This is a genomic window from Phyllobacterium sp. YR531 (assembly GCF_000282595.1).
Taxonomy (GTDB): domain Bacteria; phylum Pseudomonadota; class Alphaproteobacteria; order Rhizobiales; family Rhizobiaceae; genus Phyllobacterium.
The window spans coordinates 625,575-683,245 of record NZ_AKIZ01000016.1 but is presented as its reverse complement, the minus strand read 5'-3'; the positions used below and the strand labels follow the sequence as shown (position 1 = coordinate 683,245).

57 protein-coding genes and 1 riboswitch (1 of these 58 only partly in view) are annotated in these 57,671 nt (G+C 52.4%); of the genes, 31 read left to right on the top strand and 26 right to left on the bottom strand.

Going from position 1 to position 57,671, the window contains the following annotated elements:
• Positions 1-114: 114 nt before the first annotated feature.
• The 5 genes from aztA (at position 115) to zigA (ending at position 5,392) form a co-directional block, all read left to right on the top strand.
• Entirely contained in the window at positions 115-936 is an 822-nt protein-coding gene (gene aztA / locus PMI41_RS10600) for a zinc ABC transporter ATP-binding protein AztA (RefSeq protein ID WP_008124555.1), read from the top strand.
• A 2-nt stretch (positions 937-938) separates the two neighbouring features.
• On the top strand, positions 939-1,805 hold the full coding sequence (gene aztB, locus PMI41_RS10595) for a zinc ABC transporter permease AztB (protein WP_008124554.1): 867 nt from the start codon (positions 939-941) through the stop codon (positions 1,803-1,805).
• A gap of 26 nt (positions 1,806-1,831) precedes the next feature.
• Positions 1,832-2,821 (top strand): zinc ABC transporter substrate-binding protein AztC, encoded by a 990-nt coding sequence (gene aztC, locus PMI41_RS10590; RefSeq protein ID WP_008124552.1) that lies wholly within the window; start codon positions 1,832-1,834, stop codon positions 2,819-2,821.
• Between the two features lie 85 nt (positions 2,822-2,906).
• Positions 2,907-4,112, top strand: a complete 1,206-nt coding sequence (aztD, locus tag PMI41_RS10585) for a zinc metallochaperone AztD (protein WP_008124550.1) — start codon at positions 2,907-2,909, stop codon at positions 4,110-4,112.
• Between the two features lie 59 nt (positions 4,113-4,171).
• A complete protein-coding gene (zigA, locus tag PMI41_RS10580; protein ID WP_008124547.1) occupies positions 4,172-5,392 on the top strand; it encodes a zinc metallochaperone GTPase ZigA in 1,221 nt (406 codons plus the stop codon).
• 192 nt (positions 5,393-5,584) lie between these two features.
• Here the strand turns inward: zigA and PMI41_RS10575 are convergent, their stop codons facing one another.
• Positions 5,585-7,162 carry a TerC family protein gene (locus tag PMI41_RS10575; RefSeq protein WP_008124545.1) on the bottom strand — a complete coding sequence of 526 codons (1,578 nt, stop codon included), beginning with the start codon at positions 7,160-7,162 and terminating at the stop codon, positions 5,585-5,587.
• Positions 7,163-7,179: 17 nt separating this feature from the next.
• Positions 7,180-7,368 carry a hypothetical protein gene (locus PMI41_RS10570; protein ID WP_040854242.1) on the bottom strand — a complete coding sequence of 63 codons (189 nt, stop codon included), beginning with the start codon at positions 7,366-7,368 and terminating at the stop codon, positions 7,180-7,182.
• A 272-nt stretch (positions 7,369-7,640) separates the two neighbouring features.
• Between PMI41_RS10570 and map the strand changes: the two genes are divergently transcribed.
• Positions 7,641-8,390, top strand: coding sequence for a type I methionyl aminopeptidase (map, locus tag PMI41_RS10565; RefSeq protein WP_008124543.1), 750 nt, complete (start codon positions 7,641-7,643; stop codon positions 8,388-8,390).
• A gap of 29 nt (positions 8,391-8,419) precedes the next feature.
• On the opposite strand, the gene PMI41_RS10560 is transcribed toward map, so the two are convergent.
• From PMI41_RS10560 to PMI41_RS10545, 4 genes are all read right to left on the bottom strand, one after another.
• A complete protein-coding gene (locus PMI41_RS10560) occupies positions 8,420-8,971 on the bottom strand; it encodes a DUF924 family protein (RefSeq protein WP_008124542.1) in 552 nt (183 codons plus the stop codon).
• 22 nt (positions 8,972-8,993) lie between these two features.
• Positions 8,994-10,829 carry a monovalent cation:proton antiporter-2 (CPA2) family protein gene (locus PMI41_RS10555; RefSeq protein WP_008124541.1) on the bottom strand — a complete coding sequence of 612 codons (1,836 nt, stop codon included), beginning with the start codon at positions 10,827-10,829 and terminating at the stop codon, positions 8,994-8,996.
• Between the two features lie 127 nt (positions 10,830-10,956).
• On the bottom strand, positions 10,957-11,805 hold the full coding sequence (locus PMI41_RS10550) for an amidohydrolase (protein WP_008124540.1): 849 nt from the start codon (positions 11,803-11,805) through the stop codon (positions 10,957-10,959).
• 12 nt (positions 11,806-11,817) lie between these two features.
• Positions 11,818-12,597, bottom strand: coding sequence for an IclR family transcriptional regulator (locus tag PMI41_RS10545; protein ID WP_008124538.1), 780 nt, complete (start codon positions 12,595-12,597; stop codon positions 11,818-11,820).
• Positions 12,598-12,765: 168 nt separating this feature from the next.
• Here PMI41_RS10545 and PMI41_RS10540 point away from each other — a divergent pair, with 168 nt between their 5' ends.
• The 8 genes from PMI41_RS10540 (at position 12,766) to PMI41_RS10505 (ending at position 21,391) form a co-directional block, all read left to right on the top strand.
• Positions 12,766-13,878: a mandelate racemase/muconate lactonizing enzyme family protein gene (locus tag PMI41_RS10540; protein WP_008124534.1), complete on the top strand. Its 1,113-nt coding sequence runs from the start codon at positions 12,766-12,768 to the stop codon at positions 13,876-13,878.
• A gap of 89 nt (positions 13,879-13,967) precedes the next feature.
• A complete protein-coding gene (locus PMI41_RS10535) occupies positions 13,968-14,702 on the top strand; it encodes an SDR family oxidoreductase (protein WP_008124532.1) in 735 nt (244 codons plus the stop codon).
• A 9-nt stretch (positions 14,703-14,711) separates the two neighbouring features.
• Complete coding sequence (locus PMI41_RS10530) at positions 14,712-15,989, top strand: L-fuconate dehydratase (protein ID WP_008124530.1); 1,278 nt, start codon at positions 14,712-14,714, stop codon at positions 15,987-15,989.
• Between the two features lie 191 nt (positions 15,990-16,180).
• Positions 16,181-16,381, top strand: a riboswitch (cobalamin riboswitch).
• A 110-nt stretch (positions 16,382-16,491) separates the two neighbouring features.
• A complete protein-coding gene (locus PMI41_RS10525; RefSeq protein WP_008124528.1) occupies positions 16,492-17,733 on the top strand; it encodes an aromatic ring-hydroxylating dioxygenase subunit alpha in 1,242 nt (413 codons plus the stop codon).
• Positions 17,733-18,824 (top strand): hybrid-cluster NAD(P)-dependent oxidoreductase, encoded by a 1,092-nt coding sequence (locus PMI41_RS10520; RefSeq protein ID WP_040854238.1) that lies wholly within the window; start codon positions 17,733-17,735, stop codon positions 18,822-18,824. The genes PMI41_RS10525 and PMI41_RS10520 overlap by 1 nt, the downstream gene beginning before the upstream one ends.
• A gap of 43 nt (positions 18,825-18,867) precedes the next feature.
• Entirely contained in the window at positions 18,868-19,785 is a 918-nt protein-coding gene (locus PMI41_RS10515) for a LysR family transcriptional regulator (RefSeq protein ID WP_008124523.1), read from the top strand.
• Between the two features lie 110 nt (positions 19,786-19,895).
• A complete protein-coding gene (locus PMI41_RS10510) occupies positions 19,896-20,723 on the top strand; it encodes a TIM barrel protein (protein ID WP_008124521.1) in 828 nt (275 codons plus the stop codon).
• Positions 20,724-20,806: 83 nt separating this feature from the next.
• Positions 20,807-21,391 (top strand): hypothetical protein, encoded by a 585-nt coding sequence (locus tag PMI41_RS10505; protein WP_008124518.1) that lies wholly within the window; start codon positions 20,807-20,809, stop codon positions 21,389-21,391.
• An 8-nt stretch (positions 21,392-21,399) separates the two neighbouring features.
• Here the strand turns inward: PMI41_RS10505 and PMI41_RS10500 are convergent, their stop codons facing one another.
• On the bottom strand, positions 21,400-21,810 hold the full coding sequence (locus PMI41_RS10500; RefSeq protein WP_008124517.1) for a DUF1801 domain-containing protein: 411 nt from the start codon (positions 21,808-21,810) through the stop codon (positions 21,400-21,402).
• Positions 21,811-22,010: 200 nt separating this feature from the next.
• On the opposite strand from PMI41_RS10500, the gene PMI41_RS10495 reads away from it, so the two are divergent.
• From PMI41_RS10495 to iolG, 6 genes are all read left to right on the top strand, one after another.
• A complete protein-coding gene (locus tag PMI41_RS10495) occupies positions 22,011-22,943 on the top strand; it encodes a hypothetical protein (protein WP_008124514.1) in 933 nt (310 codons plus the stop codon).
• Between the two features lie 281 nt (positions 22,944-23,224).
• Complete coding sequence (locus PMI41_RS10490; RefSeq protein WP_008124512.1) at positions 23,225-23,698, top strand: DUF892 family protein; 474 nt, start codon at positions 23,225-23,227, stop codon at positions 23,696-23,698.
• 354 nt (positions 23,699-24,052) lie between these two features.
• The gene (locus tag PMI41_RS10485; protein WP_008124511.1) at positions 24,053-24,982 is read left to right on the top strand and encodes a sugar ABC transporter substrate-binding protein; all 930 of its coding nucleotides are present in this window, start codon (positions 24,053-24,055) and stop codon (positions 24,980-24,982) included.
• Positions 24,983-25,069: 87 nt separating this feature from the next.
• On the top strand, positions 25,070-26,611 hold the full coding sequence (locus PMI41_RS10480) for a sugar ABC transporter ATP-binding protein (RefSeq protein ID WP_008124509.1): 1,542 nt from the start codon (positions 25,070-25,072) through the stop codon (positions 26,609-26,611).
• A 56-nt stretch (positions 26,612-26,667) separates the two neighbouring features.
• On the top strand, positions 26,668-27,681 hold the full coding sequence (locus PMI41_RS10475) for an ABC transporter permease (RefSeq protein ID WP_008124507.1): 1,014 nt from the start codon (positions 26,668-26,670) through the stop codon (positions 27,679-27,681).
• 49 nt (positions 27,682-27,730) lie between these two features.
• A complete protein-coding gene (gene iolG, locus PMI41_RS10470) occupies positions 27,731-28,720 on the top strand; it encodes an inositol 2-dehydrogenase (RefSeq protein WP_008124505.1) in 990 nt (329 codons plus the stop codon).
• A 118-nt stretch (positions 28,721-28,838) separates the two neighbouring features.
• Here the strand turns inward: iolG and iolB are convergent, their stop codons facing one another.
• From iolB to PMI41_RS10440, 6 genes are all read right to left on the bottom strand, one after another.
• Positions 28,839-29,636: a 5-deoxy-glucuronate isomerase gene (gene iolB, locus PMI41_RS10465; RefSeq protein WP_008124503.1), complete on the bottom strand. Its 798-nt coding sequence runs from the start codon at positions 29,634-29,636 to the stop codon at positions 28,839-28,841.
• Between the two features lie 3 nt (positions 29,637-29,639).
• Complete coding sequence (locus PMI41_RS10460) at positions 29,640-29,861, bottom strand: hypothetical protein (RefSeq protein WP_008124501.1); 222 nt, start codon at positions 29,859-29,861, stop codon at positions 29,640-29,642.
• Positions 29,858-30,742: a myo-inosose-2 dehydratase gene (iolE, locus tag PMI41_RS10455; protein ID WP_008124498.1), complete on the bottom strand. Its 885-nt coding sequence runs from the start codon at positions 30,740-30,742 to the stop codon at positions 29,858-29,860. Before iolE ends, PMI41_RS10460 begins: the two co-directional genes overlap by 4 nt.
• 32 nt (positions 30,743-30,774) lie before the next feature.
• Positions 30,775-32,625, bottom strand: a complete 1,851-nt coding sequence (iolD, locus tag PMI41_RS10450) for a 3D-(3,5/4)-trihydroxycyclohexane-1,2-dione acylhydrolase (decyclizing) (RefSeq protein WP_008124496.1) — start codon at positions 32,623-32,625, stop codon at positions 30,775-30,777.
• A gap of 75 nt (positions 32,626-32,700) precedes the next feature.
• Complete coding sequence (gene iolC, locus PMI41_RS10445; protein ID WP_008124494.1) at positions 32,701-34,629, bottom strand: 5-dehydro-2-deoxygluconokinase; 1,929 nt, start codon at positions 34,627-34,629, stop codon at positions 32,701-32,703.
• A gap of 124 nt (positions 34,630-34,753) precedes the next feature.
• The gene (locus tag PMI41_RS10440; RefSeq protein WP_040854515.1) at positions 34,754-35,587 is read right to left on the bottom strand and encodes a MurR/RpiR family transcriptional regulator; all 834 of its coding nucleotides are present in this window, start codon (positions 35,585-35,587) and stop codon (positions 34,754-34,756) included.
• A gap of 135 nt (positions 35,588-35,722) precedes the next feature.
• On the opposite strand from PMI41_RS10440, the gene PMI41_RS10435 reads away from it, so the two are divergent.
• On the top strand, positions 35,723-36,832 hold the full coding sequence (locus PMI41_RS10435) for a Gfo/Idh/MocA family oxidoreductase (RefSeq protein WP_008124491.1): 1,110 nt from the start codon (positions 35,723-35,725) through the stop codon (positions 36,830-36,832).
• A 4-nt stretch (positions 36,833-36,836) separates the two neighbouring features.
• Here PMI41_RS10435 and PMI41_RS10430 read toward each other — a convergent pair whose 3' ends face one another.
• Complete coding sequence (locus PMI41_RS10430; RefSeq protein ID WP_008124489.1) at positions 36,837-37,478, bottom strand: DUF1109 domain-containing protein; 642 nt, start codon at positions 37,476-37,478, stop codon at positions 36,837-36,839.
• Positions 37,465-38,019: a sigma-70 family RNA polymerase sigma factor gene (locus tag PMI41_RS10425; RefSeq protein WP_008124486.1), complete on the bottom strand. Its 555-nt coding sequence runs from the start codon at positions 38,017-38,019 to the stop codon at positions 37,465-37,467. The genes PMI41_RS10430 and PMI41_RS10425 overlap by 14 nt, the downstream gene beginning before the upstream one ends.
• A 197-nt stretch (positions 38,020-38,216) precedes the next feature.
• Here PMI41_RS10425 and PMI41_RS10420 point away from each other — a divergent pair, with 197 nt between their 5' ends.
• The 7 genes from PMI41_RS10420 to PMI41_RS10390 all read left to right on the top strand — a co-directional run bounded on the left by PMI41_RS10420 (position 38,217) and on the right by PMI41_RS10390 (position 43,459).
• Positions 38,217-38,936 carry a DUF1223 domain-containing protein gene (locus PMI41_RS10420; RefSeq protein WP_008124484.1) on the top strand — a complete coding sequence of 240 codons (720 nt, stop codon included), beginning with the start codon at positions 38,217-38,219 and terminating at the stop codon, positions 38,934-38,936.
• Between the two features lie 104 nt (positions 38,937-39,040).
• Complete coding sequence (locus tag PMI41_RS10415) at positions 39,041-39,364, top strand: pentapeptide MXKDX repeat protein (RefSeq protein WP_008124481.1); 324 nt, start codon at positions 39,041-39,043, stop codon at positions 39,362-39,364.
• A gap of 93 nt (positions 39,365-39,457) precedes the next feature.
• Entirely contained in the window at positions 39,458-40,330 is an 873-nt protein-coding gene (locus PMI41_RS10410; RefSeq protein ID WP_008124479.1) for a cytochrome b/b6 domain-containing protein, read from the top strand.
• Positions 40,327-41,100 (top strand): molybdopterin-binding protein, encoded by a 774-nt coding sequence (locus PMI41_RS10405; RefSeq protein WP_008124478.1) that lies wholly within the window; start codon positions 40,327-40,329, stop codon positions 41,098-41,100. Before PMI41_RS10410 ends, PMI41_RS10405 begins: the two co-directional genes overlap by 4 nt.
• A 95-nt stretch (positions 41,101-41,195) precedes the next feature.
• Positions 41,196-41,864: an HAD family hydrolase gene (locus tag PMI41_RS10400; RefSeq protein WP_008124476.1), complete on the top strand. Its 669-nt coding sequence runs from the start codon at positions 41,196-41,198 to the stop codon at positions 41,862-41,864.
• Between the two features lie 113 nt (positions 41,865-41,977).
• Positions 41,978-43,060 carry a Tim44 domain-containing protein gene (locus PMI41_RS10395; protein ID WP_008124474.1) on the top strand — a complete coding sequence of 361 codons (1,083 nt, stop codon included), beginning with the start codon at positions 41,978-41,980 and terminating at the stop codon, positions 43,058-43,060.
• Between the two features lie 117 nt (positions 43,061-43,177).
• Positions 43,178-43,459 (top strand): hypothetical protein, encoded by a 282-nt coding sequence (locus PMI41_RS10390; protein ID WP_008124473.1) that lies wholly within the window; start codon positions 43,178-43,180, stop codon positions 43,457-43,459.
• Here PMI41_RS10390 and PMI41_RS10385 read toward each other — a convergent pair.
• From PMI41_RS10385 to PMI41_RS10370, 4 genes are all read right to left on the bottom strand, one after another.
• Complete coding sequence (locus tag PMI41_RS10385) at positions 43,456-44,088, bottom strand: LysE family translocator (RefSeq protein WP_008124472.1); 633 nt, start codon at positions 44,086-44,088, stop codon at positions 43,456-43,458. The two genes, PMI41_RS10390 and PMI41_RS10385, sit on opposite strands and share 4 nt — an antisense overlap.
• Positions 44,089-44,103: 15 nt before the next feature.
• Positions 44,104-45,150 (bottom strand): glycosyltransferase family 2 protein, encoded by a 1,047-nt coding sequence (locus tag PMI41_RS10380; RefSeq protein WP_008124471.1) that lies wholly within the window; start codon positions 45,148-45,150, stop codon positions 44,104-44,106.
• A 29-nt stretch (positions 45,151-45,179) separates the two neighbouring features.
• Positions 45,180-45,533: a hypothetical protein gene (locus tag PMI41_RS10375; protein ID WP_008124470.1), complete on the bottom strand. Its 354-nt coding sequence runs from the start codon at positions 45,531-45,533 to the stop codon at positions 45,180-45,182.
• Between the two features lie 77 nt (positions 45,534-45,610).
• Entirely contained in the window at positions 45,611-46,537 is a 927-nt protein-coding gene (locus PMI41_RS10370) for a Gfo/Idh/MocA family oxidoreductase (protein WP_008124468.1), read from the bottom strand.
• 210 nt (positions 46,538-46,747) lie between these two features.
• Here PMI41_RS10370 and PMI41_RS10365 point away from each other — a divergent pair, with 210 nt between their 5' ends.
• Positions 46,748-48,235, top strand: coding sequence for a carboxypeptidase M32 (locus PMI41_RS10365; protein ID WP_008124466.1), 1,488 nt, complete (start codon positions 46,748-46,750; stop codon positions 48,233-48,235).
• Position 48,236: 1 nt separating this feature from the next.
• Here PMI41_RS10365 and PMI41_RS10360 read toward each other — a convergent pair whose 3' ends face one another.
• The 6 genes from PMI41_RS10360 to PMI41_RS10335 all read right to left on the bottom strand — a co-directional run bounded on the left by PMI41_RS10360 (position 48,237) and on the right by PMI41_RS10335 (position 53,977).
• The gene (locus PMI41_RS10360) at positions 48,237-49,244 is read right to left on the bottom strand and encodes an FkbM family methyltransferase (RefSeq protein WP_008124465.1); all 1,008 of its coding nucleotides are present in this window, start codon (positions 49,242-49,244) and stop codon (positions 48,237-48,239) included.
• Positions 49,245-50,003 carry a class I SAM-dependent methyltransferase gene (locus PMI41_RS10355; RefSeq protein WP_008124464.1) on the bottom strand — a complete coding sequence of 253 codons (759 nt, stop codon included), beginning with the start codon at positions 50,001-50,003 and terminating at the stop codon, positions 49,245-49,247.
• Positions 50,004-50,123: 120 nt separating this feature from the next.
• Complete coding sequence (locus tag PMI41_RS10350) at positions 50,124-50,981, bottom strand: WcbI family polysaccharide biosynthesis putative acetyltransferase (protein WP_008124463.1); 858 nt, start codon at positions 50,979-50,981, stop codon at positions 50,124-50,126.
• 21 nt (positions 50,982-51,002) lie between these two features.
• Entirely contained in the window at positions 51,003-52,058 is a 1,056-nt protein-coding gene (locus PMI41_RS10345; RefSeq protein ID WP_008124462.1) for a GSCFA domain-containing protein, read from the bottom strand.
• The gene (locus PMI41_RS10340; RefSeq protein ID WP_008124461.1) at positions 52,055-52,900 is read right to left on the bottom strand and encodes a WcbI family polysaccharide biosynthesis putative acetyltransferase; all 846 of its coding nucleotides are present in this window, start codon (positions 52,898-52,900) and stop codon (positions 52,055-52,057) included. The genes PMI41_RS10345 and PMI41_RS10340 overlap by 4 nt, the downstream gene beginning before the upstream one ends.
• A 324-nt stretch (positions 52,901-53,224) precedes the next feature.
• Entirely contained in the window at positions 53,225-53,977 is a 753-nt protein-coding gene (locus tag PMI41_RS10335; protein WP_008124458.1) for a class I SAM-dependent methyltransferase, read from the bottom strand.
• A 480-nt stretch (positions 53,978-54,457) separates the two neighbouring features.
• On the opposite strand from PMI41_RS10335, the gene PMI41_RS10330 reads away from it, so the two are divergent.
• A complete protein-coding gene (locus PMI41_RS10330; RefSeq protein WP_008124454.1) occupies positions 54,458-55,939 on the top strand; it encodes a hypothetical protein in 1,482 nt (493 codons plus the stop codon).
• Between the two features lie 39 nt (positions 55,940-55,978).
• Here PMI41_RS10330 and PMI41_RS10325 read toward each other — a convergent pair whose 3' ends face one another.
• Complete coding sequence (locus tag PMI41_RS10325; protein WP_008124453.1) at positions 55,979-56,308, bottom strand: GrlR family regulatory protein; 330 nt, start codon at positions 56,306-56,308, stop codon at positions 55,979-55,981.
• Between the two features lie 547 nt (positions 56,309-56,855).
• Here PMI41_RS10325 and PMI41_RS10320 point away from each other — a divergent pair.
• A protein-coding gene (locus PMI41_RS10320; RefSeq protein WP_008124451.1) for a hypothetical protein crosses the window boundary here: on the top strand, positions 56,856-57,671 show its 5' portion. 186 nt of this gene lie beyond the right edge of the window; the window shows 816 of its 1,002 coding nt (coding positions 1-816); the start codon lies at positions 56,856-56,858; its stop codon lies off the right edge, out of view.

The following is a 57,671-nucleotide window of genomic DNA, read 5'->3' as shown; positions in this document are numbered from 1 at the left end:
ACCGTTCTCAAATTTGCCATTGTTGACTAATGTAATAACATCACATACGAACACGTCAAGAATATGCCCGGGAGGCTCTCAGCAATCCGGCTTTTCAATGAGTTTTATGCGTTTATGACCGAAGCAAGCCTCACATTCCGCGATCTTACACTGGGTTATCATAGCCATCCGGCTGTGCATCACCTCAGCGGGACAGTTGCACGCGGGTCCCTGACCGCAGTTGTCGGCTCCAATGGCTCGGGCAAATCTACACTCATGAAGGGTATTGTGGGTGTGTTGAAGCCGATGTCGGGCTCCTGCACAGTCGAACAAGATATGCGGATCGCTTATCTGCCGCAGCAATCAGAACTGGACAGGTCCTTTCCCGCGCGTGTCGTTGATCTCGTTTCACTGGGTCTTTGGCCAAAGCGCGGGCTGCTCGGCCGCTTTACCGGGGAAGATCGCACGCGTGTTTCCGAAGCGCTTATGGCTGTTGGTCTTGGCGGATTTGAAAAACGTTCGATTGATACGCTGTCAGGCGGTCAATTGCAGCGGGCGCTTTTTGCCCGCGTCCTCGTCCAGGATGCGGATATTATTCTGCTTGATGAGCCTTTCAACGCCATTGATGCGAAAACAGTTGCCGATCTGATAGCGCTGATCAAGCGGTGGCATGGAGAAAGCCGAACTGTCATGGTTGTCGTCCATGACCTCGAGCTGGTGAAGGAGCATTTTCCGGAGACGTTGCTTTTGGCACGAAAACCAATCGCATGGGGCTCGTCGCGCGATACGCTGCGGCCGGAAAACCTTTTGCACGCGCGCCAGTTTCATGAGGCTTGGGAGGAAGGCGCAGCCTGGTGCGAAGAAGATCAGCTACATCGTCACAATCATTCGCACTCCCATGATCATGACCACCATCATGACGAACCCCACGATCATTTGAAGAAGGGGGCGGCGTAGGCATGTATGATTTCCTGATTGCTCCTTTCGTGGATTACAGCTTCATGCAACGCGCGCTTGTCGGCTCGCTGGCGCTGGCGCTTGGTTCGTGCCCGGTTGGTGTGTTCCTGATGTTGCGACGTATGAGCCTGACCGGCGATGCCATGGCTCACGCAATCCTGCCGGGTGCTGCGGTTGGTTTCCTGCTTTACGGCCTGCAGATCGTGCCCATGACAATTGGTGGTCTTGTTGCCGGCGTCATTGTTGCTTTGGGAGCAGGAGCAGTCTCGCGTTTTACGATCCAAAAGGAAGACGCGTCGATGGCGGCTTTCTATCTTATATCGCTGGCGCTGGGTGTTTTGATCGTTTCGCTGCGTGGGTCGAATGTAGACCTCATGCATGTTCTGTTCGGCACCGTTCTTGCCCTGAACAATGATGCGCTTGGCCTGATCGGGCTCATATCTGCAATCAGTGTCGTTACACTTGCCATTTTCTGGCGCGGATTGGTGGCAGAATGCCTCGATCCGCTGTTTCTGCGATCTGTAAGCCGCATCGGCACACCGGTTCATTTCATATTTCTCGGTCTGGTTGTTATCAATCTTGTCGGCGGCTTCCAGGCGCTTGGTACATTGCTTGCGGTCGGGCTAATGATGCTGCCAGCCGCGGCAGCCAGGTTCTGGACCACACGTGTTGGACCAATGTGCGGACTCGCGATTGCCATCGGCTTTGTTTCCTGCACCGGCGGTTTGCTGATCTCGTATCACTTTTCGGTGCCGTCAGGGCCGGCGATCATCCTTTCCGCCGGTGTCATTTACCTGCTCTCCATCATTCTCGGATCAAGCGGTGTGCTCAGCAGCCGCCTGCGTCCGCATCGCCACAGAACAGCTTAGTCCTCCCTCAACCCAAGGAAAAAACGATGATAAAAACCCTTAAATTTGCCAGCGCTTTGAATGTTATACTATTACTAAGCGCTGCTTACAGTTCTGCATCAGCCGACAATCTGAAGGTGGTTGCAAGTTTCTCCATCATTTCGGATTTTGCCAAGAATGTGGGTGGGGACAAGATCGATCTGACTACCCTGGTGGGGCCGGATGGTGACGCCCATGTGTATGAGCCAAAGCCCGCTGACGCTGCTGCCGTTGCCAAGGCCGACGTGGTTCTGGTCAATGGTCTGAACTTCGAAGGTTTTCTGCCGCGCCTTGTTGAAGCAAGCGCCACCAAGGCCCCGATTGTGGAGTTGACCAAGGGCGTGGAACCGCTGAAAAGCGAAGAGGAAGAGCATGATCATGCTGGCGGCGAACAGCACAAGGCCGAGGGCGCAGAGCACAAGCACGAGGGTGAAGAACATAAGGAAGAGGCCGGACACGACCATGGCGCCTACGATCCTCACGCTTTCCAATCGATCAGCAATGCCAAGATTTATGTGAAGAATATTGCCGATGCCTTCTGCACGGCGGACGCTGCGAACTGCGACACGTACAAGGCTAACGCTGCTGATTACACCAAGAAGCTCGACGCGACCGAGACGAATGTGAAGGCAGCTATTGCATCCATTCCTGAAAACAAGCGTCTTGTCATTACTTCACACGACGCGTTTGGCTATTTCGAGCACGAATACGGCCTCAAGTTCCTTGCTCCTGAGGGCATTTCAACGGACTCCGAAGCGTCCGCTGCCGATATTGTTGCTTTGATCAAGCAGATCAAGGAAGACAAGGCTTCGGCGATTTTTGTCGAAAACATCACCAATCCGCGCCTGATCGAACAGATTGCAAGCGAGACAAAGTTGAAAGTGGGCGGCACGCTTTTTTCGGACGCGTTGTCCAAGCCTGAAGATGGTGCAGGCACCTATATCGATTTGATGAACCACAATATCGATACCTTCAAGAAGGCCATCCTCGGCAGCTGATAGTACTTACGTTGAAAAGCGGGGCCACGACTCCGCTTTTCTTTCGCCCCCAAATGTAATGTTATTACATATAGAAGGAAAGATCATGACGCAGTATCTAACTGTTTTCTCATCCCTCGCCATCGCGACCAGCATGCTGACTGCCCCGGCACTGGCTGAGGGCAAAGCAACCTGGCGCCTATTTGTGGCCGATCAGGCAGCGCCGATCGTGCGCGCTCTTGATGCCAAATCCGGCAATTTGCTGGAGACCTTCAAACTGAACGCGCCCGCCGGTCTTTCGCGTAGCGATAGTGGCCGTCTGGTCTTCGCCAATGAGCGGGATGCAGGGCAGTTCTCAGTAATTTCAAGCGGCATTTCGATTGATGATCACGGTGATCACGGTGATCTGAAGGTTGAAAAGCCCGTCCTTCTCAATTCGAAGTTTACTGGAAAGAAGCCTTCGCACTTTGTCGATCATCATGGCCAGATTGCCCTGTTCTTCGACGGTGACGGGGTGGTGAAAATCGTCAAGGAATCGAAAGTTCTGGTGGAGAAGGCAGAAGTCCGGGAGGTAAAGGTAGCCTCACCGCATCATGGGGTTGCTGTTGCTTTTGGAGACAATGTTCTTGTTTCTGAACCACACCCGACTGACCCGGTTGAGGAACTGCCGATCGGCGTTCGCATAGCCGGGGCGGATAACGCGGTGGCTGGTGAGCTTTACAATTGCCCTGACCTGCATGGGGAAGCAGCATCTGGAAGTATTGTAGCTATTGCCTGCAAATCCGGCCTGCTTCTTGTGAAGTCAGAAAATGACGGTCTGCAGATAGAGCATCTCGATTATTCGAAATCCTTGCCGGATGGAAAATCCACAACACTCGTTGGGGGCAAGGGATTGCAATATTTTCTCGGCAATTATGGGCCACAGGCAGTGGTTTTGATCGACCCGGCCAGTGAAGATGCATTCCGCTTGATAGAGTTGCCTGCCCGGCGCGTGCATTTTGCCGTCGATTCCGTGCGTCCGCGCTTCGCCTATGTCTTTACCGAAGACGGGCAACTGCATCAGCTTGATGTCGTAACCGGCAAGATCGAAAAATCACTGAAATTGACCGAGCCTTACAGCATGGACGGGCATTGGAACCTGCCGCGACCACGTATCGCTGTTGCTGGTGATGACATTATTGTCAGCGATCCGTTGAAAAGCCGCCTTCAGGTCATTGACGCCGCGAGCTTCGAAAAGGCCCGCGACATTTCAGTTGAAGGCACTCCCTACAATGTCGTGGCTATCGGAGGCTCCGGCGAAGTTCACGAATAATTTTTATCGCCCGCGCGCCTCTACAGCGCGTGGGCTTCTCTTTTGGAAAGGCTCAAGCCATGCAAAACACAGCAACAGCCAATCGCTTGCCGGTAACAGTGCTCTCGGGTTTTCTCGGAGCAGGCAAGACCACGCTGCTCAATCATATTCTTAATAATCGCGAGGGCCGCCGCGTTGCGGTCATCGTCAACGATATGAGCGAAGTGAACATCGACGCGGCTCTTATTCGCGATGGTGGTGCCAATCTCTCCCGCACGGAGGAACAGCTGGTCGAGATGACCAATGGCTGTATCTGCTGCACCTTGCGTGATGATCTTCTCGCGGAAGTGCGGCAACTGGCAAGTCAGGGCCGATTCGATCACCTTCTGATTGAATCAACTGGCATATCCGAACCATTGCCGGTTGCATCGACATTTGATTTTCGTGACGAGAACGGCGTCAGCCTGTCGGATATTTCACGACTCGATACCATGGTCACAGTTGTGGATACGGCAAATCTCCTGAAAGATTATGCCTCCAGCGACTTTCTCAAAGATCGCGGGGAATCATTGGGGGATGAAGATAATCGCACACTGGTTGACCTGCTCGTGGACCAGATCGAGTTTGCCGATGTCATCATCCTGAACAAGATCTCATCAGCTTCAATGTATGACCGCGATCTGGCACGCAAGATCATCAGGGCATTGAACCCGGACGCAAAAGTGATCGAGACCGACTTTGCAAAGGTTGATCTGTCTGAGGTGCTTGATACCGGCCTGTTCGATTTCGATAAGGCGCAGGAACATCCCCTTTGGTACAAGGAACTGAATAACTTCGCTGACCATGTACCGGAAACGGAAGAATATGGTGTTCGTTCATTTGTCTATCGCGAACGGCGGCCATTTGACCCGCAGAAGTTTCAGGACTTCATCAATTCAAACTGGACAGGCGTCATCCGCGCCAAAGGTTTCTTCTGGCTGGCAACCCGGCCCGACCATGTGGGCGAATTAAGTCAGGCGGGAGCTTTGGTCAGGTCAGAAAAGCGTGGCCTATGGTGGTCGTCAATATCCAAAAGCCGCTGGCCGGATAATCCCGAATGGTTGAACGCCATGAAGCCCTATCTGCACCCGGTCTGGGGTGATCGCCGTCAGGAATTGGTCTTCATCGGCGTTGAGCCAATGGATGAGACTGAAATCCGTGCACAGCTGGACACCTGTCTGCTCGATGCGGATGACTTCACGCCGCATAAATGGGAAGATTTGCTTGACCCGTTTCCAAGCTGGATGAGACAGGCTTCCTGAGATCGCACGGAATGAGATTGCGTTTGGGAAACCTGCAAAAACTGGCATCGAGCCTGCTGGGTAGCGATGGCCCTGAGAAGAAAAAGCCACTTCAAGGCAAAAGCTTCAATTGCGATAGTCCTTCCCCGGTCGGGGAAGGACATGATCAATGTTCAGACGAGGTTTTCAACTGCTCCTGCGGGACAACCGATCTTAAATGAACAGGGCTGACGCAGAAGTGGAACTGATACGAACCTTGCCGATATTACGCCCGTCCATCTCGACGATTTCATATTCGAAGTCGTCGACGGTGAGCTTTTCGCCTGTCGTCGGGATGTGCCCCAGATTCCAGAGAATATAGCCGGCGAGCGTTGTATAGCGGTCGCCGTCATCCACCAGATCACGGTCGATCAGGCCGCTCAGGCGGCGGATATCAATATAGGCATCGACCACCATGCTGCCATCTTCGGAGCGTTCGAGGATCGGGCTTTCTTCACCCTCTTCCGGAAAATCGCCAGCGATTGCTTCCAGAATATCTGTCGGGGTTACCACGCCCTCAAACGAACCATGCTCGTCAAGGATAACGCCCATCTGCACGGTCGAGCCGCGAAGCTGCTCCATGACGCGCAGAACATTGGCATTTTCGTGCAGGATGAGCGGCTGGCGCGTCACAGCTTCCCAATCGATTTTGCCGCCATCCAGAATTGCAAACAACAAATCCTTGGTCAGCGCCACGCCGACGAAATCGTCCACGCGCCCACGCGCAAGCACAACGCGGCTATGAGCAAGCGTGCGAATTTCAGCAAGCAATTCCTCATTGGTTTCGTCCAGGTCCAGCCATTCCACTTCATTGCGTGGGGACATGATCGAGCGCACCGGACGTTCAACAAGGTCGAGGACGCCGCGGATCATCTCTTTTTCCTCCGGATGGAAAACATCGCCCGCTGCTGAATGTTCGGCGATAACATCGAGCGCATCCGAATGAGGCGCATCGCTGCCGCGTCCACCGCCGAGAAGGCGAAGAACGGCACCTGCGGTGCGATCACGCAAATCCATGGTGGTTACCCGCTTTTCGCGGTTGTGGCGACCAAACTGGTTGGCTGCTTCCACAAGAACCGAGAAGCCGATGGCTGCGTAGAGGTAACCCTTTGGAATGTGGAAGCCAAAGCCTTCGATGATAAGGCTGAAGCCGATCATCATCAGGAAGCCAAGGCAGAGAATGACCACTGTCGGGTGGCGATTGACGAAGTTCATCAACGGTCTTGAAGCCAGCATCATGACGCCGACCGCAATGACAACTGCGATCATCATGACTTCAAGATGTTTGACCATGCCAACGGCGGTGATGACGCTATCGAGTGAGAACACGGCGTCGAGAACAACGATCTGGGCAATAACCTGCCAGAACACAGCGTGGACAGCATTGCTTTCCTTTGCTGCCAGATGACCTTCAAGCCGCTCATGCAGTTCCATTGTTCCTTTGAAAAGCAGGAAGACACCACCGACAATAAGAATGATATCCCGACCCGAGAAACCGAACCCAGCAACGCTGAAAAGCGGTTGTGTGAGCGTGACAACCCAGGAAATCGAGGCAAGCAGCACAAGGCGCATGATAAGCGCCAGCGAAAGGCCAACTATACGGGCGCGGTTACGCTGATGCGGTGGCAGTTTGTCGGCGAGAATGGCGATGAAAACAAGATTGTCGATACCAAGCACGATCTCCAGCACGACGAGCGTGGCGAGACCGATCCAGGCATTAGGGTCGGCAATCCATTGTAATGACAGATCCATTGGGGAGTCGGGTCCTATTAGCGGATAAAATGAGAGCGTGGCGTGGCAAGTGAAAAGGCTGTCAAAGACAGCACAAATCCACCGGCGACGCGGGCAAACTCAGGATGGGGGAAGTTGACGGGTTTTTGTTGCTGATGCTGCGGTTGCAGGATCAGCTTGCTTCGCAAGTCCGGACTTGGAGGCTCTTCAGATTGATCGTCCGGCATCGATGCGCGCGGTCAGTCCCTGTTAACTGGCTGAAGGCAAGGCAGCCATTGTTATATTAGCCTTTTTGATCCCGCAGGTGATTGGTGATGCGGGCAGACGTGTTCTCAGTATGGTTTACTATACGATGGGGCGAGTCAATGCCAAGCTTTTTTCTACCGGCGAGCCTTGGACATCGATCTTGGCGAGTGGCAAACACGCGTTGCCAAAATAATTGCAATGGTCTGCACACGCCCTATCCTATAGGAAACAAGCAAGACGCAGAGATTGAAAAATGACCATTTCCAATGAAGATGAATTGATCCGGCTGCAGGAGATCGGGCGGATCGTTGCAAATACACTGCAAGCCATGGCGAAATCGCTCGAACCTGGCATGACGACGGCGGAGCTGGATTTGATCGGTCGCAAGCTGCTTGAGCAAGCGGGTGCACGTCCGGCACCAGAGATGTGTTACGGCTTTCCGGGCGCGACTTGCATTAGCGTCAACGAAGAGATTGCTCACGGTATTCCCGGTGATCGCCGGATTGCTGCGGGCGATCTGGTCAATATTGACGTCTCTGCAGAGAAAGACGGAATTTTCGCTGATACGGGTGCATCCTTTGCGGTGCCGCCCGTATCGCGCAGGATCGATCGTCTTTGCCGTGATGGGCGGCGGGCCATGTGGGCAGGCATCAGGCAGGTTGAAGCCGGAAAATCACTTGGAGCAATCGGACAGGCAGTGGGGGAGTTCGCGCAGAAGAACCGCTATACGCTTGTCAGAAACCTGTGCAGCCATGGGGTAGGATATGCATTGCATGAAGACCCTGAAGAGATTGCAACGTGGCCGGACAAGACAGAGCGAAGAATCATGAATGACGGTCTGGTTTTCACCATTGAACCTTTTCTCTCCATTGGTGCTGATTTCGCGAGAGATGGTGATGATCCTTGGACACTGTTCTCGGAGCCACATGCACCGACTGTGCAATATGAACACACGGTGATCGCCACTCGTCAGGGCCCTCTTGTGGTTACTTTGCCAGGCTGAACAGGCTGATCCTGTTTCAGTTCACGCTGTTACCCGGCAAAGCCACCCGCATCGAGAAATGCGCGCTCTTCCTCGGTAGTGTCACGTCCAAGTATGACGTTGCGATGGGGAAACCGACCAAAACGCTGAACAATATCATAGTGGTCATTGGCATATTCGACATTTGCCGGTGAACCATGGCTGCAAAGCTCAACACAACGGCGCTGGTCGTCGACATCCTCGGAATGCATGAATGGCAGGTAGAAGAATGCGCGCAGCTCAGGTGCGACGGAGATGTCGTGACCTTGTTCGAGCGCGCGATTGGCATAATAACGGGCCAATTCGTCGGTGGCATACATGTGGCCGGTATTGCGGAAGCAGTTGCGCGGAAACTGATCAAGAAGAATCATCAGTGCCAGCGCGCCGTCGGGAATGCCCACCCATTCTTCATATTCCCGACGCGCTGCGGCAAAATGCGCTTCAAGAAATGTCTCGCGAAAAATGGTGTCGAACGTCTCGTTTTTTTCAAACCATTTTTCGGGGCCTGCCTCGCGCCAGAAAGTGGTGACTTCCGCGATTTTTGACGAGTGTTCTTCCGACATAAATCTACTCCTCTGCTTCTGCTCAGTTTGCGTCCGCAGATGCGGCAAGAGGCAGGACGCTGGCAGTTTCTTCACTAAGTGCACGCCCCGGCTGGCGGGGTTTGATCAACGGGCCGGGAACCGGCATATTGCCCTTCATCAGATCATTGCCTGCGCGGATACCGCCTGCAAGCTGCAGGTCCAGACGCTCATCATCGCGCTGGCGGATATCACGGATAATTTCTGCCGCTTCCTCAGGGTCAACACCGAGCCCGACCAGCGTTGTCTGTCCGAACATCAGGGCTGATTCAAAGGTTTCGCGGATTTGATATTCAACGCCTGCTTTGATGAGTTCGATTGTATTGCCGCGGTCAAACGAACGCGCATAAATCTGAACCATCGGGAACTCGGCTTTGATGAGATGAGCGATGGAAAGAATTGTCTCCGCCTTGTCGACGCAGATGAGCACAGCCTGAGCACGGCCGGCGCCGGCAGCATGCAGAATGTCGAGACGTGTTCCATCACCATAGTAGACTTTGAAGCCGAATTGCGCTGCGGCCTGGATCATTTCGATGTCATTGTCGATGATCGAAACGTCGACATCACGCAAAAGCAGTGGCTGGCTGGAAATCTGACCGAAACGACCGAAACCAATTACCAGTACGCGTCCAGTTAGCCCTTCGGCCACCTCTATATCGCCCAGCGCCTGCTTTTCGGCAGGCAGGATATACCGCATTCCAATGATTGCGAGCGGCGTCAGGACCATGGAAATGATGATGATAGCAGTGAGTATCGCGTTCGATTCACCATCGAGAATACCCACTGCCGTGGCTGTCGAATAAAGGACAAAGGCGAACTCCCCGCCCTGCGCCATCACAATGGCGCGTTCCAGTGACTCGCGATGGGATGATTTCAGCATGCGCGCCACGATGTAGATCGCGATGGCTTTGACGATCATGAAAGCGGCGACATAGAAGATGACCATCTGCCAGTTGGCCGCTACCACAGCCAGGTTCAGTGACATGCCGACAGCCAGGAAGAACAAGCCGAGCAAAATGCCACGGAATGGTTCGATATCCGCCTCAAGCTGATGCCGGAATGTGGATTCCGAAAGAAGGACACCCGCAAGGAAGGCACCCATCGCCATTGAAAGCCCACTGACCTGCATGAGAAGGGCCGCGCCCAGCACGACGAGCAATGCGGCGGCGGTCATGACTTCACGGGCTCTCGTCATAGCCAGAAAGCCAAATAGCGGATTGAGCAAATAGCGTCCGGCAATGATCAGGCCTGCGACAGCGCCAATTCCAATGCCGATATCGAGCCAGCGCAATCCGCCAGCCTCGCTGGTGCTGATAGGGGCAAGAAATGCGACCAGTGCCAGCAATGGCACGATGGCCAAGTCCTCAAAGAGCAGGATGGAAACCATGCGCTGCCCTTTGGGCGAAGCAATTTCACCACGCTCCTCCAGCAATTGCATGACGATGGCGGTGGAAGTCAGGACGAAACCAGCGCCCGAGACAAACGATACCGCCACGGGAAATCCGGTTGCGATGCCTACACCGGTGAGAAGCAATGCGCAGACGATAACCTGCAAAGCACCGAGGCCGAATATCTCGTTACGCATGCCCCAAAGTTTTGTCGGCTGCATCTCCAGTCCGATAATGAACAGGAACATGACAACGCCGAGTTCCGCCACATGGAGTATGGTTTCGGGATCAGAGAAGAAGCCGAGGCCAAAGGGACCGATGACGAGACCGGCTGCAAGATAGCCGAGGACTGATCCAAGACCTAACCGTTTGAACAGGGGAACGGCGACAACGCCAGCGCCGAGAAGCACGACAACACTTAAAAGATCGGGTCCGCTTGCTTCCGCTGCCATTGTCTCTCCTGTGATATGCGATTGCTGTAATTTGACAGGTAAAGCGCAGGTGCCCGGCAAGCAAGCTAAAATGGCGGCGAGGCGTACAGGTTCGATTACAACTGCGTGAGGCTAAAGCAAGTTTGCTCTATAGATTCCATATGCGCTTGGCATTTCCGGAAAATAGCCGTGTCTTCTCATCAATGCTGCAACCCGAGACAAGCGCGTGTGTCGCCGCCACCCACGTGGCAAGGTCGCCGCCAAGGGTACATACGGGCCAATCACTTCCCCAGACCAAGCGGTCAAAGCCAAAACTGGCGATAATGTGATGCACATAGGGCTCAAGAGTTTCGATGCGCCATATCGCCGTGTCTGTATAGGCAATCACACCCGAAATCTTGGCAGTGACATTTGGACGTTTGGCAATTTCAGTAATACCGCGTTGCCAAGTTTCAAATCCGCTTCCCTTGATATCAGGGACGCCGCAATGATCGAGAATGAACTGAACATCGGGCGCGATGTCGATAAGGGCGATGGTCTGGCTGACCTGCCTTGGCAGGACGCACAGGTCGAAGGTCAACCCGGTTCCGGCAAGCCTTTTCAGGTTTTCCCGAAATAGCGGTTGTTCGGAAAGCTCGTCGGGCATTGTATGGAGTACACGGCGGAATCCCTTGACCAAGGGATTGGCCAGTTGCCGCTCAAGAAAAGTTGCAAATTCCTGATCTTCCGGACGGCATGATGAGATTGCACCAGCGATCAGGCTGTCCTCGCGGGTTGATAATGCGGCAACGGTCGCCGTTTCATTTTCGATATCTGCAACTGCTACATCGACTTCCATATGTAGCGAGCGTGAGATGCCGACGCGATGTGCCTGCTGCGCATATTCCTCGTAAAGGAAATCGCGGTTCAATGCTTCCACGCTGGATAGCCATGGATAGGACAGAGCAGACTGATCGATCAGATGCAGGTGTGTATCGATCAATTCACTAGGTGGCATTTGCTTCTCCGATCAGACTTGACCTACGTCGGCGCCCGATAATTCTGACAGTTTTTTCGCTGTGGCAACGATCATCTGACATACCTGATCGACGCCCGGAGCATCCGGAACATTGAGGACCTGAATATAGGGGCAGGTGATCGCTGCAATGGCGCGCCCATCGGGACCAAGCACCGGAGCCGAGACGTTAAAAACACCACCGGTCTGAGCACTGGGCATGATCTCATAGCCACGCTCACGAATCGTGCTGAGGCGGTCGCGATAATCATCCGGCTGCGAATTATCATCCACATGGCGTTCATATTCTGCAATCATCAGGCTGCGCTCTTCCACCGAGCGGAAGGCCATCAGTACGTGACCAGAGCCAGTATTGAGCAAGCTCATATGGGAGCCAACGCGGATTGAGATGCCCCAATATTCGGGAGCTTCCTGCTGGGCAACGACAACCACAGCCCCGCGATCAAACACACATAAGTGGTTGGCCTGTTTTGACTGAACCGCGAGGTCGCGCATCAGGGGCGTGGCATAGGCGGCGAGACGGCGGACCGGCGCGTGCAGCTGTGACAATCCGAAAAGCTTGAGGGTAAGCGAATAGCGGTCACCTTCGAGACGCGTGACATAGCCACGGCGGACCAGGCGGTCGAGCATGCGATAAAACTCGTTCGGGCTGCGACCGAGCCGCTTTGCAATTTCCGCCTGCGTTACACCGCCGTCAATGCCTGCCAGCAGTTCCAGTATGTCGAGGCCCTTGTCTAGCGCCGGAGCGCGGTAGCGGTCTTCGTCTTCTGTCATATGCAATTACTCCCTGACCTTAAGGCTTATACGAGGATCATTAGCAGATGGAAGAGCTTTCATCGCTTGACGATGAGCCGAGCAAATGTTTGTATATGAATGAAGTTCCCATATATGGGTATACAATATATAAACGGGCCAAAATACCAAGCCCGACGGGAGGATAATTTGGCAAAAATTCAACGCGTTGAATTGCGAATGGTAGATCTGCCACCAAAAGTGCTGCGCACGGATGCTATCCAGAGTTTTGTCAGTCAGGAAACCCCCATCGTTACCATTACCGATAGCGACGGTGCTGTTGGTACAGGGTACAGCTACACAATCGGTACGGGTGGTTCATCGGTGATGCGCCTGCTTTCCGATCATCTGGTGCCGCGCTTGCTGGGCAAGGATGCGGATCAGATTGAAGCGATCTGGCACGATCTCGAATTTGCGACACATGCAACAACGATAGGTGCGATAACCGCAATCGCATTGGCGGCGATTGATATTGCCTTGTGGGATTTGCGCGCAAAGAAACAGAATTTGCCATTATGGAAGCTTGCAGGGGGAGCGAAGGATCGCTGCCCGCTTTATACAACTGAAGGCGGCTGGCTGCATATTGAAAAACAAGCCTTGGTTGACGATGCGCTGCAAGCAAAAGCCAAAGGTTTCAAAGGTGCGAAAGTCAAGATTGGCCGCCCACACGGATCAGAAGACCTAGATCGACTCTCGGCAGTGCGCGATGCGGTCGGCTCCGGATTTGAAATCATGACCGACGCCAATCAGGGCTTTTCCCTCGACGAGGCCATTCGCCGTTCTCACGTGCTGCGGGATATTGATCTCGCATGGCTCGAAGAGCCGCTGCCTGCGGATGATATTGACGGGCATGTGCGCCTGTCTGCCTCCACGCAAACGCCGGTAGCCGTTGGCGAATCGCTTTATTCGATCAGGCATTTCCGCGAGTATATGCAAAAGGGAGCGTGCTCTATCGTACAGGTCGATGTTGGTCGCATTGGCGGTATTACGCCTTGGCTGAAAGTGGCGCATGCGGCAGAAGCATTTAACATCCCCGTATGCCCGCATTTTCTGATGGAACTGCATGTCAGCCTCACATGCGCGGTCCAGAACGGAAAATATGTCGAATATATTCCGCAGCTGGATGACCTGACAAAGACGCAGATGCGGATTGAGAATGGTTATGCCTTGGCACCTTCAGAACCCGGAATCGGGATCGATTGGGACTGGGATGCGGTCAAAGCGCGAAGTGTGGATGAATTCACTACTGAAATCCGCGCCTGATGGCTTTCACGGCTTAAAAAGAGATATCATTGCCCAAATCGGGGCGGAATGCATGGTTGGCATTATGAAATGCCGAATGGAGATTTGAAATGACAGGCAAGCTTGAAGGCAAACGCGTTCTCATTACGGCAGCCGGCCAAGGCATTGGCCGGGCTTCGGTGCTGGCTTTCGCGCGCGAAGGTGCGATAGTCCATGCAACCGACATTAATCAGCAATTGCTTGATGCTTTGCCAAAGGAAGCGAACATAAAGCCGCGCAAGCTTGACGTACTGAAGGCCGATGAAGTCACGCAGGTGATTGGCGAAATCGGTGCCATAGATGTGCTGTTCAATTGCGCCGGTTTTGTTCATGGCGGCTCGATCCTCGACATGCCGGACGCTGATCTTGAATTTGCACTCGATCTCAATGTGCGTGCCATGATTCGCACGATCCGCGCTGTCCTGCCGGGGATGATCGAGCGCAAGGAAGGCGCAATCGTCAACATGTCTTCAGTCGCCAGCAGCGTAAAAGGCGTACCGAACCGCTTTGCCTATGGTGTGACCAAGGCAGCCGTGTTGGGGATCACCAAATCAGTGGCGGCCGACTACATTACTCAAGGTATTCGTTGCAATGCAATTTGCCCGGGTACTGTGGAAAGTCCGTCGCTTGAACAGCGTATGCGGTCTGGCGGCGATTATGAAGCGACCCGCGCGACCTTTATCGCGCGTCAGCCGATGGGACGTTTGGGTTTGCCGGAAGAAATTGCTGATCTTGCCGTTTATCTTGCTGGCGCAACCTACACCACAGGTCAGGCCTACAATATTGACGGCGGCTGGACAGTTTAGGAAAGATCGATGACCCGCATTACTGACCTTCGCGTATTCGATATCCGTTTCCCGACCTCACAAAGTCTGGATGGTTCGGATGCAATGAATCCTGATCCTGATTACTCTGCCGCCTATGTGGTACTGGATACTGATGCCGGACTTTCCGGTCACGGACTGACCTTTACCATCGGGCGCGGAAATGAAATTTGCTGTCTGGCCATTGAAGCCATGAAGCATCTTGTTGTGGGCCTTGAACTGGATTGGGTGAAAGAAAACCCGGGCAGGTTCTGGCATTTCATTACCGGCGATAGCCAGTTGCGCTGGATCGGCCCCGACAAGGGGGCAATGCATCTGGCGACAGGCGCGGTGGTCAATGCCGTATGGGATTTGCTGGCCAAGGAAGCAAAGAAGCCGGTTTGGCAACTTGTTGGCGAAATGACGCCCGAAGAGATCGTCAACATTGTCGACTTCCGTTATCTGACCGATGTGCTGACACGTGAAGAGGCGCTCGAAATTCTGCGCAAGGCGGAGACAGGCAAGAAAGAACGTATCGGGATACTCAAAGACGAGGGATATCCCTGCTACACGACCTCTGCAGGCTGGCTTGGCTATTCGGATGAAAAGCTGCGTCGTCTCTGTCAGGAAGCTATTGATGCAGGCTTCAATCACGTCAAGATGAAGGTTGGACGCGATCTTGAGGATGACATAAGGCGCCTCACAATTGCACGCGAAGTCATCGGCCCGGATCGCATTCTGATGATTGATGCCAATCAGGTGTGGGAAGTCAGGGAAGCAATCGACTGGGTGAACAAGCTTGCTTTCGTCAAACCGTTTTTCATCGAAGAGCCTACAAGCCCTGATGACGTCGCCGGACACCGCAAAATTCGTGAAGCAATCCACCCGGTGAAAGTCGCAACAGGCGAGATGTGTCAGAATCGCATCATGTTCAAGCAGTTCATTGCCGAAGGCGCGATTGATGTGGTGCAGATCGATAGCTGCCGCATGGGTGGCTTGAACGAGGTATTGGCGGTGCTGCTCATCGCGGCAAAATATAATCTGCCTGTCTGGCCGCACGCTGGCGGTGTTGGGCTATGCGAGTACGTCCAGCACCTGTCGATGATAGACTATGTTGCGGTTTCGGGAACGAAAGAGGGCCGTGTTATAGAATATGTCGATCATTTGCATGAGCATTTCGTCGATCCCTGCAATATTCAGAACGCGGCCTATATGCCACCGTCGCTGCCAGGCTTTTCAATCGAAATGAAACCGGAATCAATCAAGCAGTATCTGCATCGCGATCTGTAGCCATATTTCTGTTCCACCTTCGCCTCAAGCGGGGTGGAACAGCCAAATTTCAGGTCGCAATTGGCGTATCCGATCAAGGCTGTGGACAAGCTGTGCCATTCTGGCGCACTAGAGCCCGCGCCATTTTAGCCGTGTCGTCTTGTGTAAATGCGATGTCGTTTCCGCACCTATTCTTTTTATCACCCGAGTGCTTTTATCAGGTCACTTGAGGTGCCGCTTTCTAGGGAAGGCGGATAATTGGGAAGCCGGTTATAATCCCGGCGCTGCCCCCGCAACGGTAGTGGAGTGAAACGCGGCAAAATAGCCACTGGGATAGTATTCCGGGAAGGCGCCGTGAAGTCCCGGAAGGGAACTCCAGAGCCCGGAAACCAGCCGCAAGCGATAACACCGACTGATCGCGGTGGGCGATCAAGGAGCATTGTTTTGTATGGGTAGCCATACAGGCGGTCTTCTCCGTCACCACCAGTCAGTTCTTTCGCAAATGAGATGGCGAGGACACGACATGGACGCACATAGCGAACTTCTCCGGAACCTGAAACACCGGAAACCGGGCTACGGCCTAGAGCAAGCCTTTTATTCCGATCCGGATTATTTCCGGCTGGATATGGAGAATATTTTTTACCGCGACTGGCTGTTTATCGGTCATGATTGCGAAGTAGCGCGGCCGGGTAATTATTTTACCGTACAGATTGGCGACTATCCGGTGGTTATCGTCCGGGATCGCGAAAAGAAAATACGCGCGTTCCACAATTCATGCCGTCATCGCGGCTCGCGTGTTTGCGCTTCCGAACGGGGCAGCTCGGCGAAGCTGGTTTGCCCTTACCACCAGTGGACTTATGAGCTGGATGGCCGGTTGTTGTTCGCCCGCCAGATGGGCGATGATTTCGATGCCAGCCAGCACAGCTTGAAGACAGTGCATTGCGAAAGCATCGGCGGCTACATTTTCATCTGCCTTGCGCCAATTGCGCCGGATTTTGCAGCAACCCGGGCTTTGATCGAACCTTATCTCGCACCGCACCGGCTTGGTGAAACCAAGGTGGCTTTTCAAAGCTCCATTGTAGAGAAGGGCAATTGGAAGCTGGTCTGGGAAAACAACCGCGAATGCTATCACTGCGCCGCCAATCATCCGGAACTCTGCAAGACCTTTCCGGAAGCACCAAGCGTAACCGGTGTACAGGGTTCAAAGGACGATCCGGAGATCGTGGCGCATTGGGACAAGTGCGAGGCGGCTGGTCTTCCAAGCGTGTTCCAGATTGATGAGCATGGCCAGTTCCGTGCCACGCGCGTGCCACTGCTGCACGAGTCTGAAAGCTACACGATGTCGGGCAAACGCGCTGTAGCGCGCCAGTTGAGCGACGATGTCAGCACACGCCAAATCGGTTCTCTGCTGCTTTATCACTATCCGACAACGTGGAATCACATTCTGGGCGATCATGCAATTTCGTTCCGTGTTTTGCCGCTCAGTGCCACCGAAACGCAGGTCACAACCAAGTGGCTGGTGCACAAGGATGCCGTCGAAGGCGTTGACTATACTATTGATGAACTGACGCATGTCTGGCTGGAAACCAACGATCAGGACCGCCAGATTGTCGAGGAAAATGCGTTTGGCATACGCTCGCCTGCCTATGAACCTGGCCCATACTCAGTAGAGCATGAAGGCGGTGTCCTGCAGTTCCTTGAATGGTACTCCAATACGATGGAAACACGGCTCGATGGCGGCAAGCGACTTAGCAAGGTAGCGTAGTGAATATGGGCATTCCTCAGAAATATCCGCATCTCGATCAGATGCAGCCCTGGAACGACCGGCTGCATCTGCTGGAGTGCCTATCAGTCATTGAGGAAGCGCCCAATGTGAAGACTTTCACATTCCGGTCCGACAATCAGAACTGGTTCCGGTATGAGCCGGGCCAGTTCATGACTTTCGAACTCGGCACCCAGCCAGATGCTGTCCTGCGTACCTATACGCTTTCCTCCAGTCCCTCCCGGCCATTTACAATTGCAATCACTGTCAAGGCACAGGATGGCAGCATCGGTACACGCTGGATGCTGGACCACCTCACGCCCGGCGCAAGATTGAAAGCTTTTGGCCCGCTGGGCGATTTCTCGATATCCAAACATCCTGGTGACAAATATCTGTTCATTTCGGCAGGTTCCGGCATTACGCCCATGATGTCGATGACCCGCTGGATGCAGGATTGCGCCCCGCAAAGCGATATCAGTTTCGTCAGTTGTGCGCGCCGTCCAAGCGACATCATTTTCCGCAAGGAGCTGGAATATCTGACCAGCTGCATGCCCAATCTCAAACTGTCCTTCCTGATAAAGGAACACGAAATGGGCCAGCTGTGGACGGGTATCAGGGGCAGACTGGAAGCGCCGAAGCTTTCGTTGCTGTCGCCGGACTTCAAAGACCGGACAATCTTTTGCTGCGGTCCCGACGGCTTCATGCGTGATGTACGCACGATGCTGGAGGAATCCGGGTTCGATATGGCGCATTACCATCAGGAAAGTTTTGGTTCTGCTGCCGAACCTGTCCTGCCGGTTATGGATGAGATTTCGACGGAAGTGGCTGAGACTGCAGCGACTGTGACATTCTCCATGTCCGGCAAGGACGTGCCTTGTGTGGCAGGCGATACGATCCTGAAAGCTGCAAGAGGAGCGGGGATTCGAATTGCTGCTGCCTGTGAATCCGGCCTGTGCGGTACCTGCAAGATCATGAAAATCTCAGGCAGTGTGGACATGAATCACAATGGCGGTATCCTCGATGAGGAAATCGATGAAGGCTATATTCTGGCGTGTTGCTCCAAACCTCTGAGCAATGTCGAGGTGGAAGCCTGATTATCTTTTAATGTGATGCTGATCCTGTGCTATTATCCAGCGCATGAATTTACGTTCTGTCGATCTTAATCTCCTGGTTGTACTGGATGCTTTGCTGGATGAAGCGCACGTATCCCGTGCGGCAGACCGGCTCGGCCTTTCGCAACCCGCCACATCAAGCGCACTGGAGCGCTGTCGGCACCTGTTGAACGACCCACTGCTGGAGCGCGGCAAAGGTGGAATGCGACTGACGGCCAAAGCGGAAAGTCTTCGTGAGCCGCTGAAAAACCTGCTGGCCGACGTGGTCTCGGTCCTCGATCCTCCTGACATTGATATTGCAGCACTGAGGCAGACAGTCCGCATTATCATGGGGGACTATCCGACAATGGTCATTGCCGCTGAACTACATCAACAGCTTGCGATGAAGGCACCTGGCGTCAATCTGGTCATACAGCCTTGGCATGGTGCGGATGAAGCGCTTGATGAACTCGCCAAGGGTTCCGTTGATCTGGCTGTGTCTGTCTTTCCAAAGTCTGACGTATCGTTTCAACGGCATGACTTGCTCTTCCAGAATTATCTGGTGGTGATGCGCAAGGAACATCCGGCAGCACGTGATTTTAATCTCGAGCAATGGCTTGCCTATCCTCACATACTGGTCTCGGGACGTGGTGATACGAAAGGGCCGCTGGATGAGGCTTTAGCGGTTCTGGGCAAGCAGAGACGAGTGGGTGTGGTTGTCCCTAGTTTTGTAATCGTTCCCCCGCTTTTGATGGGGTCGGATTTGATTGCCATGGTTCCGAGTCTGTGTATCCCGCAGAGTTCTGTAAAAGACTATGCTGTTTTCGAACCACCAGTGCCGGTCGACGGGTTTACTCTGCACATTGCCTGGCATGTTCGCCGGGACAAGGACCCCGGGGTACAGCTGGTGGCATCTGTTATCAGAAACACACTGCAAAAACTTGATGTTCAGACAGGCAGATAAATTTTCATTCTGATGGATTGACGGAAGTGATGCGCCGACAGATTGTGCGCCGAGATTTGCGGCCCATTCACTGGAAAGCAAGACGATCAAGAGCTTTCGGAGGATACCAGATGGGCGCTGCAGTTTCGCAACCGGTTTTTGCAATCAATCATATAACCACGCCAAAACTTGGCCCCGCTGCGTTTTTCAAACTGGCGACCGAACTTGGCTTGAGCAACGTGGAAATTCGCAATGACCTTGATGCAAATGCGATCATTGATGGGACGCCTGCGGTTGAGATTCGCAAACTGGCTGAGGCCGCAGGCGTTCGCATTGCTACGATCAATGCTTTGCAGCGCTTCAACGAGTGGACGCCGGAGCGCGAGCGTGAGGCGATTGAACTTGCGGATTATGCGCGAGACGTTGGGGCGGCAGCATTGGTTCTTGTTCCTGTGAACGATGGCACGGGTCAGGCCGATGGCGAGCGCCAAGCCAATTTGCGTGAGGCGCTCACTGCACTAGAACCTATCCTTGAAGCTCGAGATCTATTGGGATTTGTTGAGCCGTTGGGTTTCGAGATTTGTTCGTTACGCTCCAAGCGAGAAGCAGTAGAAGCGATTGATGCTGTCGGAGGGCAGGACAGGTTCAAACTCGTCCACGATACATTTCACCATCATCTGGCGGGCGAGCCGGCGCTTTTCCCGCAAATCACAGGGTTAGTGCATATTTCCGGAGTGACCGATGCGGATGTCAGTGTCAGCGACATGCGTGATCCGCACAGAGTTCTCGTTGATGAACGCGATCGTCTGGGCAATATCGATCAGATTAGATCGCTGCTGGAACAAGGATATGCTGGTCTATTTTCATTCGAACCATTTGCGGCTGAAGTTCAGCAATTGACTGATCCTGCGGATGTGATTTCGGCCAGCATCGGATGGATCAACGCCAGATTGGGCTGATCGTTTCCTCACTCCAACGACTTATCCCACGCTCCTCAGCTTTCTGCTAAGGTAAGTTTGGGACATCGTTGGGAGGGGCGGGCATGTTTCTGCATACGATAAGTGATGAAGATGCGACCGGTGAGGTTGCGGACATATATGCAAAGCATAAGGGGCAGCTGGGTTTTGTTATGGATGCCACCCGGTGTTTCACGACACGTCCGGATTTGTTGCCAGCCTATGCGAACTTCATGGATAAAATACGGGCAGGATTTTCGCTTGGCATGCGAGAATGGCGACTGATTACCTTGATTGCGGCAAAGCATGTTCCTTCGACCTATTGTTCGCATGTTTACGCAAAACAGCTGATTGGCGATCTTGGATCGAAGGAGATGGTTCTGGCTGTTCAGCGAGATTTCAGGACTGCCGGACTATCTGCGGCCGATGTCGAAATGCTTGCCTATACGGAGAAGGTCACCAAAGATGCATCGCGTATCGATCAGAAGGATATTGATCGATTGCGTGCGGTGGGATTCACCGACGTTCAAATATGCGACATCGCCTTATGCGCGTCGTTCCGTTGTTTTGTCAGCCGATTCTTTGATGCAACGGGTGCTGCGCCGGAAGAGGTTTTTCTCGATGCGGATGAAGATTTCCGCGAGGCTATGACCGTAGGCAAGAGGCTATAAACGGGCGCTCAGCCGCCGGTCTTTACGGCCTTCTTCGGTTTTTTAGCACTTTGTTCCTTTTCCTTGGCAGATTCGAGCGCGCGGGCCTTGGCAATGCTTTCAATAAGTTGCGCAGGCACCGGCTCATTGAGCGGAAAGCGGATTGTACCCTTGCTGGTTTCATAGGGTAACGGTGTTTCGGCAAGGTTCGCAAGAATGCTCTCGCCTATCGGATAAAGCGAATAATGTTTTTTCCATCCTGCTGTGTAGAGAACAGTAGTTCCATCCAGTTTAAAGGCAGGGATTTGATAGGAAATCACCTCTTCCACGCCGGGCAGGGCTTTATGAATAATTGCTCTTACCTGTTCCAATAAATCCCGGACCTGTTGCGGCTGTGTTGCAAGGTAGTCGTCAACTGATTTGAAATTGGTCTTGGCCATGGTTTCCTCCCAATAAAGTCCCAGATTTCTGCGATGTGATTACAGTAGTCTGTCCGATTGTGTACGATCTAGTGACAATACAAGAAGTACGCTGTAATATTCTGATATAAAATCTTCACAAACTACAATTTGCTTGTGACATCTTCGTGGGTTATCACTTTGAATGATATTCTGTGATACTTCCTAAAGAGGTACCCCGCATGCAGAGTCCATTTCCCGCAAGCATGAGTAACTATGTCAGCGGACAAATAGCCAAAATTGAAGATGAGCGACGACGTGCGGCAGAACTCGCCGCGGCGTATGCTGCTACAGATATTTTTGCTGGAATAGATGGGACCGGCGTTTTCAATGACCGACAATATCAGCTGGAATTTCAGAACAGTTTTGTCAACCGGATGTACCGGGAATGGGACACCCCAGCAAAGTTTTACCGGCGAGGACCAAGCATAGACGGAGTTGCTACGGCAAATCTGGCTTTTACAGCATTCGAACAGGTTCATAAGCTTTATCGCCAGAAGGCGGATAAACCCAAACGAATCTTTCTTGCTGGTTACAGTCGCGGTGGAGCGGCTGTCGTCAAAACATGTGACCTTCTGCAGGACAGAGGTATCCCCGTTGACGGGCTTTTCCTGTTTGATGCGGTAGATCGTGCGGTTTTGATCACGCCAAACTTTATCCCGAAAAATGTCCGGCACTGTTTTCATGCACGCCGTGATCCTCGCGCCAATTCACGGAACAGTTTCGGAAGTTATGGCACGAAATTTCATCGTGGGGTTACGACGTATCAGGAGCGGTTTTTCAATTGCACCCATGGTGGTATGGGCGGGGTGCCATGGCTCGTGGCCGATCCGGATGGCTACATCAACGAAGCTGAAAACATAAATCTTGGAAAGCCCGTTCTCCAAAGTCCTTTGGCGCGTGCCTTGGCTTTGACCAATCCTGCTACTGCAAGTCTGGTGATATCGGAACATCTGGCCCATCAGGGTAATAACGCTTATCGCGCCGCTGGTCGCACAAGAATAACCTTGCAACAGGACAAGACTGGTTCAGCAGAAGTGGGGCAATGGATGTTTGGCGCACTTAAAAAGCTGCGTCAGGATCTCGCCGCTACGGCGCATGTTCCCACTTCTTGATAGGCGAATTCGATCTGAGAAGTTACCAGGGAATTACGCAGACTTTTTGCTTTCCAGGCCCGAAGAGCACTTCGATGCGGCCACCGAGTATGTGACACCCGGAATAGGGAATAGACCAGAGAGCAGTCAAAGAAGCCAAGACAATCAAGCTGATAATAATCAGCAATAGACGAGTGGTTTTTCGCCGTGTCCGCGCTTCCACCTTTTGACCGCCTCCTTCTTTATGGAACATTATCGCTTGCGCAAGGTTCCTGTATCCCAACGACAGGAGGAACAGGAATATGAAAACCCTAGCAGAGATTTTCGAACATACACTGCATGATATTTATTATGCGGAGAATGCCATCGTCAAAGCTTTGCCGAAAGTTGCTAGCGCGGTAAAAGATGCCAAGCTTAAGAAAGCCGTTGAGGAGCATCTTGAAGAAACCAAGGGCCAGATCAAGACTTTGGATCAGGTTTTCAAATCACTAAGCCTCAAGCCAAAAGCTGAAAAGTGCGATGCGATAGAAGGCCTGCTGAAAGAGGCAGATGGCTTGCTGGAAGACGCTTCCGGTACAGCCCTTAATGCCGGGCTGCTTGCTGCAGCACAGGCTGTCGAACATTATGAAATTGCACGCTACGGTTCGCTGCGGGAATGGGCCAAGACACTTGGACATGATCAGGCGCATAAGCTGCTCAGCGAAATCCTCGATCAGGAGAAGGCTGCGAATAACAAGCTAACCAATATTGCTGTCGAGAGCGTCAACAAGCCATAAACTTCGGAAAATTCAAAGCTTGCCATACGGGTCCGGCTCTTTTGCCGGGCCCGTTTTCGCTTGGGCAAGCAGCACGTAATTTTGCGCAGCTGTGCAAAAGAATTGTATGTGCTGCAGACGCCTGAAAGCTGAATCGGGCTTGACGCTGCAACCTTAAAATGGAATAAATATTTCAGAAACTGGTTGTAACGGTCTGTATGTTCCGAAATTGCAACTCAGGGTCGCTAGCGCGAAACTTCGCGCGACTTTGCATTTTGCATTCGATAGCCGGGGGTAGAGTTGGCTGCGAAATACAAAATGTGAAGTGGCCGGATAGAAAGGTGTTGCCGGGCACCATTTGTGGAGGAGAAGAAAATGAAAAAGTTTCTATTGGGAGTGGCTGTTTCCGCTTTGATGAGCAGCTCGGCGCTTGCAGCCAATATCGGCGTGTCGATGGCGCAGTTCGACGACAATTTCCTGAATGTACTGCGTACAGGTATGGAAGATTATGCAAAGACGCTTGATGGCGTAACTTTGCAGGTCGAAGATGCTCAGAACGATGTGGCAAAGCAACAGAGCCAGATTCAGAATTTCATTGCTTCCAAGGTGGATGCGATCATCGTCAATGCGGTTGATACAGATGCAACTGCCGCCATGTCGAAAATTGCTGCCGAAGCGGGAATTCCGCTGGTATACGTTAATCGCCAGCCAGCGAATGTCGATGAGCTGCCAGAGAAGCAGGCTTTCGTTGCTTCCAACGAAACCGAAGCAGGTACGCTAGAGACAACCGAGGTTTGCCGCTTGCTCAAGGGCCAGGGCAAGATTGTTGTCATGATGGGGGAATTGTCCAATCAGGGCGCTCGTGCACGTACCAAAGCCGTCCACGATGTGATTGCAACGGATGCATGCAAAGGCATATCGATCGTGGAAGAGCAGACCGCAAACTGGTCGCGTACACAGGGCGCGGATCTGATGACAAACTGGCTATCTGCCGGATTGGAATTCAATGCCGTTATCTCTAATAATGACGAGATGGCCATTGGCGCCATTCAGGCGCTGAAGGCTGCAGGCCGCGCGCCAGACAGTGTTGTTGTTGCCGGCGTCGACGCTACTCAGGACGCTTTGGCAGCAATGAGTGCTGGCGATCTCGATGTAACCGTGTTCCAGGACGCGGCTGGACAGGGCAAGGGCGCTGTGGATGCAGCGCTGAAAATTTCCAAGGGTGAGAAGGTCGAAAGCAAGGTCTATATTCCTTTCGAACTCGTAACACCTGAGAACCTGTCGAAGTACCAGTCAAAGAACTAACAACAGACCTTGTGCATGTCTCTCCCCGTTGCGGGGAGAGACAGCTTTGGCAATTGATGCGGCCAATCTCTCTGGGAGGAGAAGAGCATGACACTCAGCCCTTCAACCATGGCAGCAGTTCGCGCCAGCGGCGCAGTTCCGCAGGCCGAATATCTTTTGAATGTTGAAAATATCCGTAAGGAATTTCCGGGCGTTCTGGCGCTGGATGATGTGCAGTTCAGGCTGAAACGCGGGACTGTGCATGCGCTGATGGGCGAAAATGGAGCTGGTAAATCCACGCTGATGAAGATTCTCGCCGGAATATACATTCCGGATCAGGGCGAGGTTTATCTCAAAGGGCTGCCTATCCGACTAAAATCCCCACTCGATGCGCTTGAAAATGGTATAGCCATGATTCATCAGGAATTGAACCTGATGCCGTTCATGACTGTTGCGGAGAATATTTGGATACGGCGTGAGCCGAAGAATGCGCTCGGGTTTGTCGATCACGGCAAGATGTACGACATGACTGCCGCGCTTTTTCAGCGGTTGAACATCAAGCTCGATCCGGAAAGTCAGGTGCGGGACCTTTCAGTCGCCAACCGGCAAATGGTGGAAATCGCCAAGGCAGTTTCATACGAATCCGATGTATTGATCATGGACGAGCCAACTTCTGCGCTGACAGAGCGGGAGGTTGAGCATCTCTTTGCGATTATACGTGATCTGCGTTCGCAAGGGATAGGTATTGTCTACATTACCCATAAAATGAATGAGCTTTTCGAGATTGCCGATGAGTTTTCGGTGTTTCGCGATGGTCGTTACATCGGGACGCACGCGTCTACCGACGTCACGCGTGATGACATCATCAAGATGATGGTGGGCCGCGAAATTACGCAGATGTTTCCGAAGGAAACTGTACCGATTGGCGATGTGGTTCTTTCCGTGAAAGACCTGTCGTTAAAGAGCGTTTTCCGCGATGTCTCTTTCGATGTGAGGGCAGGTGAAATTCTTGGTATTGCCGGTCTTGTCGGTTCAGGGCGTTCGAACGTAGCCGAGACGATCTTCGGGGTTACGCCAGCGACGACGGGAACAGTCGCTATCAACGGCAAAGAGGTAAAGGTCACTACGCCGAACCAGGCAATCAGTCTCGGCATGGCGTTTCTCACGGAAGACCGCAAGGACACAGGATGCCTGCTGATCCTTGATATTCTGGAAAATATGCAGATTGCGGTATTGCAGGACCGCTTCACAAAGTTTGGCTTTGTGCAGGAAAAACAGATCACTGATGCCTGTGAGAAGATGAGCCAGACCTTGCGGGTGAAGACACCCAACCTTGAGGAGAAAATCGAAAACCTCTCTGGTGGTAATCAACAGAAAGTATTGATTGGCAGGTGGCTTCTCACCAATCCGAAGATTCTCATTCTGGATGAGCCAACGCGCGGTATCGATGTGGGTGCGAAGGCGGAAATCCATCGCCTTGTAACGCAGCTGGCAAGACAGGGCGTCGCGGTCATCATGATTTCATCGGAAATGCCCGAAGTGTTGGGCATGAGTGACAGGGTAATGGTCATGCATGAGGGACGGGTAACAGGCTTTCTTGATAGAGCCGAAGCGACCCAAGTTAAAGTAATGGAGTTGGCGTCCAAATAGTCCGATCAAATTTCAGAATCCGACGACGCAATCTCGAATATTGGGAGGGAAACATAATGACGAGCGAACAAGCAACTGTAGCGGCTGCTTCCCGCCGAAGCCGACGCCTACCGCCTGAGGTCAACATTCTTCTGGTGCTGATCGGAATTGCGTTAGTATTCGAAATACTCGGCTGGATATTCGCTGGGCAAAGCTTCCTCATGAATACGCAGCGTCTGCGGATCATTATCCTGCAGGTCTCGGTTATCGGCATTATCGCTGTTGGTGTCACGCAGGTCATTATCACGGGCGGCGTTGATCTTTCTTCCGGTTCGGTCGTCGGTATGACAGCCATGATTGCGGCGAGTTTTGCGCAGTCGTCCACTTGGGCGCGACCGGTTTATCCCGGACTTACAGATTTGCCGTTCATTATTCCTATCGCAATTGGCCTTGGAATCGGGCTTTTGGCGGGTATCATCAATGGCTGGCTGATCGCCCAAACCAAAATCCCGCCCTTCATCGCAACACTGGGTATGATGGTCTCCGCTCGCGGTATAGCAAAGTGGTATACGAAGGGTTCGCCAATTTCCGGCCTTACGGATCAGTTCAATTTCATTGGCACCAGCATCTGGCCGGTCGTCGTATTCCTGCTGGTAGCGCTAATTTTTCATATTGCTTTGCGTTACACACGCTACGGCAAATTCACTTATGCCATCGGTGCCAATATGCAGGCGGCACGGGTCTCCGGTATCAATATTGAACGGCACCTTATCAAAGTTTATGCGGTTGCCGGGCTTCTGGCAGGGCTTGCCGGTATCGTCACTGCAGCGCGTGCTCAGACAGCGCAATCGGGCATGGGTGTGACCTATGAGCTTGATGCCATTGCTGCCGCCGTTATTGGCGGAACGTCTCTGACCGGCGGTATTGGCCGGATCACGGGGACGGTTATCGGCGCGATCATTCTCGGTGTCATGATTTCGGGTTTCACGTTCCTGCGGGTTGATGCCTATTATCAGGAAATCATCAAAGGCATCATTATCGTTGCAGCTGTTGTCATCGATGTGTATCGCCAGAAAAAGAGAAAAGTCTAAATCTGCAATGCCCGGGAATAATTCCGGGCTTCTTCCATGAGGTAATGAAATGACTGTACGTTTTGGTCTGCTCGGTGCGGGCCGCATCGGCAAGGTTCACGCCAAGGCCATAGGATCGAACCCGCAGGCAAAGCTTGTCGCTGTTGCCGATGCATTCGAACAGGCTGCCAAGGATTTGTCCGTTGCATATGGTTGCGAGATCAGGACAATCGAGGAGATCGAATCTGCCGGTGATATTGATGCGGTGATCATCTGTACACCGACTGACACTCATGCCGACCTTATCGAGCGTTTTGCACGCGCGGGTAAGGCAATCTTCTGCGAAAAGCCAATCGACCTTGATGTTAAACGCGTCGAGGAATGTCTGGCTGTCGTAAGGCAAACCAAAGCAACGCTGATGGTTGGCTTCAATCGTCGCTTTGATCCGCATTTTGCGGCAGTTCGCAAGGCGATCGACGATGGTGCGATTGGTGACGTGGAAATGGTCACGATTACGTCGCGCGATCCGGGTGCGCCGCCTGCCGAGTATATCACGCGTTCCGGCGGCATTTTTCGCGATATGACCATTCATGATTTCGATATGGCGCGGTTCCTGCTGGGTGAAGAGCCCGTGGCAGTGACGGCCCATGCATCGGTACTCGTAGACAAGAAGATTGGCGAGCTTGGCGATTATGACAGTGTCAGCGTTATCCTTTCAACAGCGTCCGGCAAGCAGTGCGTCATTTCAAACTCCCGCCGTGCGACCTATGGTTATGACCAGCGCATAGAAGTGCATGGCTCCAAAGGTATGGTTGCAGCAGAAAACCAGCGCGCTGTTTCGATAGAGATCGCCAATGGCGACGGTTACACACGGCCGCCGCTGCATGACTTCTTCATGACGCGCTATACCGAAGCTTATGCAAATGAAATCTCTGCCTTTATCGAAGGTATTGCGACTGGAAAGAAAGCTGCTCCAAGCGGTGAAGATGGCTTGGTCGCATTGGCGCTTGCCGAAGCCGCTTTGCGGTCGGTGAAAGAAGGCAAGACGATCACGATCTGATTGTGTTCCCGTGGTGGGAGGTTCAACAAACCCACCACGGGCGATTAATGAATTACAGGAAGACATGCAAAGAAGATGAGGGCGCTTGTTAAAGAGCGCCCCGTAAAAGCAGTCAGAGTTACTGCTTTGTCAGCCATTCGTGTTCTGCGGCATTGTGGAATTTCCACGTGCGCTTGGGACCAGCCATGACGTTGAGATAATAAAGATCGTAGCCATGGCAGGCCGCGCAGGGATGATATCCCTTGGGAACCATAACCACATCGCCATCCTCGATGGCCATGGCTTCATCCAGCGAACGATCATCCGTATAAACACGCTGGAAACCAAAACCCTGCGGCGGGTTGAAGCGATGATAATAAGTCTCTTCCAGATAGGATTCAGCCGGAAGATTGTCCTGATCATGCTTGTGCGGCGGGTAACTTGATGTGTGTCCGCCAGGTGTGATGACCTCCACCACCAGCAGTGAATCCGCAGGCTCGTTTTCAGGAAGGATGTTCGTGACATAGCGGGTATTGGTACCCTTGCCACGTGTCTCCTGACCAAGGTCGTCTGGAGAAATAACGCGGACAGGCAAGCCGCCGTCAAGGCTAGGTGCCGAACAGACAGCGAGTTCCACATCGGTTTCCGCGGATATCCACCAGTCAGAACCTTGAGGCAGATAGACCGACCATGGCTTGCCTTCGAATGGTGACATGCGCTGGCCGAGAAGACCAAGCTCCTCGCCATTGGCGGTTACTTTGCCTTTGCCTGTTACAAAAACCAGACAGACCTCTTTGTCTTCGGTTTTCCCGCACAACGACTGACCTGCTTCCAACCGATGCAGGTCAAAGCCGACATAGCTCCACCCCGCACTTTCGGGCGTTACATTCGCCACGTGGCCGGTGCCGTCTATGGCTTTGATCAACAGTTTGGACATGGATCACTCCTTCTCGACGTTAATGTCCGTCGGCGGAACTGGTTCCGACGCGTCGTAAATGATGAAGAACTGCCAGACGCCATATCCTGCGAAACCCAGCGCGATAATGCCCCAGAATGGTGTTCCGGTGACGAATTCGAAAATTGCCCAAGCAACGCAAAATGCCACGACGGCAATCCTGCGCCACAATGGGCGGAAGAATGGATGGTTGTAATCTTTAGTCACGCAAGCCCTGCTTCCTTTATGAAGCGGCTGAGATTGCCGTATCCAAGCTTGGAATACGTTGCCGGATCGGCTTTCGTGGGGTCCTGCTCGGCTTCAACAACGACCCATCCGCTATAGCCCTTGAGTTCCTTGAGAACTCGAACATAGTCGATCATGCCGTCACCGGGAACCGTATAAACGCCAGCCAGAACACTATCAAGAAAAGACCAGTCTTCGCGGTTGGAAGCCCACATCACGTCTTCGCGAATATCTTTGCAGTGTACGTGACCGATACGCGCTTTGTAGTGACGTGCCAGACGCGCCGGGTCACCGCCGCCCCATGTAGCATGACCTGTATCAAGCAGAAGGTTCACCGCGTCGCCTGTGACTTCCATAAAGCGGTCGATTTCAGACTCTGCCTGAACAACGGTGCCCATATGATGATGATAAACCAGCTGCAAGCCATAGGTTTGCTTGATCGCTTCAGCAAAACGCGTGTAGCGCTCACCAAAGACATCCCATGCTGATTTCAACAGGACCGGCCGAGCTGAAAGCGGCAATTCCTTGTTAGAGTGAATGGCGTTGGAGGTTTCAGCTGCAATAAGAACAGTGCAGCCCATATCTTTCAGCAGTGTTGCATGGCCTTTTACGGCTTCGAGTTCAACATCGACATCGCGGACCAGCAATTCAGTCGAATACCAGCCGCTGACAAGACTATGACCATAGGCATCCAGTATAGGACGCAGTTTTTCAGCAGTGCGTGGAAATTTGTTGCCAAGCTCCATGCCGGTAAAACCAGCCGCCTTTGCCTGTTCAAGGCAGGTTTCCAGCGGAATATCGCCGCCGATTTCCAGCATGTCATCATTTGACCAGCCGATTGGGTTCGCCCCGATACGGATCATTCTTCAGTTCCTTTGCTTAGTATTTAAAAAGCTCAATCACCAACGTGCTGTAGCTTCAATTTTTGTTCATAATCTTTACGGGCAGCGTTGACCTGACTGCGCTCGCTGACTTCCGGCACCGCTACATCCCACCATGTTCCGCCTTCTTCTGTCGAGATTAACGGGTCTGTATCAATGACGATAACTGTCGTGCGGTCGTTGCCTTTTGCCCGTATGAGCGCGGTTTCCAGTTCGGCAATCGAGGCGACTTTCTCAGAAATCGCGCCAAGGCTGCGGGCATGAGCAGCAAAATCGATATCGGGAAGGATTTCGTGCTTCGAGTCTTTCAGCAGATTGTTGAAGTTGGCTCCGCCTGTGCCCATTTGCAGTCGGTTGATGCAGCCATAACCGCGATTATCGAGCAGCATGATCGTGATGCGTTGGCCAATCATGACCGAAGTGGCAATTTCCGAATTCAGCATGAGGTAAGAACCATCGCCAATCATGACAACGACTTCATCGTTCGGCTTGGCCATTTTTGCCCCGAGGCCGCCGGCGATCTCGTAGCCCATGCATGAGAAACCATATTCTGCATGATAGGAACCGGGAGCGCCTGCCTGCCACAATTTGTGCATTTCGCCCGGCAGTCCACCTGCTGCGTGGAGAACTGTAGCTTCTGCGCCGAAAGTACGTTGAACAGCACCGATCACCTGAGCATCAGAAGGCAGGGCAGCATTGGTTGGTCCGGTTACTTTTGCTGCGGCTAGTTGCCATTCGGCCTTGCCGGATTTCGCATTCTCGGTCCAACTTGCCGGCGCCTTATAGTCTTGCAGAGCAGCGGAAAGCTCCAGCAATCCTTCTTTCGCATCGGCAACCAATGGCAGTGCGCGATGTTTCGTGGCGTCGAAAGTTTGAACGTTGAGGCCAATGAAGGTCTTTGCAGAATTCTGGAACAGCGACCACGATCCCGTGGTGAAATCCTGCAAACGCGTACCGACTGCGATGATGACATCAGCTTCCTGTGCCAGTCGATTTGCAGCTGACGTGCCTGTGACGCCGACTGCCGCCATGTTGAGTGGATGATTATCCGGAAGAGAAGATTTTCCGCCCTGCGTTTCGCAAACGGGTATCCCAGCAGCTTCTACAAGGCCGGCCAGTTCTTTTGAGGCTTGCGAGAAGATCACGCCACCACCGGCAATAACCAAGGGTTTTTTGGCGGATTTCAATGCCGAGACGGCGGCAGCTAGTTCATTGCGGTCAGGACGAGTGCGCCGCTGTGACCAGATGCGTTTTTCGAAGAAGCTTTCAGGGTAATCATAGGCTTCCGCCTGCACATCCTGGCAGAGAGCGAGAGTGACCGGGCCGCATTCTGCAGGATCAGTCAGCACGGCCATGGTGCGCGCGAGGGCCGGGATGATCTGCTCGGGGCGTGTGATGCGGTCGAAATAACGTGAGACTGGCCGGAAGCAATCATTGGCAGATACGGTGCCATCACTGAAAGATTCTACCTGCTGTAGGACCGGGTCTGGCACCCGATTAGCGAAGACATCGCCGGGAAGCAGAAGAAGCGGCAAGCGGTTAACGTGGGCAAGAGCAGCGGCAGTCACCATATTGGTCGCGCCGGGCCCGACTGAGCTTGTGACCGCCATCATGCGCTGGCGAAAGCTCGCCTTTGCAAAGGCTATGGCCGCATGCGCCATGGCTTGTTCGTTGTGAGCGCGGTAAGTGGGAAGTTCTTCGCGGACTTGATATAGCGCTTCGCCGATACCTGCGACATTGCCGTGGCCGAATATCGCCCACACACCGGCAAAGATTGACACTTCCCTGCCGTCGATCACGGTCATCTGCGCTGTGAGAAAGCGTGTTAGCGCCTGCGCCATCGTCAGGCGTATAGTCTTGCTCATGTCAATCTCCTCCCGGAAGCGTTCTTTCGCAATTCTCGCGAAACTCCGGTTTCCATATTCATTGGAATGCTTTTGCTATGCCGCTTTTGCGTTACGGCTGGCAAGCCATGCCTTGGTCAATTTTTCGAAACGATCCGCCATCTCATTTATCGCGTCCTCGTCGGACAGCTTGCCGGAAAGCCAGCCTTCTGCTGCATCCATGAAGATTGTACGCCCGACAGCAAAACCTTTGACGACAGGCGCACTGGCAGTTGCTCCAAAAGCGGCCTCCAACTCATCGTGTGGTGCTTCAAGCCCAAGAAGAACCACACCGCGGCACCATGGATCATTCTTTTCGATGACCGTTTCGATGTTTTTCCAGGCAGTTGAAGAGGCTTGCGGTTCAAGCTTCCACCAGTCCGGCTTGATGCCGAGTGTATAAAGTTCTTCCAGCGCTCTCGGTATGGTGTTGTCGTCAAGCGACCCATGCTTGCCCGCAATGATCTCGATCAGCAATTCGCGCCCGACCTTGCGTGCAGCCTCAAACAGGGTGCGCAACTTCTGTTGCTGCTCCAGTTTCAGATCGGCAGGATCGTCGGGATGATAAAAGCACAGACATTTGATGCAATGATCGACGGGCCATTCTGCTAGCTGCGAGCCAATATCCTGAGAGAATTCGAACCGCAAAGGACGTGACCCCGGAAGCTCGACCGGGCGTCCAAGCCAATCGAAATTATGCCGGGCAAACTCAAACATCGCCTCGCGACCAAATTTTTCGTCAAGCAGCATGCCGTAGCCGCTACGGCCATCTGCGACTTTGGCAGCAGCCTTTACTGCCAGCTCCTTGAATTCGCCTACCTTCGAGATATCGACACCAAACTTGCCGACAAGTTCTTCAAGCTGAACGCGGTGATCAATGGCAAAAGTCATCATTGAAGGAATTTCGCGGCGACGCGTTGTCGCCCAATGGACATGATTGATGGCCTCATCCTTCCGCAAAGCGTACTGCTTGCTGCCATGATCAAGGAAAAACTGCAGCTCTGTGAAGGTCGGTATTTCCGGTGAGCAGAGCAAGCGCGAAACGGCAAATGCTCCGCATGCATTGGCCCAAGTCGCCGCAGTTGCAAGGGATTCACCACCAAGCCAACCGCGAAGCAATCCTGACATGAAAGCGTCACCTGCTCCCAGAACATTGAACACTTCAATTGGAAAGCCTTTGCCAACGATACCATCTTCCAGATCGTCGGAAATCGCTCCTTCATAAACGATACAGCCCATGGGGCCTCGCTTGAGAACGATTGTTCCCTTCGATAGCGCACGGATGGTCTTCAGCGCGCTCAGGAGATCATCTTCACCTGATGCAATGAGGACTTCTTCTTCTGTGCCAACTATGAGATCGCAATCGGCCAGCACGGTCTTGAGGTGGTTTGAAACAGCATCGGAAGCAATGTAACGGCTATCCCCGTCGCCATGACCCGCAAGGCCCCACAGATTTGGGCGATAATCGATATCAAACACCACTTTTCCGCCTGCCTCTTTCATCAGGCGGATGGCCTTGCGTTGCGCTGCATCAGGTTTCGGCTTGGAAAAATGCGTGCCAGTTACGACAATTGCGCGGGCGGAGCCAATGAATTCGGGATCGATATCGCTCTCTTCAAGCGCCATATCGGCACAGTCTTCGCGATAGAAAATCAGCGGAAAGCTTTTATCATTCTCCACGGAAAGAATGACCAATGCCGATAGGCGCTTAGGGTCGGTGATAACGCCCGTTGTGGCAACGCCTTCGCGCACCATCTGTTCGCGGATGAAGCGCCCCATCTGCTCATTGCCGACACGTGAAAGCAGAGCCGAACGCAGGCCAAGCCGTGCCGTACCAATGGCGATATTCGCCGGGCACCCACCGACGGATTTTGCAAATGAAGTGATGTCCTCAAGGCGCGAGCCGATTTGCTGGCCGTAAAGATCAACTGACGAACGTCCGATGGTAATGACATCAAGCGGCTTGCTTGCATCAGTTCTATCCATGTCGTCCTCCCGATATTCTGATCATATATCCCGAGCCGAAACGGCTGGTAATTTTCCTATATGAAATAATAATTCTATCGAATCGTCAATATGGAATGTATATTCTTTTTGATATTCCAGATGTTCAAACTTTTCGCCGACGCTCTGCCACGCTGACGGTAAGAGCCATTGCAAGTGCCATTGTGCCGGACAGGGAGCGGAAGCCGGAGAAATCGCCTTCGGCGGCTTCAAACCAGACTTTTGCCGATTGAGCGAGAGGCGAGAATGCGCTGTCGGTGATGGCAATAACTGGCACATTGCGTGCGGCAAGCGCAGCAGCATGCTCGATGGTCGCCGATGCATATGGAGAAAAGCTGATGGCAATTGCCGCATCTGCTGGGCCTGCGAATGAAAGGATTTCCGGATCGATGCCCGCAGTCGATTCAATCAATTGGTTGCGGATTCTCAATTTGCCGAAAGCGTAAGCCATATAGGCGGTAATAGGATAGGAGCGGCGGCGAGCCAAAAGATAGATGGTCTCGGCACCCGCCAGAATATCGACTGCACGATCCAGCACGTCATCTTCGACCTGACGTGAGATTGTTTCCACTGATTGGCTGGCTGCGCCAAGAAAACCATTGAGAATGGCTCGGTTTTTGGAGAGGCCTTCCGTGTCGCCATGCAGCGCGGAAAGCCGTTCTTCGTAGGACACTTGCCGCTCGCGCAGGCGTTCGCGAAATACCGATTGCAGGCTGGTGAATCCGTCGAAACCAAGGTGCTGGGCAAAACGAATAAGTGTGGAAGGTTGTACGCCAGCCGTGCTGGCAATGCTGGCCGCAGTGCCAAATGCAATTTCGTCCGGATTGCTTAGAGCATAGGCGGCAATCTGAGCCAAACGTTTGGGAAGAACATCGCGCCGTTCAAGAATGAGATTACGCAATGCGTCGAAGTCCCGCGGCAACTCCGCTCCATTGTCCATAATGCCCATCCGAATCGTTTCCCCAATGGCTGACATCATACAAAGCAAAATATTTATATCAAAGTGGATCAGTTATTCCATTTCTGTCTGTTATAGATTATTTCATTCAACATTCGCAAGCGCTGGAGAAAGTCGATGCTGGGTGTTGGACTGATTGGAACTGGTTTTATGGGCAAATGCCACGCTTTGGCGTGGAACTCCGTTCGTGCCGTTTTTGGCGACGGTCCAGACATATCCCTTGTGCATCTTGGCGAAGCCAATGAGCGGCTTGCCGTAGAGCGGGCGAGTGAATTTGGGTTTCGCCGCGCATCGGGTGATTGGCGTGAAGTCATCAACGATCCGCAGGTGGATGTGGTTTCCATCACCACGCCAAATCAGTTTCATCCGGAAATGGCCATCGAAGCCTTGAAGGCCGGCAAGCATGTCTGGTGCGAAAAGCCAATGGCGCCGGGTTTTAGCGAAGCGGAGGCCATGGCGGCAGCGGCAGCGCAATCGGGAAAGGTGGCAGCGCTAGGCTATAATTACACGCAAGGACCGGCGATCCGTCATATTCGCAAGCTGCTTGATGAGAAAATTATCGGTGAAATAAACCATCTGCGCATTGAGATGGATGAAGATTTCATGGCCGATCCCGATGCGCTGTTCTACTGGAAGCATGAAGCAACATCCGGCTACGGTGCGCTTGATGATTTCGCAGTGCACCCTTTGTCATTGCTGTTTGCGCTTTTCGGTCGTGTATCGCGTGTTATGTGCGATATGGCAAAGCCCTATGCGAGCCGCAAAACCGAAGACGGTTCGAGCCGCGCCGTCGAAACCTATGACAGCGCCAGCGTGCTGATGCATATGGAAAACGGCGTAGCGGGCACACTACAGGTTAACCGCTCCGCCTGGGGCCGGAAGGGCCGCATTGCATTGCAGATATTCGGTTCGAAAGGCTCGATCCTCTTCGATCAGGAACGGGCAAATGAGTTTCAGCTTTATGTTACATCAGACCGCCCGACGGAGCAGGGGTACCGGACGATCCTGACAGCGCCGCATCATGAACCTTATGGCCGCTTCATTCCTGCGCCAGGTCACGGTCTGGGCTTTAACGATCTCAAGATCATCGAATGCCACGAGTTGATCAAGCGTATTGAAGGCCAACCGGCACATCTGATCGAATTTGCGGACGGTTTGGAAATAGAACGGACAGTTCATGCGATGGCCCGTTCGTTCAAGGATCAACGCTGGGTAGATGTCAGATAGGCTTCTACCACCTGAGAAAGAAGCGCCCGGCCACAGCACCGATGAGGCCGGGTATCAATACTCCGAGCGTATACCAGATAGCGACAAAGGGCATCGCGCTTTCGGTGCAGTGGAAGGAATAGATCACTGAACCAATTGCTCCGGCAGCAATGCCAGCCGCAGCGCCCGCGGATGTCAGGCGCGTAGGTGCCAGCCCGCGCAAAACCCAAAATGCGGCAATAAGCAGGGGCATGGACAATAGGACGATGTTGAACGTGCAGACCGCAATCGATTTGCCGGTGAGCATTCCATAGTGATCTTGGGGCGGTGCCATGGCGAAGATGCCGGCTGCCAATATCCCGAATGCAAAGAGTGCTACTGCCATCAGAATCAAGTTGATGACGATGCTCCCCAGCGGATAGGCAATTCGCTTGACCGCCCACGCGCCGATAACGGCAAGAAGAAGTGTATAAGCCAGCTTTCCCCAAAACGGCATTGTGGCGGAGGCTTCCATAAGGTCGGGCCGCATGCCTAGCCACCAGACCATCAGGAGCCAGGACGCGGCAAAACCGAGACCGAGGCCAATAGCGACCCTTTTAGCTACGCTGCTGCGTGGTACGGGTTTCAAGTCACGTGCGAGACGCGCAATCAAGTCATCCGTTGCCATGTGCCCGTCCTTTCAGTTTTGCGGCGATCGCCTTGATGCCTCTGTGTATGCCCACTTTGACCGCTGATTCCGAAAGTCCGGTGCTTGTGGCAACTTCTGCTATGGACTGACCTTCGATTTTTGTGCGGTAGATCAACTCACGCGATTTTTCCGGTACTGACTGCAACAGGCTTTCCACATCCATCCGGTTAGCTGCCACATCAGAATAATCAACCGGGATCAAATCTTCAGCGTCATCCAGAGGTACCGTGATACGCAGCTTGTTGCGCCTGAAATGATCTATCAGCTTGTATCGCGCTATAGCGTGCAGCCAAGCGGTAAAAGGGCGGTCGATTTCATAGGTGGCCCGTTTTGCATGCAATGCCATCAACGTATCCTGCACAAGATCGTCGGCATCAGCTTTGTGGGATTCAGCCAGCCGCCGCAGAAAATAAACGCGAAGATGCTTTGCTACATCGTTCAGCAGAACGGCATAGCTGCGCGCATCACCTGCAAGACTTGCAAGCATCAATTCTTTCAGTCGCGTTTCGACAGAATGCACTCCGTTTCAATTCCTTATTCGCACGGGCTGCAGAAAAGTTACAGCATGGCGTGCAGGCGCTTGAAACGTCAATGGCGCAATGCAGAAACTTCCAGCAAACGATCACCAATCCGTGATCGCTGTAACCAATTTCTACCTCCACCCGTATTGCTTGATGTGACCAGCAAAAGCAGGCCACGTGAACCGAGGAGGTTGATATGGTTGTTCAACGTATGCGTACGGGATTGCGCAGCATCGTTCTTGTCGCAGCAGTTGCAGCGACGGGCATGGCGTCGGAACGTGCCCTTGCCGATGCAATTAAGCCTTTGACGGTTGTTGAATTGTTTACCAGCCAAGGCTGTTCGTCGTGCCCACCTGCCAATGCAAATCTTATCGAGCTGAGCAAGCGTCAGGATGTGCTGGCATTAAGTTATGGCGTTACCTATTGGGACCGGCTTGGCTGGAAGGATATTTTTGCCAGAAAAGAATTCACCGATCGGCAGGAGGTTTATGAGCAGCCATTGGGCCGGGACGGTCCGTTCACTCCGCAGATGGTCGTCAATGGTCGCGCCGATGTAGTTGGCAATAGATTATCAGAAGTCGATCAGCTTATTGCCGAGAAGGGTACGCTCGCCGGGCCGACGTTGGAGCTGGGCAAAGGAATATTAACGATCGGGGCGGGGGCAGCACCGAAAGGTAAAGCGGATATATGGCTCGTCACTTATGATGAGCACGTGGTCAATGTTCCCGTGAAGCGTGGTGAGAACAGTGGTGAGACACTACCCCACAAGAACGTCGTCCATGGTCTGACGAAACTCGGCACATGGACCGGCACCGCCGAGACGGTGCAACTGCCTCCCGTGAAGGCCGGGTTACGCAACGCAATTCTGATTCAGGAGCCGGACGGTGGTCCAATCGTCGCTGCGGCAAACCAATAACCAGTTCAAGAATTCCTGGCGATACCCGGGATGAACGGATGTCAGATCATCCGAAACTTAGAGGCACGTTTCAACGTGTCTGCATTAACCCAAGGAGAATGATTATGAACGTTTTTACTCGCAGTATTGCGCTCGTTACTATTGTAGCGGCAACAGCTCTTGCAGGGGTTAGTCTCGCAAATGCAGAGGATGCGATGAAGACTGAGCCGGTCAAGAAACATGACGCGATGAAGCCAGATGCAATGAAGGCTGATCCGATGAAAGGCGACGCAATGAAAACAGACGCCATGAAATCTGATCCCATGAAGCCGTATGCAATGAAAAAAAATGCCATGAAGCCGGATGCTATGAAGAAAGACGCGATGAAGGGCGACGCCATGAAGCCCATGAAGAAAAAGCCGGATGCAATGGCTCCAGCCGCAAACTAATATAGGCTGTGCTGGTTTGTTGCCGCCGCGATGATACCTCTCCCCATCCGGGGAGAGAAAAGAATATCAGATAACAGGCCTCTGGAGGCTCAAATGACAAGCGTTACCAATAGTACCGGGTTGAGCCAGAAACCCAAGAAGGCCGTTTTCTATCGGCATTCTTGGGCGGTGCGCATCACCCATTGGTTGAATGTTTTGTGCCTGAGCTTCCTGCTAATGAGCGGTTTGCAAATATTCAATGCTCACCCGCATCTCTACTGGGGGCAGTATGGTGCCGATGCTTTGCCTGATCCCGCCTTTTTATCCATTGAAGCCTATGCAGATGGAGACAGCATGAAAGGTGTTACCTCGGTTGGACAATTGCAATTCACCACCACCGGCGTGTTGGGCGCATCCAAGGTAGATGGCGAACTCACGCCGCGGGCTTTTCCTTCCTGGCTGACAATACCGAGCTATCAGGATCTGGCCACGGGGCGGCGCTGGCACTTTTTCTTTGCCTGGTTTTTTGTCATCAATGGATTTGTCTACATGCTTTACGGGCTGGTTTCCCGGCACTTCCGACGTGATCTTTTACCCACGAGAGCCGAGCTGACGTCGAAGCACCTTGCGGGTGAAATTGCGGACCATGCACGGTTGCGCTTTCCCAAGGGCGAAAAGGCCCGCAACTACAATTCCTTGCAGAAGCTCGCCTATATAGGTGTTGGCTTTATCCTGCTCCCCTTGATGGTGCTGACAGGATTAACGATGTCACCGGGCTTCAATGCCATTTTCCCTTGGCTGCTCGATGTCTTCGGGGGGCGGCAATCGGCCCGGACAATTCACTTCATAACAGCTTCGCTGGTCGTAGTTTTTGTGATCGTTCATGTTGTCATGGTTTTAATCTCAGGTGTCTGGAACAACATGCGTTCAATGATAACCGGATACTACGTTTTGAAGCCCGAAGCGGAGAAGGAGATCGCCAAATGAGTGTCGATCTAACACGCCGGCGTTTCCTGATTGGTTCGGGTGTTGCTGCTACTGGAATTCTCACCGGCTGCGATGCTCTGGTTCAGAGTCCCAGCGTCAACGCAGTTCTGGAAAAAGGCGAGTGGCTTTCAATGAAAGCGCAACGCCTTCTTCTGGGCGGGCAGCAATTGGCCCGCGAATATACGGAGGCCGATTTGTCTCCAGTGTTCAAAGCCAATGGAACGCAACTACCGGAGACCGATATTTATAAACGTCTGATCGATACCAATTTCACTGACTGGCGTCTTGAGGTTGGCGGCATGGTCAAAACGCCAAAGAGCTTTTCCATGGCCGAATTGAAAGCCATGCCCTCGCGTACCCAGATCACCCGACATGATTGTGTGGAAGGTTGGAGCGCTATCGGTAAATGGACGGGCGTACCCCTTGGACTGGTACTTGAACAGGTTGGCCTTGCACCCGGCGCGCGTTACGCAGTGTTTCATTGCGCAGACGATTATGAGCAATCGCTTGATGGCAGTGGTCTTTACTATGAAAGCATTGATCTAGTGGATGCGTGGCATCCGCAGACGATCCTTTCCTACGGCATGAATGGTAAGGATCTGGAGATTGCCCACGGTGCACCGCTGCGACTGCGGGTCGAGCGTCAGTTGGGCTACAAGCATGCAAAATATCTGATGCGGATCGAGCTTGTTGACAGCTTCCGGAATATTGGTTCAGGCAAGGGCGGCTTTTGGGAAGATCGGGGATATGAATGGTATGCCGGTATCTGAGCCGAGTGATAAGCGGAAAAAGCTCATCCCTGTCTTTGCCATATGAGGTTCATCTGACATAAGAAGCGGGACAATGAGCAAGAGAGAGATTTTTCGTGTCCGCAGCCTCCGCTTTCGATAAAAATTATGCCGCCTTCCTGTTCGATATGGACGGTACCATTCTCAATTCTACCGTGGCGGCAGAGCGCGTATGGAGCAAATGGGCCGAAGCCCAAGGGCTCGATGTGGCAGCATTCATGCCCACCATGCATGGTGTCAGGGCAGTTGACACGATCCGCCGCCTTGGATTGCCGGGCGTTGATCCCGAAGTGGAAGCAGCTAAAATCACGGAAGATGAAATAAAGGATGTCGAAGGTGTGATGGCTCTCCCGGGAGCTGCGGCGTTTCTGGAAAGCCTACCACCGGAAAAATGGGCGATCGTTACCTCATCGCCGCTTGAACTGGCAAAGCGCCGATTAGCGGCAGCGGGCATTCCCGTGCCGCGCACACTTGTTACCGCCGAAGATGTCAAAATCGGCAAGCCAAATCCTGATTGCTACCTGCTTGGAGCGCGAAAGCTTGGGGTAGATGCTACGGATTGCCTTGTTTTTGAAGATGCCACTGCCGGTATCCTTGCCGGAGACGCCGCCAAAGCCGATGTCATGGTGATTACGGCGACGCATAAACACCCGGTTGAGACGAGCCACGCGACCATTCCCAACTATGAGAAGGTAGCGCTGCGAATCGATCAGGATGGGCGACTCGCCATAGCGAAAACGGCTTGAAGAAAGAAAACTAATCCGCGCTGCAATTATTCGACGCTGTTTCCTTTTAATCCCCGCAATCTTTTCCCATATGTGTCACGAAACGTCCCGTGACGCATATTGAGGAGATTTGCATGCCGCTCGTACTATTCAGGCTCAGTTGGGCTACCCTTAGCAGGATTGCCGCGATACTTGTTATCGGACTGGCTGTAACCTTCAGCGCAGTCTATGAGGCTGATGCGCGCCGAGGCGGCGGCGGATTTGGCAGTCGCGGCACACGCACGTTCCAGGCTCCTGCGCCAACGCGCACTGCGCCGACCAATGCGGCACCTATTGAACGTACTATGACGCCACGCCAACAAGCGCAGCCGGGTGCAGCACAGACGCAAGCTGCTCAACAGCAGCGGTCCGGCGGTTTGTTCGGTGGCATGGGACGCTCGCTCATCGGCGGTCTTCTGGTCGGCGGTCTTATCGGCGCATTTCTTGGCACCGGATTTGGCGGAATGGCAGGGCTATTCGGAATGTTGATCCAGATTGCACTGATCGCCGGTGTGGTCATGCTTGCTTTGCGCTTCTTCCGTTCGCGCCAAACATCTTCGATGGCTCCAGCAGGGGCTGCCGGTCAGGCTTTCGGCCGCAATGCCTTTAACGATCAGCCTGCTTCGTCATCTGCGATGCGTGTTCCAACGATCGGTTCGGGATCAAAGCAGACGAACACTGCAAGTGCAGGATTTGGTTCTGGTGCAGCAGCAAGCGGTGTTTCTGCAGGCTACGCTATACAACAGCCGGGCAAGACAGTTCCTGAAGACGAAATCGGTCTGACGCAAAACGACTTGGACCGCTTTGAAGCATTGCTGACCGAAGTCCAGACAGCTTACGGTAAGGAAGACTACGGCACCCTGCGCAAAATTACGACGCCGGAAGCCATGTCCTACTTAGCTGAAGAGCTGGGCCAGAACGCTACCGATGGTTTGCGCAACAGCGTTTCCGATGTGAAACTGCTCCAGAGTGATATTGCCGAGGCATGGGCTGAAGGCAATATGGATTACGCTACGGCGGCTTTGCGCTATTCAAGCATTGATGCCATGCTTGACCGGACGACCGGCCGAGTGGTCAATGGTGATGAAGGTGAGCCGAGTCAGACGACCGAAATCTGGACGTTCGTACGTGAAGACGGCAAAGAGTGGAAGCTTGCCGCCATTCAGGATGCCGCCTGATCAAATTTTAATTAAAGGCGGCGCGGTTCCATAACGAATGGAGCCGCGCCGTTATTTTTAGTGATAGAACTTTAGTTCTGCTTCCCCGTTGGTATTTCCGAATGGGGAGTTTCATAAATGGATTTGCATTTTTTCAGGCTTGAGCCAGCCGAGGATTTCATTCTTCACAGCCATTGGAAAGCATCAAGAATATGCGAGACTTGCTGGGTGCGTGCCGCCAACGAGCGAGAAGCTCGCATGATTGCGTCAATAAGATTGACCGGCCCGATTAAATCCAAGCAGGGATATGCTGACGAGCCATGGTTGAGCACACTTCTTGTCAGATGCTTGAATGACGTGCCGCCATTGGCATTCGATAATCGCAGTCTTATTACCCAAAGTGGGGCAACATTTCTTTAGCCTTTTTGCAAAGCGAGATGGGTGCCAAGACCTACAAGGATGGCGCCGCCAGCGCGTTGCATAAGCTTCTGCGCGCGGTTTGAGCGTTGCAGCCGATTGAGCACGGCACCGGCCAGGAAAACACACAAAAGATCAGCGGACGAAAACATCATGTTCACTATTGTTCCAAGAAGAACAAATTGTACCCAGACAGGGAAGGCGGCAGCTGGATCAATGAACTGGGGCAGGAATGCCAGAAAGAAAATTGCAGTTTTCGGGTTCAGTACTTCGACTGTGATGCTTTCAAAAAATGCACGTTTGCCGGACTTCTGTTCGAGGCCGACTGAGTTCATCTCGCCTTGCGTCTTGGCGCGAAAGAGCGAAATTCCAAGCCAGATCAGGTAAACTGCGCCAGCAAATTTGACCATCATATAAAGCATTGGCACAGCGTGAAACAGAACCGACAGACCAGCTGCAGCAGCAATCACGTGTACATATCCGCCAAGGTGAATGCCAAGCGAGGCCATCAGACCTGACCAGCGACCGCGGGCTATCGTTTGTGCAGCAGCATAAAGCATTGCCGGTCCGGGTATGAATGCAAAGATTGCCGTCGTTGCAAGAAAAGCTATGAAAATCTCAAGCGATGGCATCGTGTGCTCCGAAAACTAACTGCGCAGATCCATCATGAATCCGCGATCAATCAAATCCTGACTGTCCTTGTACTGGGCGGAGCCGTGATAGGCGAGAGAAAAGCTGCCCGAAAACTCGGATGAATTCAGTATAGCACTGTAGTGCGCGCCACCATGCTCGGTTTCGCCGTAGTCTTCAATGGTTTTGCGAAACTCATCTACCGAGTGCGCGGAGAAGCGGTAGTGCAGCAAAACAGACGTCACTGGCACAAAATTACGGATGACAGGGCCGAGCCCGTGAATGCTTCCACGGCGGTAGTCCGTCGCCTTATCAGCATTGAACAGCGGGAACTTCACTTGGCGCATATCGCGGTCGAACAGTCGCTTTCGTGGCCCGCCGCGAACCGCCGTTCCATAACGCTCATGTTTGATCGTATAGCTGTCACCGTCAAAATGCGACGAGACTGAAAAAGGAGAATTCTTGCCGTCATCGTGAAACTGAACAGCATCCAGCGCGCCTGGAGGATAGGTGTCGAGCATCATCGCGAGGCATCGATTGTAACCCTTGGATTCCAGGTCGCCGATAAAGTCATTTATGCTGCGTGTCTCCGATCCTGGAAAGACCAGAAACTCATCAGCATCAACCGATACGTACCAATGGTCATGGCCGTACATCCCAAGCAACGCATCACGCCAATGGGCACCAAGAGCGGTGGTGAGATATGTCTTGTCAGATACATAAAGATCGACGTCCTTTGCGGCTGCAAGTACTTCCAATGTGCCATCATCGGACCGGTCGTCAACGATTATGAATCGTGTGACGCCGAGGTCGCGATAATGCCTGAGAAAGGCTCTGATGTAGTTATTGGCGTTCCTGACGATGCAGATCAGCGGAAGATCATTTTGGGCCAGAGGTGTAAAGACACCAGAATATTGCCGAAGTTTCGAATCCGGTCGTTCACCAAGATTCATCAAGGTTGTAGTCATGTGACGGAAATGGGTTTTGAGCGCCCGAAACAGGGATACCTGTTTAAGCTTTTGCCAGACGGCGGTATCCTTGACAGGATATTTCGTGGGGCTCATGCGCTTTCTGTCTCCGGATTAATCACTGACTAGTTTGGCAGTATGCGCACTTTATAGCGTCCAACCTTGGGGGATGTTCCCATGATCTTGAGTTCGCTATTCTCAAATTTGATTATCGAGGAAGTCATACGGAATTCCGTATGAACAAAGACCGGATTAAGCTGACCTGCTTCACCGAAACGAATTGCCGAGACATCATCGTCGCGAAAGCTGATGTGGACACGCGTTTGTTCATCAACATTCCTGTCGCTGCGGAATGAGACCAATGCATCAAAACGGCAACGCTGTCCGCGATCGATATTGATGCCCGATTCTTCAACGAAGTTTGTCAATGCTTCCCAGTTTGCATCTTCGTCGATCGGTTCTTGTTCGGTGGGTTCCATAAAGGACCTTCATGCATTCAGTGAATATGGCGCGGCTTATACACCAAAATGACGCCCGCCGCGTTACAACTAAAATTTCAATCGTTAAAGGCTTCGACAACGATCCGCTGACCAAGCATGAATGCATCTGCAACATGCCGTAGTGGTGCTATATCGACGTCTGACCGCTTTTCGTGCACGAGACTGGCAAACCGGCTATAGAGCGCTGCGTACTCCGACTCTTTCGGCACTGGCACAGGTTTCCCTGCAATCAGAAGCTTGGAACCGCCATCTACCAATACCATCTGTCCACCGGTTGTTTCTGCAACAATATCCCATGTCTGTTTGCCCGTCTGACGCCAGTCGAATTCCGCATGAACTGGAGTTCCGGTCGCGCTGGTCATTTTAAGATCCGCTGCAATCGGCGCCTGCCGATTTTCCGGAAACTCGAGCGCAGCGCTTCTGATGAATACGGGCGTTGGCATGATATGAGTTAGTATCGACAACGCATTGATGCCTGGATCAAACACGCCGAGGCCACCCGCCTGCCAGATCCAATTCTGATTGGGGTGCCAATGACGCACGTCCTCTTTCCAAACAATGTGGACACTCTTCAAGGTGGCAGATGCGAGAAAAGATTTGGCGGCTTCAACAGCTGCGGCATAACGGGAATGCCAACTGGCAAAAAGCGAAACGCCTCTTTCGGTCGCCAATTGGGCAAGGCTTGCCACCTCGCTCAGTGTGGCACCCGGAGGTTTTTCCAAAAAGACGTGTTTGCCCGCGATGAGGGCTTCATAGGCAGCGTCGTAGCGAAATTGCGGTGGCATACAAAGCGACACCGCATCAATGTCGGGAATGGCCTCAAACATGGCCTTCATCGTCGTGAAATTGGGAATGCCGTCCACCGTGCCATTCCGGCTTGCCGCTGCCACAAGCTTGAAATCCTGATTGCCTTCGATTGAAGGCAGGTGCTGGTCGCGAGCAATCTTGCCAACGCCGACGATTGCCAGTTTGATTGGGGGCATATAGCGACGTCCTCTGTTTTTCACCATCGCATCGGCGACAGCATGCACCTGTTTGCAGCAGAGGTAATGTGGAATTTGTGCAGCGGCAAGTGGGGGCAGCGATAAAGCAATGGCTGGTTCGAGAGCTGCACAGATTAGTTCAATCTTGCGCTCTGGTGAAAATTGGAGTCCTCTCCAGTCCTGTCTTGAATCAGTCGCGCAGGAAACAGAATGTCCTTCCAGAAAATTGATGATCTTGGCCGCAAGCTTGAAGCTCTTGAGCACGCGCTGGCAATCCTTGGAGCCGACGAGGCAACCCATATGGCGGTTGGAGGCGGGGAGAAACGTGCCGAGGCAATGTCGGCGCTTGCCGGGATGTATCATCGGCAAGCGACAGCGCCTGAAATCGCTGATTGGATTGCTGATGCAGAGACGCAAAGTCTCACAGAGGATCAACAGGCTGCAGTGCGTGAATTTAGGCGGCATTACACAAATTTGACTTGCCTGCCTGTTGAATTCGTTGAGCGTCAGACCAATGCGCGCATGCGCTCTGAGCAGTTATGGAGAGATCTGCGCGCCAAGAACGACTGGGCAGGTTTCCTGCCAGCGCTGGATGGCGTTATTGCACTGGCACGAGAAGAAGCAGCTCTCCGAGCGGATGTTCTGAAGCTCTCACCCTATGACGCGATGATTGAGCAACATGATCCGGGTACAAGAACTGCCAGTGTTGGCCCGGTTTTTTCCGAGTTGAAAAATTTTCTCAAGGGGTTCGTTCCAGAGGCCTTGGCAGTACAGGAGGAGAGGACAGCCAAGCGCCCGCTGAAAGCCTTGTCCGGCATCTATCCGATCGAAAAACAGCGTGAACTTGGGTTGGCAATGATGGCCGCGACTGGCTTTGACTTGTCGCATGGAAGCTTGTCCGTTTCGCATCACCCATTTTGTGGGGGAGTACCAAGTGACGTGCGTATCACCACACGTTACAACACGACCGAATTTCTCTCGGCGCTCATGGGGGTATTACACGAAACGGGGCACGCGCTTTATGAGCAAAATCTGCCGAAGGCGTGGTCACATTGGCCACTCGGTAAAGCGCGCGGAATGGCCATGCACGAAAGCCAAAGTCTTTTTGTCGAAAAGCAACTGGGCCGCAATCCCGCATTCTGGCAATGGGCATTGCCTGTTGTTGCCAAGCACCTCGATGAGACATGGTCACTGGATGATATTCTGCCGCATGTACATCATGTCGGCCGCGGTCTGATCCGCGTTGATGCAGATGAAGTAACATATCCGTTGCACGTCATTCTGCGTTACGAACTCGAAGAAGACATCATTACGGGCAAACTGGAGACCGCTGATATTCCGGAGGCGTGGGATGCGAAAATGCGTGAATATCTTGGGCTTTCGACGATTGACATTCCGGGCGATGGGCCGATGCAGGATGTTCACTGGCCAGCAGGCGCTTTTGGCTATTTCCCGTCCTATACACTCGGCGCAATGATGGCAGCCCAGCAATGGGCGGCGCTGACGAGAGACTATCCTGAGGCTGATAGCGATCTTTCTGCAGGCAATTTTACGAAGATCAATGATTGGCGCCGTGATCATATCTGGTCGGAGGCTTCACGGTGGTCAACGCCTGAATTGCTTGAGCGCGCCACAGGCGAAAAGCTGGAAGCCAGTCACTTTATCACGCATCTGCGACGCAGGTATGGAGCTTCTTGAGTTAGAGCGAAACGGACAGCGATTTCAAACGCCGGGCGACCTCTTTCTTGCGGTCAGGGTGTATAGCCAGAATATTGGCAACACGGCCGGATGGAAAAGCGGCATCGATTGCCTGTTTGTCCGGCAATCGCTTGATCGACCCATCCAGCACTTCCCAGATCTGATAATTCCAGTTCAGTAGCCGATCAAACAGGAAGCCCGGAGTCGTTCTTGACAGGACAGCAAGGACATCGCGGTTTATCTCGATAAGCATGGTAGGATTGGAGGTCGGAATAGTGTTTTTTGCGCCTTCAAGAAACAGGCCTTCCGCCCCTTCAATATCTACTTTGATCGAGTCGATTTGTTGTTCTTTCAGGACAGCATCCAGAGTTTCCACTTTGGTGCTTCGCTCGGATTTTGTATTGGCTGATCCGGCAACGAGACTGGTTGCGCCGGCATTGACCGTATGTTCAGCTGCGTTAAGCTCCATCGTTCCGGGCTTATCCGCGAGCGCCAGTTTGTGCACCTTGATGGTTCTGGAGAGGTTGTTCCTGGCGATTGATTTGCTGAAGAGATTCCACAAATGCGGTAGTGGTTCGAAGGAAATTACCTTGCCGGTAAATCCGGGCTTTGTGGCAACAGAAAGCGAATAATAGCCAACATTTCCGCCGACATCGATGAACGTACCGTCGTCAGGGGTTACAGCCTTCATGATGTCGATATCAAACTTCTCATATCCGCCGCTGAAAATGCCAAACGTCATATGGTACTGACGCAGGTCCAGATATATTTTGAAATTGTTCTGCGTTTCGAACAGCAGCTCAACGCTTTTCTGCACAAAATTGTTGAAGGTGATTTCAGCATGACGCTGATGAAATTCGGGGGAAGCGAAGAACTTCCTCCGATGTTGTTCAAGCGGTATCTCACATAGAGCAGCCAGATTATCGGAGATTATCCGCTTCTCCTCAATGTTCGCTTCGCGACCGAGGATAAATTTGTAACAATTCAGAATATCCTCAAGATCAGTCATTCAAGCTCGCCGCGCTATGAAATAATAAGCATGGATTCCTGTCGTCGAACGGTCGTGCAACAGATGCACGTCGGTCATCTGGTTTTTGTGGAAGAGCGCCATCACCGTATTTGCGTCATAGTCATACATCTGGATATCGGGGTGATCGTAATTGTCTCTATCGATGAATACAGTCTCGTTCTTGTAATAATCATTGCGGAAATACATCATCCGGTCGTTGTAATATTCGGTGCGGTTGGCTGTTTTGAACAATGGAATATGCAGGGAAGCGACGCCTCCACTCTTCACACATTGAAGCAGGTCATTGATGATGAAATAGCCGCGGCGCGGCTCGATGTGCTGCAGAACGATATAGCTATTCAGCCAATCGACCTTGACACCTTCCTTGATAAGAACCTCAGCAGATTCAACGCATCTCACATTCTTGAGTTTGCGGCTTGCGCAATTTTTGAGAGCAATATTCCGCATCGTTTCCGAAATATCGATGCCGATGGCATTTTTTGCCTGCTCTGCCAGCGGGATCAGCAAGCGCCCGACACCGCAACCAAAATCAATGATCGATTCAGTTGGGACCTTGAATTCGGGGATCAGACTTTTGACGAGAGTTGTCAGATTGGCGATGTCAGCGCGGCCGGTCGCGAAAAATTCGTTTGTATGTTTTTTCGTCAGTTTCTTGGATTTGAACTGATCTTCCGTAAGCACTGCCCAATAGGCATTGTCCTGTGCCAGTTTTTCCCAGTCTTCATTTGTATCGCGCATGGAGTGCCCCTCGATCCATTCAACTTATTTCAGACAAAGCAAAGAATTGTGCTCCAGCCTATGAAGACAAAAGAAATATTCTTTAGATTTCCCATCAGCATATTGCGAATTACTTACCGATCAGTGTTGAGCTTCTGCTAAAGTCGATTTTACCAAGTCGTGACGATTGGTATAATGAACATCCGGAAGAAATGGGTCCGGTGCCAACTTGGAGTAGATATGAAAGCTCTGCTCGATGAATTGACCAAGCGTAATTTGCTTATACTCCTGAGGCACTTTGAACATGTACGAGCCCCGGACACCAAACAGTTCTGCTATTTCCGGATAGACAGGATAGCAGGCACCGGCAGTCATGACATCTGATGGCACCAGATCGGTGTCGTTCGGCTCGATGCCGCACTTTTCCAGATATAATTGGGCAATGTCATGTATAGGGCGTGCTTTTGAATGGTTGATGCCATACATGAAGCAATCGCCGCGTGACCAGGTTCTGAATTTACTCGAAATATCAAGGCCTTGATCTGCAAAGGTTTTCAGAAGCTGGTCGCGCTCCATGTCCCATCGTGAAAAGTAGCCGCATCGCTCAAACACATCCCTGCGGAAAAAACTTTGTGTTGTTTGAACATCATATCCAGCCTGATATGCGGCAAGAACAATCATTGAGTGGAATGGCCCCAGAGGACTGTCCAGCATAGCCCCGCGCGCGACGACCGTGCATAGGTCAGGATGGTAGGCATCGAACTTGATGGATGGTATCTTGCTTAAATTCTCCAAGGCCGAAAAATCATAGGCAAGGCCATTGATATCCGGATGAATGATTACCTTGGTATATTCAGTCAGCGTCTGTTTGTATTCATCCAGTTTACTGCGAAATGCCCAATAATCAGCATGGTCAATTTTAACGCCGTTCGTCAGCAGGCGAAGCGAATTTGCAAGCCCGAACGTATTGCAGTTGGAAACCAGTAGCCAATTTTCCATGTCAGGTTCTCTTGCTCCAGATCACGGGCGCATCATTTCAATCTCACGCTCGTCGCAGATGACGCCGCGTTGCGGCGGTTCTGGAGGAAGCGGCAAAGTCGTTGCTGCCATCTCCTCATTTACCGGCCTGGAGACATAGTTTTTGACAAAGCAGCGCATGGCATGGGCCACACCGATTGAATTTACCTCCCGATAATCATCCTCGTAATACAGCCCGCCTGCATAGCTGCCGGTTATGATCTCGTAGGATGGAAAATAATCGACCCAATCAAAGCGAGCCAGCATTTGCTCGGCCACAACCCGCAGGACGGATTTGCTGTAAGTGGTCGAGACGAGAACACTACGGTCCTCATAGGTAGCGACCAGAGGCACGGGAGAAACCGTGAGTAAAACCTTGACGCGAGGATTGACTGCTTTCAGCTTCTCCAGGAACAGCGTCATGTCCTTATCAACGTCAGAAACATTGAAGTTGATGAATTCATATTTTTCGGGGTCGTAAGAACCGGCGCTGACACCGGGCGCCAATGGAAACACAGAGCCATCTGACTTTGATCGCCACGCTTCCGTGAGGCCAAGAGTGAAGACGAAAATATCGGCGTCGAGAAATACGGACTTGACGGCAGCGAGATGCTCGCGTCTTGCCTCTCGAACAGCGTCTTCCGATTCATGGCCATCCGGTTCAATCAATGGCCGGAATGGGTCTACAAACTTCTCATCCTTCCTGCGCCAGGCTGTTTCCAGCGGAATTCTGCCCTCGAAAACTTCTTCAAAAAGCTGCAAAAGCTGGCGGGCAGTATAGAGATTGCCGTAACGGGCGGAGAACACACCAAAATTGCGACGGGTTCGCTCTTGAGTGGCCAGTTCCTTGCCGGATTCTGTTATCAGATAGTGAAATCCAATCCGCTGCATCTGGCGGGAGATATGCTGGGCAAAGCAGCTGCCTGCCGTTGCGATTTTCATTTCACTATCGATCTTGTATCGAGGGTTTTCGACCGGATCAAACAGATGCGTTTCCACGCGGGCAACCGAACGCCGCCACAGTTGATAATCCTTTATTCCAACGTAGGGGTTGGTCATTGGTCCACCTCCGCTATGACATCTTTGACGCGGTTATATCGATCAGCAAAAAAGTACTCGGCGGCGACTTCACCCGGTGCCCATTGGGAATAGACTTCGAAACTTTTTTGCGTGAATTGTTCCAGCGACATCAATCTATACTCGCCCAAAACCTTGAACATACGTGAACCGCGAAACCCGAATGTTTCTGCAATTTCGGGGTAGACGGGAAGGCATATGCCATCGATCAAAGTGTCATGGGGTATCAGATCGGATTTGTTTGTCTCCATACCGATCGATTCAAGAAAGACTCTTGCAACATCGTGAATTGGCCGGGCCTTTGGATGGCCCAGGCCATACATGAAAGACTCGCCGCGAGACCAGGCCCTGAAAGGTGCAGATATGTCCAGATTGAAGAATGAAAATGTATTCATAAGCCGGTCGCGCTCCGACTCCCAGCGCGAAAGAAATCCACATTGCTCGAATATTTCACGCCGGAACAGTCGCTGGGTCTTTTCGACACTATAGCCCGCTTCAAACGCGGCAAAAACAAGCATGGAGTGATAACCAGCCGTAGGCCCATAGATACGTTGCCCATCAGCGAAAAGGTAACAGAGATCCGGATGGTAGGCATCGAAATCAATGCCGGGAATTCTGCTGACATTTTTCAAAAGGGAGAAGTCATATTCCACGAATTGAATGGCAGGATTAATAATCACCCTGTCATAACCCGGCATGGTTTCTTTGTATGTCTCCAGATTTTTCATGAGCTCGAAGACGTCGAAACAGTCCAAGCTGAAATCGTTACTGAGGAGCTTTAAGGAGTTTGCCAGCCCATATGTATTGCAGTTTGAAATCAGCAACCATTTTTCCAAGGAACACTCTCTTCAAAGTGACTGTTACAAAAACCGCCATCGCAGACAGCTGCAGAGTTGTTGCGTTGCGTCTGAAACTCATGGGAGAATCTCATAAGCACATGTAAATTATCATCAATTTACCGTCGCTGATGGTAGATAAGCCTTCTGAAGACCTACAAATCTATACAGATTGCGCCTTGACAAATCACTATGCGACAATTGCACATTATCATTTGATGACGTGGTAAACGCTTGACGCTGTGGTTAACGTGCAAGAGATCAGCCAATATCGAATTGGTCGAGAGCAAAAAGGCTATCGACTGACACCGATCAGGCGAAACAAAGGACTTTGTGTTCACCTATTTCGGCATGCCGCCATTTGGGCGTATTTATTTCCAGAACCAGATCGCGTTGAAGTAGTTTTCTCAACTGCATCATCATCTGTGGATGTTCCGAATAGGTCGTGAGGAACAGCTTGTTTTGAAATATCAGGAAGGGCGCGAGACGGCGGTTGGTTATGCGCATATATTCGAAGAAACCTTCCGAGACACTTGGCCAATGAGGCCCAAGAAAGTCGTCCAGGAGGATAACACCGCCAGGAACGAGCAGTTCCTGAGCCAAAGCCATATCGTTAATGACGTGCTTCACCGTATGGCCACCATCCACCGAAAATAATCTGGCACCGGTGGTTTCGAGACGCTGCCGGATATTTGCGGGGGTAAACGACATACTGTCTGCGGATACAGCGACGATCTGGTGTTTCAAATGCGGAAAGTAATCTTCAATATGCTGGCTGAAGGTTGACAATGATCCTTTGCCGCTGTGATCCAGATTTTTTTCCTGATCGTCAAAGAGATCGATAGCAATACATTTTTCGTGGGACCGGGAAGCTGCTGCCATCAGGAAGAAAAGTTTACCGTGATGAACACCTATTTCGACGATGTCACCGAGAACGTTGTTTTCAAGATGTATCTCGCGGATGAGCTTCAGAATATGAGGAACGCGATGACCTACCCAACCGTGAATATTATTCCACACATCCTTTAACGCGGTTCCAACGGGGTCCTTATCAACTTCCGGCAAGTTGTCGATAATATGCTACTCCTCCAACACCACTATACAGCTTTTTCAAGCGTATGATCGTGTTGGGAACGCAACAATACAAATAACGACACTATCGTTCAAATAGATCACTTTTGAGAAATGGTAGCGAAGGACTGTTTAGAGTCCTGTAGCCGACATCAAGTCATTGATCTGGTTGACCTAGGAACTTGGCGTGCCGCGATGATCAAGGCACTTCAAGAATATAGCCCAACAACACAGGACACATAATGAGAATCCTTTCAATCCGCGCCTTAACGGGCACGGGCGCTTTAGCGCGTTTTGATTTAGAGCTTAATGAGCACGTCCGCTTGTTCGGGCTGCTACTGAAAAAATTCCCTGACGGACGCTATCGGACGCATGCGCCGAACTCTTGCGGCAAGCACGTCGCGTCATTCCATCCAGTCATTGCTAGTCAGATCACGGACGCAGCTGTAGCTGCCCTTTCGGAGCGTACAGCCCATGAACACCGATAAACACGCGCCCGATTCCCTTAAGTATCAGTGGCATTTGTATGGTCTTGTAGTTCGCTCTGATTGGGCGACCAGTCTTGATAAGTCGATCGCCTACGAGATCGTCGACAACTACTATTCCAAGTTTGGGAACAGCCGCACCAGCCTTAGTTTTCTTCAAAAGGCTACAGGAGCTACCCGACCTAGCATCATCGCTTCGACCCGCAGACTGGTAGAGAATGGACCCTTCAGCGTGGAGCGCCAAGGCAAAGGCACACGGCCAACTGAATATAAGCTTCTCTTCGATTTAGCGGCGAAAAAGCCTAGTGGTATTGCTGACGATACTACTAGCATTGATTCACCTAGTGGTATTGCGTGCGATACTACCGCTAGTATTGCTGACGATACCACTACGGCCTCTAGTAGTATTGCGTGCGATACCCAAACCGACCTACAGGAACCGGCCTACAAGGCCGAGTTACGAGTAGGTAGGAACATAGATACCCATGATGCCTTGCCTTTGGCTGGGCTTGCGCCCGCCCAGGCAGGCACACGGGACCCGGAAGAGAAGAAAATGCCATTCGATAGATTCTGGCAAAGCTTTCCGAGGAAATATCAAAAGCCCAAGGCGCGTGCTGCATGGAACAAGCTGAACCCCAGCCAAGAACTTGCCGAACGCATCATTAAAGCGGCTGGCCTGTGGGCAGCACACTATGAAGCAAACCCCGTAGAGAAGAGGTGGATGCCCAGTCCTGCCAACTGGCTCGTGGGTGAGCGCTATGACGAAGACTTGCCAGATGTTTACGAGGATCCAAAAGAGCGGGCCATTGTTAAGGCGAAGGATAGGCCTGCAAAAGACAAGCCCTATGCTCACTCAGTGGTGAAAAACGGCATCAACGAAATGTACATTGTCGGGGTCAGGGAGGAAGGTACATATATGTCTGACGTGCATCGGGTAACGCTAGACCTCGAATATACTGAAACAGGAGAAACCCTCACACACGAGCTGCTTATTCAAGATATCAACGGGCCAGCCAGTGGCCAACCTGGATGGATAGCTCTTAACAAGGCCGTCGACTGGAAGTTCAACATTGCGGAAATAAAGGGGCTACCAGTAAAGGTTGCAAATATGTCTGCTGGTACGATCGGATTCTCGAAGTCGTTCCTGCCTCCCAAGGAAGAGATTGTTGAAGTTGCGATAGTCGGTGCATCGGCATCTCCAGTCGAGCCAGAGTCTGAAGAAGAGTGCCTCGAAATTAAAATGATGACAGATGACGACGTTGCTATCGAGTGGTTTGCGATGCTGAAATCTAATGACAAGGAAGAGCAAGTGGAGGATCAGCGCAGGATTGCGTGCCTACTCAAGGCTGTTGGTGTCACAGGTGTTGATGATGAGCGTGAACTAATCGGCAAGCGTATGACAATCGTAAAGCAGGGCAAGGGTGTGAAAGAGTTCGTGCCTTATCCAGATATTGTAAAGCAGGCAGCATGAACAAAGACGCCCCGGCGATGAAACCGGGGCGGGTATTGCTTACGAAGGCAGCATGTGAAGTTCTGCCGTGAATGGAACGCCGGGCGCTTGAGGAGATGTACCAGTGCAATTGATATTGCTCTGACCATCGTAGGTACCGACAATATCAATAGTTACGCGGTCCTTACCAAACACCGACAGAGTGCCAGTGTCACTGTGACGGTCTATATGGACCTGCGCTTGCATCCTTCCACCCTCGGCGCGGTAAATGCCGATGTAGTAGATACCAGAGTCTCCACCAAACATTTTTCCGTCTTGGGCAAAAACAACGCCTGCCCCCATACCACCCTGAGGCGTATGGAATTCTACTTTATACAAACCATTCTGCATTTCAAAAGTCCGTTGTGCTTGAGTTTAACACTTCTGAGCGCTACACCGGACTTGCTACAGTAAGGATTCGCGATTTCTTTTGTCGAGACGGCAGCACGAAACCGCAGAAACTCCAGAAATAAGAAGGCAGCCATGAACCATTTCTTGGCTGCCTTTTTATATCGCATGAATCATAGTTCGGTTGCAATATGTTGTGAGAACAAACAGTGATTGCACCCCATATCTTGTGCCTTTTGTGGATGTCGGGGATAACTTATTCATGCCATTCAATTGACACGACGCCGCGAGTCACTTTTATTGGTGTTGATACTCTGTTTAGTGTTTGACCTTCTAATACCTACCAGCAATACTAGCTCAATTGAGCAGGACGGTTCTCGAACCTTCCCAAATCACCGCGGCACAGACCGCCCGTCACATCGACGCATGAAACCCCGGCCAACAGGCCAACCCCAAATTCCAGACATACACAGCGCCACGACTCCGCATCTTCACGAGTGTCGTTTGTGCGCTTTCACCGAAGGAGAACCGCCAACATGAATACTCGCCAATGACAGCTTATAGATATCGCGGAGGCGCGCGCCTCGTAACATGGCTTTTGAAGCTAGACCCGGACGCGGGAACAGTCCTGCGCCAATATGGTAAGCCATCCAACGACAATCACCAGACATTCGAACGTGAAACCGACGTAGACGGAGAAACGCCAGCCAATCCGTCTATTGAATACCTGCACAGCATTAAGCCCGAAGCTGATTATATGGTTTCGCAGATGTATCGAACTCGGGCTACCAACACAGTTCCACGCAAGCGCGCCCTAAGGAACTCCAAACCTTCCGCATGGGTTGCCTATGAATATCTTCAGCAACCCCGCAGTGATACCGCGGTCATTGGTGATCTCGTATTCCGCGCGGGTGTGCTTGTGCAGTACGCTACAACGGCTAGCGGCAGACCTATCGAACCTAAGATCGAGGCGAACAAGCCACGTGGTGGCAAGACAGCAAAGCGCATCGTCAAACTTCCCTCTTCAGATGCAGAGCGCAATCCGCGCAAGCTTGGATACCTTGAGCTACGTGGCGTGCCTGTTGAACATCGGGCGGTGGCTGTGCGCGCTGCACCTGTCGGAATGCCCAACACGCCTCCGGCAGAGTCACATTCCCCCGAAGATGAGGCAGCTATGGCGCGGGCATTGGTGAACGCAAGGGTACTCGCCGCAGCCTATGCGAACACGCGTGTTCTACCAGCCGTCCAAAAACTCCCTACAGTTATTGCCAAGGGGGCGGTATGGCTTGGTGGCGTGGTTAACTCGAAGCAAACCTCATCAAGGGGCGCAATACCATTAGTTCAGCAATACGAAAAACCAGAGTTG

Bases quoted from the DNA above. Each gene is read 5' to 3' on its own strand.
- PMI41_RS10350 (WP_008124463.1), bottom strand. From the start codon at position 50,981: ATGGAAAATTGGCTACTGGTTTCCAACTGCAATACGTTCGGGCTTGCA.
- map (WP_008124543.1), top strand. From the start codon at position 7,641: ATGACCATTTCCAATGAAGATGAATTGATCCGGCTGCAGGAGATCGGG.
- PMI41_RS10480 (WP_008124509.1), top strand. From the start codon at position 25,070: ATGACACTCAGCCCTTCAACCATGGCAGCAGTTCGCGCCAGCGGCGCA.
- PMI41_RS10525 (WP_008124528.1), top strand. From the start codon at position 16,492: ATGGACGCACATAGCGAACTTCTCCGGAACCTGAAACACCGGAAACCG.
- PMI41_RS10550 (WP_008124540.1), bottom strand. From the start codon at position 11,805: ATGCCACCTAGTGAATTGATCGATACACACCTGCATCTGATCGATCAG.
- PMI41_RS10430 (WP_008124489.1), bottom strand. From the start codon at position 37,478: ATGGCAACGGATGACTTGATTGCGCGTCTCGCACGTGACTTGAAACCC.
- PMI41_RS10380 (WP_008124471.1), bottom strand. From the start codon at position 45,150: ATGAGCCCCACGAAATATCCTGTCAAGGATACCGCCGTCTGGCAAAAG.
- iolB (WP_008124503.1), bottom strand. From the start codon at position 29,636: ATGTCCAAACTGTTGATCAAAGCCATAGACGGCACCGGCCACGTGGCG.
- PMI41_RS10410 (WP_008124479.1), top strand. From the start codon at position 39,458: ATGACAAGCGTTACCAATAGTACCGGGTTGAGCCAGAAACCCAAGAAG.
- PMI41_RS10435 (WP_008124491.1), top strand. From the start codon at position 35,723: ATGCTGGGTGTTGGACTGATTGGAACTGGTTTTATGGGCAAATGCCAC.
- PMI41_RS10485 (WP_008124511.1), top strand. From the start codon at position 24,053: ATGAAAAAGTTTCTATTGGGAGTGGCTGTTTCCGCTTTGATGAGCAGC.
- aztA (WP_008124555.1), top strand. From the start codon at position 115: ATGACCGAAGCAAGCCTCACATTCCGCGATCTTACACTGGGTTATCAT.
- PMI41_RS10555 (WP_008124541.1), bottom strand. From the start codon at position 10,829: ATGGCAGCGGAAGCAAGCGGACCCGATCTTTTAAGTGTTGTCGTGCTT.
- PMI41_RS10535 (WP_008124532.1), top strand. From the start codon at position 13,968: ATGACAGGCAAGCTTGAAGGCAAACGCGTTCTCATTACGGCAGCCGGC.
- aztC (WP_008124552.1), top strand. From the start codon at position 1,832: ATGATAAAAACCCTTAAATTTGCCAGCGCTTTGAATGTTATACTATTA.
- PMI41_RS10325 (WP_008124453.1), bottom strand. From the start codon at position 56,308: ATGCAGAATGGTTTGTATAAAGTAGAATTCCATACGCCTCAGGGTGGT.
- PMI41_RS10575 (WP_008124545.1), bottom strand. From the start codon at position 7,162: ATGGATCTGTCATTACAATGGATTGCCGACCCTAATGCCTGGATCGGT.
- iolE (WP_008124498.1), bottom strand. From the start codon at position 30,742: ATGATCCGTATCGGGGCGAACCCAATCGGCTGGTCAAATGATGACATG.
- PMI41_RS10370 (WP_008124468.1), bottom strand. From the start codon at position 46,537: ATGCCCCCAATCAAACTGGCAATCGTCGGCGTTGGCAAGATTGCTCGC.
- PMI41_RS10495 (WP_008124514.1), top strand. From the start codon at position 22,011: ATGCAGAGTCCATTTCCCGCAAGCATGAGTAACTATGTCAGCGGACAA.
- zigA (WP_008124547.1), top strand. From the start codon at position 4,172: ATGCAAAACACAGCAACAGCCAATCGCTTGCCGGTAACAGTGCTCTCG.
- PMI41_RS10395 (WP_008124474.1), top strand. From the start codon at position 41,978: ATGCCGCTCGTACTATTCAGGCTCAGTTGGGCTACCCTTAGCAGGATT.
- PMI41_RS10405 (WP_008124478.1), top strand. From the start codon at position 40,327: ATGAGTGTCGATCTAACACGCCGGCGTTTCCTGATTGGTTCGGGTGTT.
- PMI41_RS10420 (WP_008124484.1), top strand. From the start codon at position 38,217: ATGGTTGTTCAACGTATGCGTACGGGATTGCGCAGCATCGTTCTTGTC.
- PMI41_RS10330 (WP_008124454.1), top strand. From the start codon at position 54,458: ATGAACACCGATAAACACGCGCCCGATTCCCTTAAGTATCAGTGGCAT.
- PMI41_RS10515 (WP_008124523.1), top strand. From the start codon at position 18,868: ATGAATTTACGTTCTGTCGATCTTAATCTCCTGGTTGTACTGGATGCT.
- PMI41_RS10355 (WP_008124464.1), bottom strand. From the start codon at position 50,003: ATGCGCGATACAAATGAAGACTGGGAAAAACTGGCACAGGACAATGCC.
- PMI41_RS10375 (WP_008124470.1), bottom strand. From the start codon at position 45,533: ATGGAACCCACCGAACAAGAACCGATCGACGAAGATGCAAACTGGGAA.
- PMI41_RS10500 (WP_008124517.1), bottom strand. From the start codon at position 21,810: ATGGCCAAGACCAATTTCAAATCAGTTGACGACTACCTTGCAACACAG.
- PMI41_RS10570 (WP_040854242.1), bottom strand. From the start codon at position 7,368: ATGCCGGACGATCAATCTGAAGAGCCTCCAAGTCCGGACTTGCGAAGC.
- iolC (WP_008124494.1), bottom strand. From the start codon at position 34,629: ATGGATAGAACTGATGCAAGCAAGCCGCTTGATGTCATTACCATCGGA.
- aztB (WP_008124554.1), top strand. From the start codon at position 939: ATGTATGATTTCCTGATTGCTCCTTTCGTGGATTACAGCTTCATGCAA.
- PMI41_RS10390 (WP_008124473.1), top strand. From the start codon at position 43,178: ATGGATTTGCATTTTTTCAGGCTTGAGCCAGCCGAGGATTTCATTCTT.
- PMI41_RS10415 (WP_008124481.1), top strand. From the start codon at position 39,041: ATGAACGTTTTTACTCGCAGTATTGCGCTCGTTACTATTGTAGCGGCA.
- PMI41_RS10475 (WP_008124507.1), top strand. From the start codon at position 26,668: ATGACGAGCGAACAAGCAACTGTAGCGGCTGCTTCCCGCCGAAGCCGA.
- PMI41_RS10385 (WP_008124472.1), bottom strand. From the start codon at position 44,088: ATGCCATCGCTTGAGATTTTCATAGCTTTTCTTGCAACGACGGCAATC.
- PMI41_RS10345 (WP_008124462.1), bottom strand. From the start codon at position 52,058: ATGACCAACCCCTACGTTGGAATAAAGGATTATCAACTGTGGCGGCGT.
- iolG (WP_008124505.1), top strand. From the start codon at position 27,731: ATGACTGTACGTTTTGGTCTGCTCGGTGCGGGCCGCATCGGCAAGGTT.
- PMI41_RS10490 (WP_008124512.1), top strand. From the start codon at position 23,225: ATGAAAACCCTAGCAGAGATTTTCGAACATACACTGCATGATATTTAT.
- iolD (WP_008124496.1), bottom strand. From the start codon at position 32,625: ATGAGCAAGACTATACGCCTGACGATGGCGCAGGCGCTAACACGCTTT.
- PMI41_RS10510 (WP_008124521.1), top strand. From the start codon at position 19,896: ATGGGCGCTGCAGTTTCGCAACCGGTTTTTGCAATCAATCATATAACC.
- PMI41_RS10365 (WP_008124466.1), top strand. From the start codon at position 46,748: ATGTCCTTCCAGAAAATTGATGATCTTGGCCGCAAGCTTGAAGCTCTT.
- aztD (WP_008124550.1), top strand. From the start codon at position 2,907: ATGACGCAGTATCTAACTGTTTTCTCATCCCTCGCCATCGCGACCAGC.
- PMI41_RS10360 (WP_008124465.1), bottom strand. From the start codon at position 49,244: ATGACTGATCTTGAGGATATTCTGAATTGTTACAAATTTATCCTCGGT.
- PMI41_RS10440 (WP_040854515.1), bottom strand. From the start codon at position 35,587: ATGGACAATGGAGCGGAGTTGCCGCGGGACTTCGACGCATTGCGTAAT.
- PMI41_RS10530 (WP_008124530.1), top strand. From the start codon at position 14,712: ATGACCCGCATTACTGACCTTCGCGTATTCGATATCCGTTTCCCGACC.
- PMI41_RS10560 (WP_008124542.1), bottom strand. From the start codon at position 8,971: ATGTCGGAAGAACACTCGTCAAAAATCGCGGAAGTCACCACTTTCTGG.
- PMI41_RS10545 (WP_008124538.1), bottom strand. From the start codon at position 12,597: ATGACAGAAGACGAAGACCGCTACCGCGCTCCGGCGCTAGACAAGGGC.
- PMI41_RS10505 (WP_008124518.1), top strand. From the start codon at position 20,807: ATGTTTCTGCATACGATAAGTGATGAAGATGCGACCGGTGAGGTTGCG.